Genomic DNA, 57,671 nt, shown 5'->3' with positions numbered 1-57,671 from the left:
GGTCGCGGCGGCGGAAGCGCCGAGCAGTAATGCGCAGACGGCGCCAACCGCACCGACAACGAGCGTGCGAGAACGAGCCCTCACCGGACCTCCCCAGATCAGCGCACGCGGTCTTGGATGATCAACCGCACGCGGAACGCGCCCCAGTTGCGCCACCACCGTTCGGGCGCTGCCCCAGATAATGGGCCAACGGCGACCGGAAGCCAATCTTCTATGTCGTGCGTCACATTGTGTAACGAACCCGAACGTTTGCCAACGAAGGGCGTTTGCTCTATAGATTCCAGAAGGGGGAAAATTGAAGACCTCGGCCAGGTCGGCAGTGGCCCCCTGCTCAACTCGCCAATGACTCCGGGGGTCCGATGAGACGAACAGAAATCGGCAGGCGGCTACGGCCATTCGGCACAGCCGTCATCGCGACCGCATTGGCTCTCGGCGTGGTGATCGCGCCGACCGCGTTCGCCCAGGACGAGGTCGTCGTTCCGCTCACCGATCGCATGAAGATCGTGCAGGCCATGCGCGCGGGTGGTCCCGTGGTCCAACGCACCGCAGAAGCCGCGCTGCTCGGGTCCGAGGCGGACGTTCGCGAGTACCTGGCCAACGGCAGGCAGACGGCGTCGGTGCACGACGACCGCCTGCGCGCGGCGCGGATCATCGCGATCAGCGGGCGCAAGGTCCGCGAAGCCGCCGCGCAGGCGCTGTCCGAAACGCCGGAGCAGCTCTCCGAGTTCCTGAAGAACGGCTGGCAGGCGCCGCTGGCGCAGGACCAGCGCGTCCAGATCACGCAGATCATGAACGCGGCCGGGCCCGTCGTCCGCCGCACCGCGAAACAGGCCCTGGACGGCACCGACTCCGACCGGCAACTGTTCCTGCGTGTCAGCCAGTTCCCGGCCCGGGAGCAGGACAACCGGCTCAAGGTCACCCAGATCATGAACGCGGGCGGCGCCGAGGTGAAGCGCACCGCGGAGATCGCGCTGTTGGGCACGGCCGACGACATCCGCGAGTACATCGAGGTCGGTCAGCACGTCGCACGTGAACGCGACCAGGAAGTGCTGACCGTCTCCCAACTCGTCGAACTCGCCCGGGAAGCAGGCGCCACCGCGGCGCTGGAGACCGAGAAGGCGAAGGAGGCTTCCGAGCAGGCGGTGCAGGCCGCCGCGCTCGCGAAGGAAGCCGCCGAGCGCGCCGCGCGGGAGACCGCGGCCGCACGGGACAACGCGAACGAGGCTTCCGCTGCCGCCGGACGCGCGGCTGACGCGGCCAGTGGCGCCGCAAAGGCCGCCAACGTCGCGATCGGTGCCGCCGAGTCGGCGAACAACGCCGCTCGGGTCGCCGCCAACGCCGCGGCGCGGGCCGCGAGCGCCGCGACACTCGCGAGTCACGCCGCGACGCGAGCCTCCCACGCCGCGGCTGCCGCGGCGACGAACGCCAACGACGCGTCGGCCGCACGTCAGGCCGCGCAGGCCGCGCGCGATGTCGCAGCGGGCGCGAAGCTCGCCGCCGTCGCCGCGAACGCGGCGGGCAACGCGGCCATCGCCTCGGGCAACGCCGCCAAGGCGGCAGCGGCGGCAGCGGGTAACGCCGACGCCGCGGCGGCCGCCGCGGCCGAGGCGGCGAACCAGTCGAACGTGGCGAGCGCGGAAGCGGCACGCGCCCGGAACGCCGCGGCTCAGGCGCGCCGGTACGCGCAGGCCGCCACGCGCGCGGCGAACGAAGCCGATGTGTTGGCCGCGCAGGCCGCGCAGGCCGCGTGGGAAGCACGTGACGCGGCAAACGCCGCCGCACAGCACGCCGAGAACGCGGCAGCCGCCGCCGACGAGGCAGCCGACCACGCCGGTGACGCGGCGGACGCCGCCCGCCGGTCGACCGATGCCGCCAATGCCGCGTCCGCCGCGGCGATCACGGCGACTTCGGCCGCCGAGCGGGCCTCGAAGGTCGAGGAGGCGGCGCGTGCGGCGGACCAGCAGCGACTGGTCACCACGACGGAGCTCAGGACCGCGGAGGCCGCCGCGGCCAAGGCGGAGTACGAGGCGCAGCCCGTCCCGCCGCGGCGGGACGACCTCGAAGACAGCCGAATCGACTCGGACACGCGCAGACTGCTGAACGAAGCGGTCGCACCGGACGCCGCGCGCGAGGTCACGGTGGCCAAGGGCCGCAAGGCGGCTTCCCGGATGATCCGCACCGGTGGCAGTTGGACCCGTGAGGTCGCGTTCGCCGCGCTCGCGGGCACCGAGGACGAGGTGATTGAGTTCGTCCGCAGGCAGCGCGCCGTCGCCGCCGAGCAGGACGACCGCTCACGCGTGTCGCACATCGCCGACAGCGGGGAGATTCCCCCGCTCAGGACCGCGGCGGTCGCCGCACTGGCCGGCGATGGCGACGCGGTGCGGTCGTTCCTCACCACCCAGCACTACGACGGCAAGTACACCGACGACCGGGTCAAGATCGCGCAAATCGTGAACGCGGGCGGCTCCGCGACCAGGGCCGCGGCGTCGCGCGCCCTCGAAGGCTCGGAACTGGACCAGCACGAGTTCATCCGCACGGGTCAGCACGTCGCCCGGATCCAGGACGAGAGGGCCGCGGCGGCGGCATTCCTCCCGGTGGCGGGGCAGCCGCTGACCGAGGTCGGCGCCGCGGCGCAGATCGCGCTCTCGGGACCGCCGTCGTACGTGACCGAGTTCCTCAACGTGGACCGCTTCAAGGCCCAGCGCAGGGACAACGACGCGGCCACGCACGCGGCCAGGATCAAGGGCTACGTGGCCGACGCGGCGCAGATCGCGGCGACCGCGCAGTCCGACGCGGCGGAGGCGCAGCGCGTCGCGGCCGTGGCGCGCAACGCCGCCGCCGACGCCGAGCGTCACGCGCAGGAGGCGACGAAGCACGCGGCCCAGGCCGAGGAGTACGCCAAGGAGGCCGAGCAGTCCGCGGTGGACGCGCAGAACTGGGCGGAGCAGGCGGCGGCTTCGGCACGCCAGGCCCGTGAAGCCGAGGCGTCGGCCCACCAGGCGGCGAGGGCGGCGGACAATTCGGCCGCGCAGGCCGAGAGCTCCGCGGCGAACGCCAAAGCCAGCGCGGCGCTCGCGAACACGTATGCGGCCCAGGCCCGTGCCTCGGCCGACGCGGCGGGCAGGGACGCGGCGGAGGCCGCAGCCCTCGCCTCGGAGGCGTTGCAGCTCTCGATCGACCTGAGGAACGCCGAGGAGCGGGAGCAACGCGCGCAGGACGCGGCGTTCGAGAACTACGAGGTACCCGACTTCATCAACGAGTTCGAGAACGGGACCGTCACGTTCTACCTCGACGGGCACTGCTACCTGAACGACGTGAAGCTGCCGACCAGGATCGGCACCGGCTCGTGCACCGGCCTCGTGCACGACTTCGACATCTGGCTCGGCTGGGACATCGGCAACGTCGACTTCGAGCGGTTGTCCGCTGACCCGCAGGCCGCCGCGATGCTGCTGAGGCTGTACTGCTCGGACCGCCCCGACGCGTGCGGGCCGGATTTGATCAACCAGTTGGTCACCGTGCCGCTGCCGATACGCATGATCGAGAACGGAGGCGGCAGCGGGTTCGGCAAGTCGATCGGCAGGCTGCTCGGCTGGGCCGCGCACATCCCGAAGTTCGGCAAGATCGCCGCCGGCCCCTTCCGGCAGAAGCTGAACAACATCGCCACGCACATCACCGAGCGCGACCTGCGTGCCGCGGCACGTGAGCTGAAGGGTGAGGTCGTCAAACGCAAGCCCGACGGCACGCCGTGGGACCACGTGCACGAGGTCCGCGACGCGCAGAACGGCCTGTTGAACGTGATCAGGGAGTCGAAGAAGGTGCTCGACAACCCCGCTCGGAGCGCGGCCGAGAAAGCCGCCGCGCAGGCGGACCTGAGCAGGGCGAGTAGGATGCTGGACCTGTCCGAGCAGTTCGTGCCGAGGAAGTGACCATGAGCATCGACCTCGATGAACTCGTCGAGCGAGCCAAGGAGGGCACGGTCGGCAAGCAGGAGATCGCCGAAGTGGTGCGTGAGCTGGCGTCCACTGAGGACGAGTCCCGGGCGTACCGCCTCCTGTACGTCGTCGGCCGTTCGTCGGCGACGGAGCACGAGGATCTCGTGGCGGGCTTCCTGCGGGGGGATGACGCGGAACTCGCCAAGCTCGCCTTGCAGACCCTGTGCACGTTCTGGGGTCTGACCGAGTCCTACTTGGACTTCGTGCGCGCGTTCCTCGACGGCGTCTCCTGGGACTACTCGGGCGATGTCCAGCTGATCGCGGCCTCCGCGGCGGGCGAGCACCTGCGCGACCACACCGACACCGGACTCCTCGCGCGGCTGGTCGAGCTCGCGTACCCGGAGAACGACAACCCGGTGCTGCGGAGGGTGGCGCTGGAAGCGCTCGCCCGCGGGCTCGGTGACCCCGACCGGGAGACGCTCCGCGCGGGCGGCGAAGACCGGGACGGGTGGGCGGCCCGCGTCCTCGCCCGCGCCGAGGACCGGCTCGCCGCCGAATAGCGCTCCGCGGGCCTTCGGTTCCACCTCGGTGAGGTGGAACCGAAGGCCCGCGCCGAACGCCCGTGAAGCGGGTCGCCGTGGGGATTGCCGAGGTGGACGGCACTCGCACCGGAGACGCCCCCCTGTGGGGTTGTGCCTGCCGATAACGTCATCCGTTTCCGGGCGCACCAGTAGTCGGAGTCGACGAAGCGTGGCGGCCGGGATTCGGTGCAGCAGGGCGGCGAGGAATGCCCGGTCGCCGGGGGGAGAACCGCGGACGGGTGTCTGCGAGTCGGCGCTCCAGGACCGTGATCTGGTGCCGCAGCGCCAGGATCTCTGTGTCTTTGTCCCGGTCGCTCATGGGCAGCAGGCGCAGCAGCGCGAAGGCGTTGGTCACGCCCAGGTAGGCCAGTCGGAGCAGCACGATCAGTCATCATGCCGCGTCAGCCGAGGGCGCTGCAGATCTGCGGCCGCACCCGGGAGTGCCTCGACCTCTCATGCTACGCACAGCTTCAACCTGCATGGATGAAGTTGTCGGCAGGCACAACGTCACCAACGTAGCTCCGGCCGCAGGCGGGTTCCTGGACTCGTCAGGCGAACCGCTTGACGACCCCAGGCGGTGTCGCACACCTCATGCCAGCCGAGTTGATCATCAACGCGTGGTTGCGCATACCGTCTCGATGATCTGGGAATCAGCCGTTTCCCGTCTACTTGGGCGTTCTGACCGGTAACGTCGCGAAGCGACATCTGATTCAGTCGAACTCGGCCGGGAGGGACGAGTGGCAGACGAAGCCGTACGGCTGGGCCGCGGCTTCCCGGGTGCTCTTCTTACTGATGCTGCAGAGCTTGTTCCGGGTCGCGTGCTCGGCGACGATTTGCTCGGCGAGGTTGGGGCACTTCCTGAGCGAGCTGGCCGCAGGCGGCGCGTCGGCCTCGTCCAGCCCGTACGGCTCCTCTTTGTCTTGTTCGGCACACCATCTCCGGTAGACCGTGGGAAAGGTACGCAAACAGGCTCCGACGAAGAAGGTCCGCAGCGAGGCGCCTCCCTCCGCAGACCAGCCCTCGCCGACCAGGGCGTATCGGTGGAACACCCGCAGTGCGGTAGCCACGCTCTCCGCCGCCAACTCGAACCGGAGCAACTTCGAGGTGGCCGGCCGGGCGCAGGCCGGAGCGTGGGTCAGTTGTAGATGAGGCGGTTGACCCGGACCAGGAAGTCCTTGCCGAGGTCGCTGGCGGGGTCGCCCATCAGTTCGGCGATGATGTGCATCGCCAGGTCCCGGCGTTTCGGGGAGCGTTCGGCGATGGCCTTGCCGAGCGCGGCGGGCATCTGTTCGGCGGTGAGGTCGGTGCAGTAGACGGGGCTGCCTGGCTGCTGGCGCCACGAGTCGGTGATGGTGCCGGCGTCGAAGCCCTCGAAGCCCGTCTGCTCGACCAGCGACATGCCCAGGGCCCGGTCGTCGTCATCGTCCGCGGCGACGGGGATCGCGATCCGGCCGGGGGTGCCGCTCGGGTTCGCGTAGGCAACGAAGGACTGTGCCGTGATGGCGTTCCACGCCTTGACGACGGGCCGGCCGAGGTGCTCCTCGACCCAGCGGCTTTCCACGCGCCCGCGATCGAGGGCCGCGATGTGCCCGTCGCGGGCCGGGTAGTAGTTCGAGGTGTCGATAACGACGGCGTCAGCGGGCAGGTCGGTCAGCAGCGGCTTGAGGTCGGGCACCCGGATGAGGGGGACCGAGGTGATGAGGACGTCCACGTCCGCGGCGACGTCGGCCGCCGGCACCGCCCGGGCGCCGGTGGCGAGGACGTCGGCGGGGATCGTCTCGGGCCCGCGCGAGTTCGCGATCTTGACGTGGTGGCCGTGGGCGCTCAGCCGCTGGGCCAGCACGCTGCCGATGCTGCCGGCTCCCATGATGCCGATCTTCATGAAGTTCTCCTCCTGAGTGATGTGCTGCGTGTCGTTCGTGTGCGCGGTGCTCTGCGGTTCTTCGTCTTCACGCCCCCACGACCAGGGCGATCAGCGAGAGCCGCGGGGAATCTGGTTGGCTCGGGCGCAGCACGCAAACGGTCGTCTCATTACTTGCGGCAACCACCTGAGTCCGGTCACTGCTCGGCGCCGGTGATGCGTGGGTCGAGTCCGTACTGGTGGGGCACGCCGAGGTTCGCGCGCAGGGTCGTGCCCAGGTACTCGGTGGGGTAGATGCCGCGTTGCTGCAGGATCGGCACGACCTCGTCGACGAAGGCGTCGACGCCGTCCTCGTAGATGTCGGGCGTCACCCAGAAGCCGTCGGCGGCTCCCGCCTCGAACCACTCCTGCAGGTGGTCGGCGTGCAGCTTCCCTGGGCCCACGACCGTGGGGTGGAAGTCGATCACGCCATGGGCAAGGACATCGCGCGGGGACCACCCCTGGCGTGCCACCGCGAGAGCGTTCGACGAGCGGGGGTCCCTCGGTGAGGCGTGCGCGGTGGCCAGTTGCTCCGGTGTGAGGGGCTCGTCGATCTGGTCCGGGTGGATCCGGATGCCGAGCACCGCGCCGAGGTGGGGCAGGCGGGCCTCGATGACGTCGCCGGCATACCTCAGGCGCCGGTCGAGGCCTGCGCGCACGGTCGGTGCGACGGTGGTCATGATGCCGGGGATGTACTTGATCTCGTCGGGGTCGCGGCCGGCTTCGCGTGCCGCGTTGCGCACGAGTTCGCGCTGGGCGCGCGCCTGCTCGATCGTCCATACCTCGGCGATGAAGCCGCTGGCGTAGCGGCCCGCGATCGACAGCAGGTGCGGGCTGGGGCCGCCGGCGGTGAAGACGACGGGCTGGCCCTGCTCCGACGGGGGATCCCGAGGGGGCCTCGCGAAGCGAGGTACTCGCCTTGCAGGTTGACCGGTCGCAGCTTCGACGGGTCGATGAAACGGTCCGCTGCCTGGTCCTTGACCCACGCGTCCTTCTGCCGGCTGCCCCACAGCGCCTGGACGATCTGGATGGCCTCGTGGGCGCGCTGGTAACGCTCGTCGCGGTCGGCGACGGGCCTGCCGTAGTTGGCCGCGACGGCGGGATCGCTCGTCGTGACGGCATTCCAGCCGGCGCGACCGTGGCTCAGGACGTCGAGGGCCTTGAACTGGCGTGCCGTATTGAACGGCTCCTGGAAGGTCGTCGACCCGGTGGCGACGAAGCCGATGTTCGTCGTCTCCCGCGCGACGGCGGTCAGCTGGATCAGTGGGTCCATGAGGTTGCTGATCGTGGAGTGCTCGACGTCGCCGCGCACGGCGGGGAAGTCGGGCGTGAAGAGGAATGCGAACTTGCCGCGCTCGGCGGCTCTCGCGTGGCGCACCGTGGCGTCGACGTCGGCGTAGGTGCCGGGGTCCACGTGCGGGGCACGCCAGGCGCCGTGCAGGCCACCGTATCCGTCGATCAGCCCCATACCGAGGACGAGCTGCTTGTCCGTCATGGTCACCGGGCCGCCGTCTCGCCGACCGCTGCGTCGGTGGCCGGTGCCTCAGCCACCGCCTCGCCGCTGACCGGCACGGCTGCGTCCGTCACGTCGGCGGCGGGACTCGGTGTCCGACGGACGAAGAAGGCGCCTACCAGCACGACCAGGCCGATGGCAAAGGCGGTCAGGAAGGCGGCGTTCGCGGCGGACGTGGCTTGGGCCGTGTCGAGCACGCCGGCGTCGCGGGCACCGGAACCGATGGTGTAGGCCGAGATGAACACCGCGCCGAAGGCGGCACCGGCGAGCTGCTGGGCGGTGGCGAAGGCCGAGGCGCCGTGCGGGTAGAGCTCGGGGCGCAGGCCGCCCATCGCACTCGTCGTCAGCGTCGCCCACATCGCGGACTGCGCACTGGTGAACACCAGCCACGCGACGATCAGCGTGACCACGCTCGTACTCTCGTCGACCTGGCTGAGGAACCACAGGACGGCCAGCCAGACGATCGCGGCGGGGATCATCAACGGGCGTGGGCCGAAGCGGTCGTACGCCCGGCCGCTCGCAGCCGCAACGATCGAGATCGCGGCCCCGCCGGGGATCAGGAAGAGGCCGAGCTGCAGGGCGCTCAGGCCGGTGACGTGGGTCAGCACCAGCGGGAGCACGACCAGCAGTCCGATCCCGTTGCCCGCGACGAAGAGCATCACCAGCAGAGGTGCGGTGAACGACCTCCGGAGGAAGATCCGCATGTCCAGGAACGCGCTGTCGCGACGCTGCAGGGGAATCTGTCGGAGGACGAACGCCACCAGGCCCACCAGGCCCACGGTGATCGGCAGGTACGGCGAGATGGAGGTGTGCCCGGAGGACGCCTCGCCGATCAGGGAGAGTCCGTAGACCAGGCCGCCGAACCCGAGCGCGGACAGCAGCAGCGACAGCAGGTCCAGGGTCACCGGCTCCGGGGTGGTGGTGTTGCGCAACTTCCACGCGCCCAACGCCAGCACAGCAACCGCGAACGGCAGCATCAGGATGAACAGCCAGCGCCAGCTCAGTGTGGACAGCACGAGACCTGACAGTGCCGGCCCGACCGCCGGCGCCACGGCCGGGACGGCCGTGGTGATCGCCATCATCTGGCCTCGGCGAGCGACGGGGACCAGGCGCATGGTCGTGGTCATCAACAGGGGCAGGAAGACGGCGGTGCCGGAGGCCTGGATGATCCGGCCGGTCACCAGGACGCCGAACGTCGGCGCGATTGCGGCGAGTGTCGTCCCGACGATGAACAGCGACAGCGCGACCAGGAAGACCGTTCGCATGGGGAACCGTCGCATCACGAAACTGCTGGCCGGGATCAGCACGGCCATGGTCAGCAGGAAGCCGGTCGTGACCCACTGCCCGGTGCTCGGGGTGACCCCGAAGTCGGCGATCAGCGTCGGGAGCGCGACTCCCAGGAGCAACTCGTTGAGGAAGACGATGAACGTCGAGACGATCAGGATCCCGATGACCAGGGCGACACCCGGCGGAAGCCGGTCGTCGGAGGGGACCGTCGGTGCCGGAGCGGCGACGTCGAATTCTGGTGGGGTGCTCATGTGCGTGCTCGCTGTCTCAGGAAGCCGGAAGAGGAGGATCAAGCGGTGCGACGTGCGCGCGTCATCGGCGCTCAGGGGTCAGGTCCGGGCCGGACAAGTCGGCGCCCGAAGGACAACCGGGTGGGTGGCGGTCGGGCCCAGGTGATCACCGACCCGCAATCGCCTACGAGGATGGCGCTGCTTCCCGAATAGCCGACAATCTTCGCGGCGGTGACGGCAGCGCCCCGTCGCGAAGCCCACAGGGGTACGCCGCATCGTCCGCGGTGTCACGTTTTGCGGGCGGCATTGTGGGAGGTTGCTGGTCCGGGACATGCAACCATCGTGCAACCTTCACATCATGTGAATGTCAATTCTGAGCGACGAGAGGTCACTCACACCCCGTCAACCTTGACATCACCGTAACGTTGGGCAGGTGCTGAGGAGGCGGTCATGAAGATCGGTGAACTGGCGAAACGCACCGAGGTCCCGACGCGCATGCTGCGCTACTACGAAGAGCAAGGGCTGATCACGCCGCGGCGGCAGCAGAACGGCTACCGAGAGTACGACGAATACCTGGTGGATCGGGTGAAGAAGATCCGCGGCCTGCTCGACTCCGGCATCCCCACGCGCATCATCGGCGACATGCTGCCGTGCCTCAACCAGCCCCAGGAGATCGTTGTCGCCGATCCCGACCCTGAGCTGCGCGAGATGCTCGCGCGTGAGCGCGACCGGATGACCGAGCGCATCGCCCTGCTGGAGCACCACTGCCACGCCCTCACCCAGTACATCGCGGCCATGGACCGCTCCCTCGCCGCCACGACCGAGACCCGCCTACCGCAATGAACCTCGACCCCAGGGTGGCCGAATGACCTTGCTCGATCTCGACCCGGACCAGCTGCTCTCCACCACGCGGGCGGTCCGCAAGCGCCTCGACTTCACCCGTCCGGTGCCCGACGACGCGATCCGCGAGTGCGTGGCGATGGCCCTGCAGGCGCCGTCGGGCTCGAACATCGTGACCATGCGGTTCGTCGTGATTCGCGACGAGGCGAAACGCCGGGCGGTCGGAGACGTCTACCGCGAGGTGTACGCCGGATACAAAGCCTCCCCGGGATATCCCGGCAAGCCCACCGGTGACGACGCCCGCGACGCCGTACAGCAGCGGGTGGCAAGCTCCGCCGACTACCTGGGCGAGCACATGGGCGACGCACCGGTACTGGTGCTGGCCTGCAACGAAGGCCCCAACCGGCAGTGGGCGGTCGCCGGCATGAGCAACGTCATCCCGGCCACGTGGAGCTTCATGCTGGCCGCCCGCGCCCGCGCGCTGGGCACCGCGTGGACATCGATGCACCTCGCCCGCGAACGCGACGTGGCCGACATCCTGGGACTCGACTACGAAACGGTCGCGCAGGCCGTGCTCACGCCGGTCGCGTACACGAAGGGCACGGATTTCCGCCCGGCCGGGCGCCCCGACCCGGACGAGGTCATCCGATGGATCTGAGGCATGTCTCGTAGGCCATCACCTGGCCGGCCTCGCGGCACGCACACGCCGGCGGCTTGCACGCTAGGAGCTGAGCAAACCGGACGGGGCAGGTGCTATCCGGCATCGCGCCGGAGATGCTCGCCGGGCCGCTGACCGGGATCTACGACCCGTCCGGCACCGGACGGGTGCTGTTCGCGTTCTTCGCCGCGATGGCCGAAACCGAACGCGAGAACATCCGGAAGGCCACCCTCGAATGCCTCAATGCCGCGGCCCGCAAGGGAAACCACGGCGGCCGGCCACCGGTCATCACCGACGACATGCTGCACACCGTGCAGCATGTCGTCGCCGCGCGAACGGCGAGTCCGTCGAGGAGATCCGTCCCGACCTGATCATCCCCACCGGCAAACGCAAGGGGAAGAACCCCGGCCCGGCCAGTATCTACCGCGCGCTAGCCGAACACGAGAAGCGGCAGGCCCTGTGCTGCCGACAACTCCATCCATGCAGGTTGAAGCCGCGCGTAGCGTAAGGGGTCGAGGAGCTCCTGGGTACGGCCGCAGGTCCGCAGCGCCCTCGGGTGACGCGGCATGATGACCGGCCATGCTGCTCCGACTGGTTTACCTGGGCATGACCAACGCGTTCGCGCTACTGCGACTGCTGCCCATGAGCGTGCGCCGCTCGAAAAGCCATCGTCCCAGGTCACTCGGCCATACCGGCGCTCTGGCTGACCATGAGAACTGGTGCGGTTGCTGCGTGAGCGCGAGGGCCTATGCGTGGTGGGCGCCTCGGAGCCGATGGTGCTGCGCTCGCCGGGCGTGGACTGTCAGATCAGCTCCGACGGCCAGCAGGAGACCGCCACCGCGGCCGTCCGGCCACGCCAGGGCGCGGCGATCCCGCCGGGGACTGCACTGCGGCACCGACAACCTGTCCGAGACCATCCCCGGCGGGCCCGAACGGCGCACCCGCGCCAGCACACACTGCTCGAACTGGACCGCCACTCTCAAGCTGCCCGCAGTCGAGCCGGACCTGGTGCTGCGCTCCGCGTTCCCCATCAAGGGCCTGGCACACCACGACACCGGCGCGATCATGGCCGCCACCACCCCGCTGCCCGAGGGGCTCGGCGGCATCCGCAACCAGGACTACCGGTACCACCAGCCGCGCAACGCCGCGCCGTGAAGCCTCAGCCGCCTCCGACAAACACCTCGAACAGCATCATCGGAGCAGAGCGGTAGAGTTACACAGCACACCGAGAGTCGCCTTCAGCCGAGCCCGAAGATGCGACCACTTGACCAACCGATATGTCGCATCCTCCTCCCCCGGAATTGCCTAAATCATGCCCTGACCTGCGGAAACACTAAATCAGCAGGCGGCGACAGTGAACCTTTTTCATCCTGCGGCGACCTTGTGGTTCTGTAGGACGTGAATGGCTTTGGCCAGGCGGCTGGCGCGGTAGGGGCAGCAGCGGAGCTTGCGCAGGACGCGCCAGGTCTTGAGTTGGGCGTTGGCGCGTTCGCCCGGTCCGCGCAGGCGGGCGTGGGCGCGGTTGGCCTCCTTCTGCGACTCGGGCTTGTTCCTGCCCTTGTACGGGGTGATGACGTGATCACCGGTGTCGTCGTAGCCGTGGTAGCCCTTGTCGCCCAAGGCGATCAACCCGACCTCGCGCAGCGCGGCGAGGATGGTCCAGATCCGGGCGGCGGCGGTGTCGTGGATGCTGCCGGGCAGTTGGCCGGACACCCACAGGATCGTGCCGTCCGGCGAGGCGATGACCTGCAGGTTGACCCGTGCATGCGGTGCTTGCCCGAGTAGAAGGGCCGGTCGGCGGCGACGCGGTCGGTCGGGATGAGCGTGCCGTCGACGACCACGTAGGCCAGGCCCTGCCGCTTCGCCGACCGCAACGCCTCGCGCAGTTTCGGGGCCCGCCGCGCGAGCAGTTCGACGGTTCGTTGACATAGCGCCAGGCCGTCGTGGTCGAGACGCCGAACCCGGTACCGATCTCGGCGAAGGTCTCGCCCTTGCGCAGGTACACCAACACCAGCAGGGCCTGCTGCCCCGGGTCGAGCCTGCGCCACACCGAGCCGGACTGGCGGCGGTGGGCGCGGACCAGGCCGGAGACGAAGGTCAGGGTCCGATGTGACAACGGCAGCGCGGCACGGTAGAACAGCACGTGAAGCCTTCGGTGCAACAAGACTGATCTTGGTCGACAGCCCTCCTACCGAGGGCTTCATCCCGTTGCGGCACCGACACGCCGACGATCACCGGTTTGTGGCCCACATCCCGTGCCTGCCAACGCACCCCGACCAGGATGAAAAACGTTCAGTGTGTTGACGTGGACGGACAGAGCGGTGGCGGCGTCGGGGATCGACCGCCGCCGGGTCAGATATGTTTCGACGCTCGTGAGCAAGGCCTCGCCGATGGCACTCCCGGCCTCGACCGGTTCGACGTACCGGGCGTGAAGGTATCTTCCCAGCTCCGGCGCATTCGCGACCGCCAGCCGCAGTGCCATCCGACTGTGATCCACGATTCCGCGGTGGCCGAACCTGGTCGCGACCTCGAGCAGTTGCGTGGCTTCCGCGAATCCAGCGTGCAACCGTGACAGTCCGGTCGGGCAGGCCAGTCCGACCGTGACGTCGCCGGTCAGTTCGCCGGTGATGGGCCGGGTAAGCACAGCCGCCACATCACCGCCGTAGGTGCCGACCAGGGCCGTGTCCTGTGCACCGGCCGCGCGTTTCAGCCGGCGGCTGAGCACGAACGGATCGGTGCCGTCGGATCGTGCCCGCAGGACCCAGTAATGCTTGTTCGCAGCGAGTCCGAACCCGACCCCCGCCGCGACCATCTGATCCGTCGTCATCGTGCCCTCCAGCAAGCGGGCGAGCAGCATCGTGCTGCTGCTCCGCACGACGGGTGAGGTCAAGCTCGGCTTCCCGGTAACCGTCGAGGAACTCGTTGCTGTAGTGGTCGCCGAGCTGCCAAATCCGCTGTGTGCCGATCAGCACGGCGTCGGCAGGAGTCGCCTCAGCCTGAGCGACCCGGAGAAACTCGTCGCGCAGCAACGCGATACAACTCCGGTAGACGGTCAGGACATCCGCGCTGGGTATGCCCTGCAACGCCCGGCGCCGTCCGGTTTCTCGCTCGTCCGCCGCCACGCCGGCCGGCAGGTGGTCGTCACCGCACAAAGCGGCGATCACGCGCAAGACGTTGCGGTGTGCGGATGGCCGGATCTCCGACAGGGGAGCCACGCGGTACGAGCCGACCGCACCGGCAACCCGCAACTGCGCGGCTACCAGCTCGTCGGCCTGCTGCAACAGTTGTGTGGCCATCAGGGTGAGGTGGGTCTCGAGCGGATCGGGCACTGATTGGCCTTTCCCTTGGTGCACAGCATTCTCAGTGCGCCTGAGATCGGCATGCGATCCTTCCCGAAGCGGCACGCCCCCTGTCCAGGTGGGACTGACGCGCGCAGGCCTCCGAGTCGAACGCCGGTCCACGGCCGACACTGAGCGGAACCCGAGCCGGGCGCATCGTCCTGTTGAGAATGAGCCTTATCAGAACGGTTGGACGGTTCGCACTGACACCCATAGTGTTGCCGCAGCCCCGGCTTCCAACGATCCCATGCGCTGCACAACTCTGGTACAGCCAGCACTACCTCCATCGACGCCCGGCCGGTCGGATCCCGCGGAGACGCACGTGCGGCAAGGGCTCGGGCAGATGCGTTGAGCACCCGCCCGAGCCCTTGCCGTTATGTGGCTTCCCCAGCGCGGAAGCTGCCTGTGCTCTGCCGGGGGTCAATTCGCGCAGAGTGCGGCGTCGAAGAGCGCGGCCCGGTCCGCAGCGACGGATTTGTCCTTCACCGATCCTTGCGTCGCAGTGACCACGATGGTTGCCGCGCGACCGTCATCGGTGACCGCGTTGTCGTTCGCATAGCCCGGGATGACGCCGCCGTGGCCCCACGCGACCTTTCCACAGCTCAACGGGATGCTGAAGATGCCGAGTCCGTAGCCCTGGCCCGACTCCGGGTCCGTCGGGATGGTGGTGCGCAGCTGGGCCAGCTGGGCCGGTTCGAGAAGCTTCCCACCCAGCAGCGCACCCAGGAAGGTGTTGACATCACCGGGCGTGGAGATCAGCTGGCCGGCACCCCAGCCCCAGCTCGGGTCCATCTGCGTAAAGTCGAGCAGCTCGTCGGTCACCGGATTGCGCTGGTAGCCCTTGGGGTGCCGGCCGCGGATGTCCTGCTCGCCGACCTCGGGCGCGTAGGTGTCGCGCAGGCCGATCCGCTCGATCACCCTAGTGGTCACCAGTTCGTTGAACGGGCGACCGGTGACCCGCTGGGCGATCAGGCCGGCCAGGACGTAGTTCGTGTTGCTGTAGGACCAGCCGCTGCCGGCGGGCCTGCCATCCACCCGGGCGTTCGCCAGGTCGAGCAGTTCCCGCGGTTCGAGGTAGACGTGCTGGTACGGAAGCAAGTCGCCCATGTCCGCGAACAACGAATCGGTGTACTCGGGCAGGCCGCTGTCGTGCTGGAGCAGCTGGCGGACCGTGACCTTGTTCGCGTCCACACCCTTGGCCCGCACCAGGCCCGGCAGGTACTTCTCGATCGATGAGTCGAGCTCCACCTCGCCCTCCCCCACCAACTGCAGTACGACCACAGAGGCGAACATCTTGCTGGCGCTGCCGATTCGCACCCTGCCGTTCGCCGGTACCTTGCTACCGGTCCGCAGATCACCGACCCCGGCCGTGTAGTGGCGGGTCCGGCCGTGCTGGTCCCGGACAGCTGCCAGCGCTCCTGGGTGCCGGTCGGTACCGACGATCTTGTCCAAGCCCTGCTGAATCGCATCGCGACTAGGTTCGGCCTGGGTGATCGGGGCCGGGCCGGCGAACGCGAGACTGCCCGCCGCGACCGCAACCGCCGCCACGGTGGTCACACGGCGATACCGCGGCGAAAAAGGCCGATCTCGCTGGGAAGAGGATTTGAACAAGGCAGCCACTCCTAGATTCCGCGCGGATGTCGATCCTGCGCACATCGAACGACCTCAGTCTGTTCACCTTCATCCAGGTCGACAATCCAGCCTGCTGGACAACAGAAGTAGCGGTGCCACCCCGGTGACCGAGCTGCTCACGCCCCGGCGGAGGGGCCTTGAATGGCAGGTCGACCTGCATCCGACTCCGGCTGTGTTGATCGGATAAGATCCGGCGGGGAGGTGGCATGGCACGGGTGCGGGAACGACTGCGGTCGACGCTCGATGCCATCGCGCGCCTCCTCGGCGGCTTCGGCACGGCGTTGCTCGCACTGGCCGTCCTCGTCTGGATCGGCGTGGTCGGGCTGCTCAGCTGCGTCGGTGCCGGTGTTCTCCTGGTGCCTTCCGCCCTGCGCACGCTGCGGTCGGTCGCGAACCGGGAACGGGTCCGGCTCGACGTTCTCACCCCCGACGCGGTGCCGCAGCAGGCGCGCGCCGCGCTGCGCGACGTGGCCGTGCGACGTGAGCTGGCCTGGCTGCCGCTCCACGCCACAGCCGGTTTGGCCATCGGGTTCGTCGCGATCGCGATGCCGGCCACGATGCTGCAGAACACGACCTACCCGTTCTGGTACTACGTGCTGCCACCCTCGGACAACACTCCCACCTTCCTCTTCTGGAACATCTTCTCGAAGGTCACGGACCTCACCGGCGCGTTGGTCGTGGCGCTGTCCGGCGTGCTCTGCGCCGCCTTCCTCGTCGCGCTCGGGCCGGCGCTCGTCCGGGTACAGGAGTGGCCAGGCCGCCACCTGCTGGCGCCTCCCCCAGGCACCGACCTCTCGCTGCGGATCACCGAGCTGACCGTCACCCGTGCCGCCGCTCTCGACGCGCACGCCGCAGAGCTGCGCCGCATCGAGCGGTCACTGCACGACGGCACGCAGAACCGGCTCGTCGCGGTGAACGTGCTGCTCGGCGCCGTGCGACGAGCCGTGGACCGGGACCCCGCCGCGGCCCACGCCGCGCTGGACCGGGCACAGGACGCCGCCGAACAGGCACTCTCCGAGCTGCGTGCGGTGGCCCGCAGCATCCTGCCCCCGGTACTGGCCGACCGCGGGCTCACCGGTGCCCTGGACGGCCTCGCGAGCAGCTGCGCCGTGCCGTGCGAGATGACGGTCGACGTGCCGGGCCGGTGCGCCGCCTCCGTCGAGGCCACCGCCTACTTCGTGGTGGCCGAGGCTCTCTCCAACGTGACCAAGCACAGCGACGCCGCGAAAGCCGTGGTGCAGGTGGCCAGGCAGGGCGACCGTCTGGTGCTGCGGATCGACGACGACGGCCGGGGTGGCGCGGACGAGAGCAACGGGTCAGGCCTGTCCGGCATCCGCCGGCGAATCGAGGCCTACGACGGGCGCTTCACCCTGGACAGCCCGGCCGGCGGGCCGACGACGATGCGAGTGGAGCTGCCGTGCGGATCGTGATCGCCGAGGACGACCCGTTGCTGCGCGAGGGCTTGGCCCTGCTGCTGCGCGCCGAGTCACTCGACGTGGTAGCCACCGCGGACACGCCGGGATCGTTCCTGGCCGCGGTGGCCGAACACGAGCCGGACGTCGCCATCGTCGACGTGCGGATGCCGCCCACTCACACCGACGAAGGGATCCTGGCGGCCGTCGAAGCCCGCCGCCGCCAGCCCGGCCTCGCGGTCCTCGTGCTCTCGGCGTATGTGGAGCAGACGTTCGCCACCGAGCTGCTGGCCGGCGGCACCAGCCGGCTCGGCTACATGTTGAAGGAACGGGTGGGGCGGGTCGACGAGTTCCTGAGCGCACTGCACCGGGTGGCCGACGGCGGCACCGCAGTGGACCCCGAAGTCGTCGGCCAGCTGCTGGCCCGCAACCCGCACACCAGCGCGCTGGGCCGGCTGAGCCCCAGGGAACGCGACGTGCTCGCGCTCATGGCCCAAGGACTCGGCAACACCGCCATCGCCGAGAAACTCGTCATCACCGAAGGCGGAGTGCACAAGCACATCCGCAGCATCTTCGCGAAACTCGACCTCGCACCCGACGACCGGGCCGACCGGCGCGTCACCGCGGTCTTGCGCTACCTCGAGGGCAGCGGACCGCGGTAGCGCCGTTGTACCACCGATCGGTCGGCGCCGGTTTGTGGGCCACCGGCGTGGATCTGTGGCACAGAGGCTCCGAACACCGCCGTCAATGTCCTTTCCGGACGGACGCTTGACGACGACGACCGAAGGGCGTCCGCGCGGTGCGGACACGCCCTTCGGTCGTCGCTCAACCGGATCGGGGACGTCTGCCGTCCCCGGTGACCGTCACTCCTTGATACCGATGCCGGCGATCGGTGGGACGCGGAGCAGTCGTGCGATGGGCAGGATGGTGGTGAGCAGGGCGAGCAGCGCCGTGCCGCCGGTGATGGACACCCACCCCAGCGGGGGAACGTAAGGAACGCTCTGCCCGGTGAGAGTGCGCACCACCGATATCAGGGTGAGCGCGGCGATGGATCCGCCGATGAGCAGAGAAACACCGAGCAGGCCGGACTGTTCCGCGTGGACCATTCTTTTCACCTGCTTCCTGGTGACGCCGACCATGCGCAGTGAAGCCAGTTCACGGCCCCGGGTGAGAGCGGCCATGACCATGGTGTTGGCGGCGGCCATGGCGGCGTAACCGATCATGATGCCCATCAGCAGCTTGTTCATCCAGGCGCTGAGCGCCAGGTCGTCGGCAAGCTGGCCGGTGTGCCCGGCCGTGTTCGTCACGGTGCTGCCGGGATACCGGCCGGTGACGTCAGCCAGGGCGGTGGTGATGTCGGTGCCCGGTTCGACGCGGACGAGGATCCGCTCGTAGCCGGTGGAGGCGGTGTGGCCCGCGATGACGTCGTTGGTGACGGTGAAGTCGCCGAAGCCTATGCCCCGGCCGTAGATCGCGACGATGCGCAGGGTGACCGGTGTGCCGTCGCCGAGCCATACCTTGGCGTGGTCGCCGACTTTCCAGCCGTTCGAATCGGCTTGCAGGGCCGACACCGCCATGGTGGGCCCGCTCAGATCGGCCAGGTTTCCGCTGCGAACCTGAAGGTCCATGGTGTGCTCGACGCCGTCCGGATCGATCGCCTGCACACCGCCGCCTTGCCCGGCCCCGAGGATGATCGAGGTGTTCCGCACCCCGGTGGCGGCGACCACGCCGGGAATCTCGCGGATTTCTGCGAGGGCGGTCTCAGGCAGGCCGGCGGCGGAGCTCACGGAGTGCTGGGCAAGCATCCCGGCGCCGATCTGGGTGACGGTCTGTCGCAGCAGGTTGTCCTGCAGGAACCAGATCGAGCCACCGAGGCCGACAGTCAGCACCAGTGCGGTCAGCACGGTGGCCATGCCCTGGGCGTTGGCGCGCAGGTTCGCCGCGGCCAGGTAGCCGCTGTCACCCCACACCGCACGCAGCACCGGGCCGAGAAGCCGGGCGGCCACCCGGTTGACCCAGGGGGCGAGCAGGGCGACCGCGAGGACGAGCGCGAACAGCATGCCGAGCGCGGTGCCCAGGGCAGCGTTCCCCTTCTGCGTCGTGCTGAGCGTGGTCAGGTAAATGGCACCGGCCAGGGTGACGAACCCGGTGAACAGGCGGATCTTGCTGTTCCGAGTGGGTTCCACGGCGATCTCGCCGAGCGCCTCTGTCGGGCGGATCAGCATTGTCCGGCGCGCGGCGATCAGCGCGGCCCCCACCGCCACCGCCGTTGTCGCCCCCACCACGGCGGCCGCGGTCAGGGCCCCGCCGCTGAACGGGAACGTGTTCGGGATGAACCCGCGGTCGACCAGTTCCCCGCGCACCCATCGAGTGGCGAACCAGCCCGAGGGCACACCGATCACGACCGACAACAGACTGAGCAGCCCCACCTCGGTGAGGATCAACCGGGAGATCTGGCCTGGAGTCGCGGCGACGGCCCGGAGCAGAGCGAGGTCGCGTCGCCGGTGCCGGACCGCGAGGCCGATGGTTCCGGCCACGACGAACATCACCAGCAGCCCCACGAATCCGCCGAAGACGATGCCGAGGTTGATCAGCGTGTCGCTGGCCGCCAGGTCCGCGGACTGTTCCAGCACCCCTCGCTCGGCGCCGGCGTGGGCCTTGACACCGGCCTCGGTGGCCAGCTTGCGCACGTCGGCGACCAGTGCGGTGCTGGAGGCACCTGGCTCGGCGATGACGCCGACGGCGTCGACCTGGCCCTGTCGTGGGTACACGGCCGCCGCGTGCTCGTCGGTGAAGAACACCGCGGGCGACGCGTCGGAGCCCGGCCGGGGACCGGCGTTGCGCACGAGGCCACTGACCCGGTACACGCGTGCCGTCCCCTCCATCAGGACAGGGACCTCGTCGCCGGGTGCGACCGAGCCGGCCACGCGTTCGTCCAGCGCGACCTCGTTGTCTTTCTTCGGCTGGGCGCCCTTGGTCAGCTGGTAGGGGGTGAGAACCGTGCTGCTCCACCCGTGCCCGGTGGCCCCGCCGTTCTCCAGGATCGCCGTCACCGACGTGTCCGCCACGACGGTGGCCACGCCCGGTACCTGCCGGAGCCGCTCGACCATCGAGGCCGGGACGGTGCCTCCCTCAGGCAGCGGTGCGGTGGCCTCCTGGCCGTTCGTCGTGAGCGTGATGTCGCGATTGGCGACGACGACGTCCGTTGCGGCGTAACGCTGCGACGCGGCCTCGAACCGCAGGCCGGACTCCACGAGCAGTCCCATCGACATCAAGATCACCACTCCGGCCGTCAAGGCCAGCAGGGTGGCGACCGCGCTGCCCTTGCGGTGGCGCAGCATCTTCGCGGCTAGCTTCAGCATCGGTCAGCGCTCCTGCGTAAGGCGCTGACGGCGGCCCAGCAGGGCCAGTTGCTCCGCGATGCGTTCCGCACCCGGCTGCGGCATGTCGTGCACGATCCGGCCGTCGGCCAGGACCATCACACGATCCGCGTACGACGCGGCCACCGGGTCGTGCGTCACCATGATCACCGTCTGCCCCGCCTCGTCCACCACCGAACGCAACAGGCTCAGCACCTCGGCCGCGGTCTGGGTGTCCAACGCACCGGTCGGTTCGTCACAGAAGATGACCTCCGGGCGCGTTGCCAACGCCCGCGCGATCGCCACCCGCTGCTGCTGACCGCCGGACAGCTCCGACGGCCGGTGCGCCAGCCGGTCGGTCAACCCGACCCGATCGACGACCTGCCGCACCCAGGTGGCGTCGGCGCGTTTTCCCGACAGTTGCAGCGGCAACACGATGTTCTCCTGCACCGTCAACGCTCCGATGAGGTTGAACGCCTGGAAGACAAACCCGATCTTCGACCGCCGCAGCTTCGTCAGGTCCGTTTCGGACAGTTGCGACAGCTCCGTGTCGCCGACCCACACCTGGCCGCCGGTCGGCTGGTCCAGCCCTGCCGCGGTCTGCAGCAACGTGCTCTTGCCCGAACCGGACGGCCCCATCACCGCGGTGAACGTTCCCCGCTCGAACATCGCGTCGACGCCCGCAAGAGCAGTCACCGCCTGGAGTTCCGTGCCGTAGACCTTTCTCAGGCCCTGCACCCGCACCGCCGACGCGGGTCTGCCAACGCCCGCACCAGACGCCCCATCAACTTGTACATTTTGGATTGACATCACAAAAACCCGAGGTCCTATTCGTCGATTTCCCAGGCAGGACGGTAATGTCGCCCGCCCGCCGGAACGACCCAGGCAGCAGGCGGTTTCTGGTAGCGCAGGCTGTACCTTTTGCTCCGCGGCAGTCCCAGCCTGGATCCGACGACACGGACGTCATCGGCGCGACATCACAGCCGGTCCCCTCCGCGCACAACGCACCAGAGCGACGGAGTCCGCTGCTCGAGCCGGTGAGTAGCAGGTAGGTAACCCTGGGTCACCGTGGGGCTGACAACGGCACACGAGTTCGCAGAACCGAGCAAAGTCCTGCTGCGCTTCGAACTCATCGCACCAGCGCACAGAATCGAGGTGCAGCCTGCACTACCTGACGCCTGGGCGCCTGCGGTATCGGCGACGCTGACGAACACAACTAACTTCTTCGTCATGAACTTCTCGCCCACCCGCAGCCAAGCCCTGCTCGCGACGGTCCTGGTAGTCAGCGTCGCGGCCAACGTTGCCACTCAAGCCTTCGGTCTGAGCCTCTACATCAGCGCCGTTTTCGGACTGATCGCCGTCGCCAGCGGCATCACGCTGTTCTCCAACTATCGCAAGAACCGTGAGAATCCGCGGAACTGATGCGGGACAAGACACAAGGCACGTCATCCGCGCGACCGTGACGGCGGGCGGTGTCCTAAGCGTGCTGGCCGATGTCGAGGATCAGCTTGCCGCGGTCACGGCCTTCTACGAGCGCCTGAACGGCCGTGCCCGCGTTCTTCCAGTCCTCGCGCCGGGAGATGCCCGGGCTCAGGGTGCCGTCCGCGACCCGCGCGGTCAACCAGGACAGGTCCGCGGACAGTCCGGCGTGGGCGCCCAGGAAGAAGGAGGTGATGCTGCGGTTGTTCCGGCCGTCGTGACCGGAGAAGGCCAGGGCTGGGAAGTGCTCCCCTGCGCCACTCATGTGCCCGACCGACACCAGAACGCCGTTTTCGGCGAGCTTCTCGTACGCCTGCACCATGCGTTCACCACCGACCACGTCGATGACTCCGGACACTGGTTCGTCGAGGTCTCCTGGCTCGCGGACCACCTCATCTGCGCCCAGTGCCCGCAGTTGGTCACCGTTGGCCTCCGGGTCACCGGTGGAGGCCACGACGTGCGCGCCGCCGAGCCGGGACAGTTGCATGGCGTATCGGCCCACCGCACCGGTGGCGCCGGTCACGAGAACCCGGCGGCCGAGAATCGGGCCCAGCCTGTGCAGCGCGCGCAGTGCACTGGTGCCCGCCACCGGAACCGTGCTGACGGCGGCGAGATCGGCGCCGGCCGGCGCGACGCCGATCCAACCGGTCCGGACCGCGCGAAGCTCGGCCCACCCGCCAGCGAAACCGAGCGTCACCACCGGTGTGCCGACAGCCGGGCCCGAGCCGTCCGCAGCCGCCCGCACGACGACCCCGGCGGCGTCGTAGCCGGGCACGCTGCCCTCAGGAGCGGCATCCAGGTACAGGTCACCGGGGTTGACGGAGCTGGCGATCACACGGACGACAGCCTCGTCGACGGCCGGCTCCGGGTCGGGAACCGAGCCGAGCCGGAGGTTGCCGGGTGCGGAGTGGTCGAGGAGCAGGGCCTGCATGAGTGCCTCCCAGGTTGGTGATCGTTCCCTGGTAGTTTGCCACTGAGTGGCGTTTGCTTTCAAGTGGCGTATGACACCGAGGTAAGCTCGCCGAATGGCCACCGACTCCGCGCCGTCTCCCGGCCCACGGCCGACATTGCGGGAGCGCAAGAAGCAGCGCACACGCGAGGCGCTCATCGACACCGCGCTGCGCTTGTTCACACAACGTGATTTCGACAGCGTGACGCTGGACGAGCTGTGCGACCGGGTGGAGGTGTCCAAGCGAACGTTCTTCCGCACCTTCGCCAGCAAGGAAGAAGTGGCGATGGCGCCGTACGAGGACATGTGGAGAGCTTTCATCGACGAGCTGAAAACCCTGCCGGTGGCCGCGGAATGCTCGATCCTGCAGGTGCTGCAAGACGCCGTGCTCGCCGCGATGCGCACCATGAACACCGGCGACTGGGCACACCGGCTGCTGTCCTGCACACGGCTGGCCGGCAGGACTCCGGCGATCGAGGCGCACTGCCGGTACTTCTGCGGCGTCACCGTCCGCGCCGCCCTCGACGTCCTGCACCGCAGGTTCGGGCTCGACCCACACGACCTGCGTCCCCGCCTCGCGCTGGACATCCTCGTCGCCGCGTTCCACCGCGCGCTGGAGAACTGGGCAGACCGGCCACAGGACCCCACCGCTGAGCACCTCGCCACCGACACGCTCGCGGCCTTCGCCGCCGTTCCCGGCAGCCTCACCCTCACCGGCGTCCCACCGGTCAACCGGGCAGGATGACTCGCCCACCCGTCCGGCACGGGAGCCGTCCGGTCAACATCGCGGGCTCGAACGGCTGGTGTGATCGCCGTGGTTGCCCTCTCGCCGTGGCGAAGGCATTGACCAACGCCGTCAAACACAGCAGAGCCAGCCACATCACCGTGAACCCGCGTGACGAGGACGGCGCACTCCACCAGGCGAGCCACCGTGATCAGAATGGACATCCCGCTGGACCGTGAGACGTCCTCGCCGGCAGAAGTGGTGGTGCTGCCGCAGGTGGAACTTACCCGACGGCTGCGGTAGCCCCGGCCTTCCGATGGTTCTCATCACCACGGGACGGGTAGCTCAGCGCGTCGGAACCGCCCAGGGGGCACGCCGAACGCTCTGCGAAAGGCGTTGGCGAAGGCGAACTCGGACCGGTAACCGACCTGACGCGCGATGAGGGCGAGGGGATCATCGGTTTCCCGCAACAGCTGGGCGGCCCTGCCCAGCCTCCAGTTCGTCAGGTAGACCAGCGGGGGCTGCCCGACCATGGAGGTGAACCTCCGGGTGAACGCGGTTCGGGAAAGGCCGACCGCCTTACCGAGCTCCTGCACTGTCCACTTGCGACTGGGTTCCCGGTGCATGTGCTGAAGTGCCTCGGCGATCGCGGGATCAGCCAGTGCGGCCCACCAGCCGGTGCTGGTTGTGCGCTCGGACTCCTCCTGCAACCACGCGCGGAGCGTGTAGATCATCACCAGGTCGATGAGCGCGGGCACCGCCGCGTCCGCACCGGGGAGTGCGTCCACCACATCGGCGGCCAGGAGGTCGACCGCCGCGCGTAGCGCCGGGTGTCGGCCGGCCCGCGCAGGCACGTGGACGACGTCCGGCAGCGCCCGCAAGAACGGGTGCAGCGGCCGGAGCTGCAACTCGTAAGCGCCGCACACCATGTCCGCGTGCGCCACCGCCGGGTCGATCGGCACTTCCGGTCGCACATTGGCTCCCGAGGGGAGACTTGCCTCCCTCGGCAGATCGGCCAGTGGCCGATCCGGTCGCTCACTCAGCCCGTGCCGAGTGAGGTGCCCCGAGTTCTCCGGACACGTCCCCAAGTAGGCTGAGGGAAGTTCGGAAGGGATCGGTTGCGTGGCAGGGAAGTCGGGGAAGTATTCGCCGGAGTTGCGGGCCGAAGTGGTCGCGGCCGTGATCGAAGGCGGGCGTACCTATGCCGAGGTGGCCCGTGATTTCGGCCTGGTCGCCGAGACCGTCCGCAACTGGGTGGTCACGGAGAGGAAAAAGAATGCCGGCTGCAGCGACGAGGCAGCCGGGGCGATCGACCGGGCTCGTACCGCGGAGCTGGAGCGGCGTGTCCGGGAGTTGGAGCAGGAGAACGCCTTCCTGAAAAAAGCCGCGGCCTTCTTTGCGCGCGAGCAACGGTGAGCGAACGGTACGCGTTCATCGCCGCGGAGAAGGCCCACTTCACCGTGTCCATGATGTGCCGGTTGTTGCGGGTGTTCCGATCGGGCTTCTACGACTGGGCGACACGCCCGCTGTCGGCACGGGCGCTGCGCCGGGAGGAGTTGACCGAACGGATCCTGTGGGGTGTCAGAACTCTGCACTGGGATGCTGAGCTGCGACGATCGCGCACGCTGGACCTCGAGGGCATGATCGTGAAGTTGTGGCGTTACGACTGCTCTACCTCATCTTCGTCCGACTCGGTAACTGGCTGGTCCTGCTCGGCCGGCCCTCAGCGGCCAAGGACGTCGAACTGCTGGTACTGCGGCACGAGGTCGCCGTGCTGCGCCGGACCAACCCCCGCCCGCGGTGGGACTGGGCCGACCGCGCGATGCTCGCCGCGCTGGTTCGCCGACTCCCCTGGCTGTTGAGTGAGCACCGGTTGGTGACACCGGGAACCATCCTGCGCTGGCACCGGCGCCTGGTCGCGAAGAAGTGGACCTATCCCAGTCGCACCGGCCGACCACCGGTCGACGACACCATCGTGGCGCTGATCGAGCGCATGGCGCGGGAGAACACCGGCTGGGGCTACCGCCGGATCCAGGGCGAACTGCTCAAGCTCGGACACCGAGTAGCCGCGTCAACGGTTCGCCGCGTGCTCAAGCGCCTGCGGATTCCACCCGCTCCCCGGCGCGACACCGACACCTCCTGGCGACGGTTCCTGCGCGCCCAGGCATCCGGCATGTTGGCCTGCGACTTCTTCCACGTCGACTGCGCCCTCACCCTCAAACGCGTCTACATGTTCTTCGTGATGGAAGTCGCCAACCGCTACGTCCACATCCTCGGCACCACCACCAACCCCGACGGGGCATGGACCGCCCAACAAGCCCGCAACCTGGTGATGGACCTCGGCGACCGGACTGACGGCTTCCGGTTCCTCGTCCGTGACCGGGCCGGCCAGTTCACCGCCTCGTTCGACGCGGTCCTCTCCGGCACAGGCATCCAGGTTACGAAGATCCCACCACGGTGCCCGCGAGCCAACGCCCACTCCGAACGGTTCGTCGGCACCGTCCGACGCGAGCCACCGACCACCTGCTCACCCTCAACGAACACCACCTACGGACGGTGCTGGACCGCTACGCGGCCCACTACAACCACCGCCGACCACACCAAGCACTCCAACTCGCCCCACCACGACCCGACAGGCCGCCAGTAGCGCCGAACTGCACGTCGATACGTCGCCGACCAGTCCTCGGCGGCCTGATCAACGAGTACGAACCCATAGCAGCATAAACGCAGATCAGACCACGTGGCCGGCTATTGGCACCCCACACGATCAGGTGACTCCAGTGGGACGGCAAGCCGCCGAGACACGCGGTGTACACCGGCAGGCGGGGTGCGGCCCGCCGGATCGGGTCTTCCATGACGGTGCTGTGCTGTAGAACTGTCCGATGGCGCGAGCGGATAAGCCGCTGAACCCGCATCAGGTCGAGGTCCTGGGTTGGGTCGCGGACGGGTGTCCCGACGGCGTGTGGCCGGGGCAGCAGCACAAGGTCTCGGCAAGGGCGCTGCAGGCGCGCCGTCTGCTGTCGGTCAACCGGCTGGACGGTAGGTGGCACGCGACCCTGACCCCCGCCGGCCGCTACTACCTCGACCACGGCTCGTACCCGTCACCAGGCGCTCCTCTTCCCGCCCCAGTGGTGAAACCGCGAACCCGTCTCACCGCCAGCGCAACGTCCACACCGGCGTCGACGAAGAAGACCGCGGCGACCGGCAAGGCCGCGGTCACGACACCGACGCCCAGTCAGTCGGCGGCGGACGAACTCGTCGCCGCCGTCCTCGCCGCGGGCGGCACGCTCGCCGTCGACATCCGCAATGAGGGCGACGACCGCAGTTTCACCGCGAAGGCCAACGCCATCCGGCGCGGCTACCGACTCCCCGCAGGCAAGCAACTCCTCGTCCGCCACAATGGATGGAAGCACAGGATTCTGTCGATCGTCGATCTGCCGGACTGGATGGCACCGCCCGTCGCGCCGGTCCAGGTCCCCGAGCGGCTAAGGAACCCGCACCCTGCCATCGTGGCCCTCCGCGACTCCGAGCGGGCGTTACCCGTGGTCGGGCTGGCCCGTGCCCGCGCGTTGCGACTACTGCACGCGCTGGCCGCCACGGCGCAGGAACGCGGTCACAAGGTCAAGGCGGTCACCGACGACGGCTACCGGCGCCGCGACGACGTCCACCAGCTCGTCTTCCACATCCACGGCCACCAGGTGCGGTTGCGGATCACCCAACTCAACGACCGCGCCGACCACGTCCCAACCGCCAAGGAACTCGCCGACAAGCGACGTTGGCCCAACACCAGCTACATCCCCAAATACGACTACACGCCCAGCCACCGACTACGCATCGAGATCCCCGGTCGGCACGAATACTACCGCTCCGCCTGGTCCGACGGCACCGGTATCCATCTCGACGACCACCTGCCCGAAATACTCCGCGAACTCGAACACCGCGCCGACGGCGCCCACCGCGCCGAACAGGAAGAACAGGAACGCCGCCACCTGCAGGAGATTCAACGACAACAACGCCTCGCACGCGCCAAGGTCATGCTCGTCGAGAGCCATCGCGCCGACACGCTGCACAAACAGCTCGATGCCTGGACCCGCGCCCGCCAGCTCGATGTCTACCTCGACGCCATGCAGGCCCGCATCGACACCCTCGACGACCTCGACCAAGCCACGGCCGCACGCGAATGGCTGAACTGGGCCCGTGACTACGCCCACCGCACCAACCCGCTCAACCATCCCATCGCCATGCCAGCAGACCCAGAACCCACCCTCGAGGCCCTCGCTCCCTTCCTGCCCCGCGCAGACCACTACCTGCGTTGAAGCGCCTCCCACACCAGTAACGGCAGCAGGCAGGCCAGTGCGTATCACGGCCGGCTGTAATACGAATCCACGCTCGGCGATCTCCAAGACAAGTCCCGACTGGATCGAGGTCACGAACACATGGCGGATTTCGGCATCAACACCGGCATCTTCAAGGTCGACTTCACCTCGTCCGAGGTCGCCGCGATCCGTCAGAGGCTGCGCCGCGGCCCGCTGCACTCGGGACCCTGCCTGATCATCGAACGCCAGTCAGGCCTGGCACTGGACTCCACCCAGGAACCACATGAAGGCAGCAGCCCCGTCTTCTACGGCACGCACGGCCTGCCCTGGCAGCACTGGCGGATCAAACCCGCCGGACGCGGCACCTTCACCATCACCAGCGCGACAGGCGATCTGGCGCTGAGCGCACCACGCAGACCCGAGGACTGGAGTCCGGTACACCTACGGCGTCCCAACTCAAGTAACGAACAGCGCTGGCGCCTCCACCCCACTGACGACGGCTCAGCCTTCCTGATCGAAAGCGCTGTCTCACCACACGCCCTCGACGCAACCCAACAACCCGAACGACTTGCCTCACCACACCTATGGAGCACCCATTGGAAAGCCTGGCAACAGTGGATCATCTGCCGACTACCGATGAGCTGACCCCAAGCGATATAGTCACAAAGCACACCGCCAGTCGCCTTCAGTCGAGCCTGAAGAGACGACCACTTGACCAACCGATATGTTGCGGACTCCTCCCCCAGAATTGCCCAGATCTTTTTCTGACCTGCAAGAATATTGAATCCGCAGGTCCCGGCAGTGCAGTTGAGCGCACCTCAACACAGTTCACCCCCGTTCATTCATCTTGAATTCTCCCAATTTCCTCCCACCTTCCTCCCACGGCGAGCTCATGTCGACCGCGGCGAACATCGAACACTTGTGCACCCATCGAGCGACCGACCTCCACCGCCGCCGCCACGCCGTAGTGCCAGCGGCTACCGCACCAGCGAACCCGATCAACGAGGGCCGCGCTGCCGCAGGTCAGAGCCGTGACGGTCGCTTCGGCAGTCACGGACGGAACAACCTGGCACCTCGACGAGTTTTAAGATACCTTGCAACTATGTCCACGGCTGCGTCAGAGATCAACTTCAGCGATCTGTCGAACAAGCCGGCCGACTCCGTCCGCAAGCTCCAGGAGTCGCCGAGCCGGACGCTGCTCGTGCACCGCCGCGGCGACGAGGAGGACCTGGTCCTCACCACGGCCAGCCGGGCACAGGAGGTCCGCGAGGTCGTCTCGACCACCACCGCCCTCTTCGTGGCACTGATGCAGCACAGCGACAGCGTCCGAGACCTGGTAACCGACGTGATGCCCACGGCGTTCCCCTGGGTGCGGTTCCTGCCCCGCGAGGACATGCAGGCCTTCGTCGTCGAACTAGTCGACACCCTGCAAGCCGCCGACTCGCTGGGCACCCCCGCCCCGGTCACGCAACTCATCACCCAGTGGCAGCACACCGCCGAAGTCCACGCCGACCCACGCCTCCTCGCGATCCTCCGCCAGGACGGCGAAGACCTCGGTGACGTCCCCGCACCGGGAGCAGCCACCGCGTGAGTCCGAAGAAAGGCGACCCGGTCGCCCCGCCGGCCGTCGACGGCGAGTGGCGCATCCGCTACTGCACCAACGAGGCGGTCAAGGGGTGGCAGGACCTCGAAACCCGAGCATCGGGCAACCTGCGTCAAGCCTGGGAGACCATGCGCAACGACCCGGGCCAGGGGCCCGGCAAGCCGACCAACCGCCACCACCAACTCAAAGGCAGCCTCGCCCACGGCACGCACAACGGGAAACCCCTGCCCCGCTGGCAGATCGAGGTCACCGGCGGCGACCGCATCTGGTACCTGCTAGACACCGACAAGCACACCGTATGGGTCCAGTACGCAGGTGCCCATCCCAAAGCCACCGAGTAGAACTCAAACGTCGCACACGGACATCGCGCAGTTGAGCGTGAATCAAGTGACCAGCGCGTCCATAGACAGCGGCACTGCTGTAGCCGCGACAGTTGTGCCACCGACGCAACTTGACCGTCAGGGCGTAGCCATGACTCTTGAAGCCGCAGGTCAGAGCCGCCACGTCACCTTCGCACTCTGGTAGACCCGCTGGTGCGATGGCTTAACAGCCGGAGATCCCACGGACGGCGAACTGACAGCTTGTTGCGGATCTCGATCGGCCCGCCCGAAACCACGTTCGGTAGGCGGGGCCGGCCCAGCGACCCACCCCGCCCCTCATCGTTCACTCCTCCGAGACCGCCTCGGCCTCCCGCCTGAACCGCGCCAGCCGGGCTGCGACGATCCTGCCCACGGCGTTGATCACCGCAGCAACAACGCCCGCACCGGCGGAGATGATCACGACTAACAGTTCCAAAGGCATACCGGACTCCCGTCCCTGCTCAGATGGCCCCTCAAAACTTCAAGCGAAGTCGGGAACCACGCGGAGACAGTGGCGATTCGCCAGTGGAGACAGCACTCGGCAGGGAGACACCTCAACCCGCGCCAATCAGAGACCGCTGCTCCCCACCGCGACCACCGGGGGAAGCCCGCTACCCCACCAACGGGCCACCGACGGACAAGGTTCCCGGCCAGCCATCCGAGACGTCGGGAACACGACCACGACCCTGTCCCCACCCGCATCCTCGACGGTCTGATCAACGAGTACGGACACGTCACTTGACCAGCAGCGATGACTTGTCGAGCGGCACACGGTTCGTCGGCGCCGTAAGACGCGAAGCCACCGACCGACTGCTCATCATCAACGAACACCACCTGAGATCAGTGCTCGACCGGTACGCGACCCACTACAACCACCGCCGACCACACCAAGCACTGCAACTCGCGCCACCACGGTCAGACCAGCCGACCGCAGAGCCGCGCTGCACCTCGATACGCCGCCGACCAGTCCTCGGCGGCCTGATCAACGGGTACGCACCCATAGCAGCCTAACCGCAGGTCAGGCCATGTGGCCGACTTTTGGCACCCCACAGGGCGCCACCGCACACCCCACCGCATCCTGGGTCACCCAAACCGCCAGAAACCTCGCCATGGACCTCGAGGACGCGGGCAGCACCGCACGATTCCTGATCCGCGACCGGGACGGAAAGTTCCCCACCCTGTTCGACTCCGTCCTCACCGACGCGGGCCTCCAGGTCGTCTTCAGCGGAGTCCGTCTCCCGCGCATGAACACGATCATGGAGCGCTGCATCCGCAGCTGCCGACGCGAGCTCCTCGACCGCACGCTCATCTGGAACCAACAGCACCTACTCCATGCCCTGCGCGAATACGAGCACTTCTACAACACCCACCGACCCCACCAGGGCATGGCCAACGCTCGACCGCTATGACCACTGCCACAACCGACCGCCGGTCAAGCGACCGTCACCAGACTCGACATTCGCCGACGGCAACGACCGGGCGGCATCCTCAATGAGCACCACCACGCCGCCTGACCTGCACGGACGACGTTTTCGGCAAGCACAGGGTCATCGTCGGGGTTCCAGAAGTCCCCGTCGCTGGCACTGGTGCGAGCGACACGGTTGACACGAAGCTCGGACTTGTCCTTGGCATAGACCAACAAGTAGTCGTGGTCCGCACTGAAGTGCTGTGCGCTGTTATTGCGTGCATGGATCTTTTTCCAGACGACCGTGGCGATAAAGTTCCCTCGGCCGAATATCTCGTCCATGAGGACTCGGCAGTAGGGCATCTCGGCGTCGTCGAGGTGCACCCACACCGCCCCATCCGGCGCGAGTAGATCGCGGATGAGCAGGAGTCGGTCGCGCATCATCGTCAGCCACACGGAGTGTTCCAGCGCGTCGTCGTACTGGGCGAAGGCTTGCCCGGTGTTGAACGGCGGATCAATGTAGACGAGCTTGACCTTGCCCAGGTAGTGCTCGGCGTACTCGGGGACACGAGTCAGCACGTGAACTGCGTCGTAGGAGTCACCAACGATGAGAAGGTTGTCCTCGTTCGCGCGGCTGGGCTTATTGACCTCTCCCACGGTCGCGAGGTGACGGAGCAGACGCACCTCGGTAACACGGGGATCGTCGCGGTCGACCCACTCGTATCCCCCTTCAGGCGTACCCAACAGGGCTTCGTCCTTGCCTACCCACGACAGCGTCAGCCTGCCCGATCGCGCCACGGGCGCCCCTCTCGTGATCTTCTCTGTCCTGCTATCAAAGAGTAGCGACCCCCTCCGACAGTCTCGGCGACCGCCCATGGCGGCACCACCTCGTTGCCGAGCGGCGAGGTGACACACGTGCCGAATCTCGTCCCATGACGCTGAGACGGTCGGTGTGGCCGCTGACCAGCCGATCGGGCCGAGCGATGGGCTGACTGCCTATCCCGTTCGCGGTGGCCGGCAGGCTCCACATCGCGGGCGCCATGGCCTTCCCACACTTCCCGGGTCGGCACCGTGCTGCAGGTCGCCGAGAAGCTGGCCAGGCTGCGCGAGACCCTCGGGATCTCGCACTCAAGTCCCTGACCGACACCTAGTGGCGTGTGACGCGGCCTTGGTCGGGTAACGGGTCCAGGTGCGGATGGGAAGTCGGTGGCGAAGCCAGTCTTGGGTTGGGCTTGGGCGTTCCGCCAGCGGATGAATGAGGCGATGGCGGCTTAGAACCGAAGGTTGGTGGCCGCGCACGTCGTACGACGGCCACCAACCGTGAGGACAGACCGATTGAGTACCGAAAGCACACCCCAGCGGATCAGCCCCTGTCGCGGCTCACATTCCGCAATGCGACGGTCAATGCCACAAGTTGTTCAAGCGTTCCGTCAGCGGCAACTCGGTTAACTGCGTATCCGACCGCACGGTCGCTGAAGTTGTTGCGACGTACCCAATCCAGGATCACGTCGATGTCGATAATCGATGACCCGGCTGGCCGTGAGATCTCGCGCACTAGCTCATCTGCGGTCATACCAGGCCCATTGTCGTGGATAGTAATAGTCGAATCGCTCACTGACGCAGTGTTGCACGAGCTTCTCTGCTGGATGAGCATTTGCTCGACCTGCGCATGTTGCCGTTCTGCTATCGCAAGAGCTGCGCTTCGCGCACGCGCTGGTGCGTTGCCAGGCGGAAGCTCGCGTAGGACCTCACGCCGCTTTAGGAGAAGGGTCTGACCGAAGTCGGCTCTCATCCAGGCCCACTGGGCGTCCCTCGATTGGTACACCTCGGCATAAGAAACCGGAGTTAGGGTTCCGAGTCCAGCGATGGCTGGTTCGCCAGCTAGACCAACCACGTCGAGCTGGCTTCGCGGCGGGCTCCACGCGAGCAGATCCGGGTAAGCAAACCGGTCAGGTTCACCGCCTGCGGCCACATCAGCCAAGCGCAGGGCTTCTGCTGTGAGGTAATCCATATCTTGCAATGGTTTTGGGAGTTCGACCGGGTTGGCTGCGGCTGCGATCGCCGCGGCCATGGTCGCGATAGTGTCGGTGTCGGTCCCCACAGCGCGTGCTGCTGTCATCGCGCTGTGGGCCGGGTGTTTCGGACACCCTGCTGCCAGCGCGAGAGCCGCGATCACTGTTCCGGTGCCGCTTCCACGTGTCACCTCGTTGCGTAGCCCGAGTGCGTCCAGATACTTCTCATAGACGTTGTCTCGGTCGACTTGTGAGCGCGTTGCGCGTAGATCCGTCACCAACAGCTTTGCAGCCGTCAGCAGGTCGCGGCACTCGTTGGTGCTCTCTTCCCACACACTGCGGAATCGTTGGCCTGTCTCACGTTCCCAGGCGGGAAGCCACACTCCAGCCACAGCATCTTCTGCCTCGAAGCCGATGATCGCGTCATGCGCGATTTCGAGCATCTCCGACCAGGATCCTGGCACTGGAGCATGATCGTCGCGCAACGCCTCACCGAGGACTACGGCATGCAAAACAGCGCCAAGGAGGGCACGAGGGTGGCCGTGGGTTGTGATGGCATTAGCCAAGACTGCGCGGACAAAACTACTGGGCTCATCGGAGTTCCTGGCCGCCCAGACGTGTGGTTGGACACGCATGGCGGCTCCGTTGCCGCCCGCTTCGGTCCAGCCCTTGAAGAAGTTGCCGAACCAAGGATTACCGGCCTTCGTCATGTTGGCGGCGGCGGCCTTGCTAGCTCGGCCGCCACCCAAGGCGTAGGCGGGCCAGTTCGTCAACTCGACCGCGGCGAAAGCCTCCACGTCGAAGCCTTGTGCGGATATGGCTCTGCCGGTAGCGAGCCGGAGTTGTGTATCGTCAGAGTAGGTACCAGCAGGCAAGTCCGCGATGACGCCGAACCTTCCGCCCACCCGGCGTTTCCATGCCAGGGGTTCGGTGAGGTCTCGGTTGCCGATTCGGCGTCGGAGTCCCGCCTCGTCGGTGAGTTCACTGATGAATCCGAGCGCGTCGGCCCAGGCCGCCCACAACTGCGAGGAGACGACTCGATCATGGTGCTGTGACGTAGCCGAGGTCACCTGAACACCTCCGGCTTGTGCAGCACCGGGACGTCGGGCATGCCGGTGAAGATTCCCGACAGGCTAGCCACGTAGTCGGTGTGTTCTTCCTCGCGGAGATAGATGGCGCGTAGCCAGTCGAGCGAGATACGACCTGGATACAGGACCTCGGCTTGCGGGTCAGTGGGGACGTTGTTCGGTGTTGACCCCAGGCGAACCTTACGACTTCCGTACTTGCCCCATTCGACCGAAGGCTTGAACACCGCCTCGAAGCCCTCCACGCCAGGTGCACGCTCAGCGCACGGGTAGACGTTGTTCGTCGTGACAAACTGTACGTCGGGGTGCCCGAGGATCTCCACGTCAAACGCCAAGATCGTCCACCACAGGCCATCCTCCGGATGCCATCGCTCCGAGCTACCGAACATATGGCCGTTGATCTCAGTGATGGACAAGTTGATGTAGCCGGTCCACTGCGCGTCCCTTGACCGCGTGGCGCAGTTGGGTGTGTAGATGTGTTCGAGGTATTTGTCCTCATCGAGCTCATCTCGGCACAAGACAGCTGCACTTGCCGCGATGCCCAATAGCCCGTGGTTAGTGGTGAAGTGAAGGACGTCGGTGACGCCTCGAGCGCGGGCCGCGGCGACAACGTCCCCATTCTGCGATGCATGGAGAAATCCGGTCACGGGGTCACCAACGTGTAGGTATCAGGCTTGAGCAAGCTCAAGACGCGGGAGGGGTCGTTCGGCTTGAATCCGATGTGGACCGACTTGCGTGCTCGCCCGACACCCATCGCGATCAGGCGTCGAAGTCGGTCGAGGTATACATCGCCCGGCTCGTCGCCGTGCGGGGTCACCTGTTGGTTGAGCCCAGGCAGCACAACGTGATCGAATTCCAGGCCCTTCGCGGAGTGCAAGGTGCACAACGCGATCGCCTCGGAGCCCGTGGGCCAACTGCTCTTCCGAGTGAGCTGCACGTATGGAATCTTTACTCGCTCAAGCCGCTCGCGAAGGTAGTCGAACCAGCGTCCACCGAAGGGCTGCAGGAACACCACCGACTCGTTGGCGAAGTCAACGGTCTGACTCAACGAGCCCAGGATGTAGTCCATCTGCGCGCTGTAGGTACCCGCGACCACCGTCGGCAGCGGGCCATCGGTGGTGCATGACGTGAAGTCCGGAATCTGCCCATCCCCGTCGAGCGGCAGGCCTTCCACCAACGGCTGCGCGAAGGCTGCGATCTGGCGCGTGTTGCGGTAGTTGACCTTCAGCGTGGTGTTACTTGCGGACGGGATGGTGATCCCGACCTCGTTCCAGGTAAAGAACCTGGGGTAGATCCGCTGTGCAGCGTCCATGACGAACGTCATCGAGTGAGGCTCAGCCAGGTGCGTGAGAACGGAGCGGATCTGGTTGGCGGAGAAGTCTTGGGCCTCGTCGATGATCACCACGTCCCACGGAGGCATGCCGGTCACCGCACCAGCCGCAAGTGCAACATCGTTCCAGTCCATGGTGCTGGAGGACCGTTTCGCCTCCTGGTATGGGAGAACGACCTCCTCCAGCAGCCGCTGGCGCAGTGCGTGATCGACCCGAGGACTCGTGCCCCGACCCTCGCGCCGGACGGTGAGGTAGCTGTCCAGGTGGTCGCTCGGGAAACGGCCGAGCAGATAGTCGACCTCCTCAGCCCAGAAGTCCGGGTTGCCGGGAAGCTCCCTCGCGAGACGCCTGAGCATGGTTCCGACGTCTTCGAAGTCAAGGGTCTGCGGCTGAACAGGCAGCAAGCCCAAGGCCCACTTGCTGAAGGTCGTCACGGTCAACTCAAGGTGCTCGTCGCCCTGAACCTGTTGGCGGGCCAGCTCCGCGATGTAACCTTCGAGTGTGCGGTTGTAGGTCATGACCAGCACCCGGACCGGGGCTTCCAACCCGAGTCGCCGCCTGCGCGCAAGCCACTGACCACAGAGAAGCTTCAGCCGGTATAGAGCGGTGGTGGTTTTGCCGCTACCGGCGGCACCCTTGATCAAAGCAACACCAGGCTTGGTGTGGCGCAAGACAGTCAACTGCTCAGCCGTCGGTTCAACGGGTTGCAGGATGCGCATGGGGCACTCCGCAGAGATCGGGGTCCGGTGCACCGGACTCACATGCTGCCTACTCTACCCCTTGGCTTCCAGTTCTCGGAGTACGCCACGCTGGATTGGACCGAGCGCGTAGACCGGGTTGCGACGAACCTGTGCGAAGACCTGGCTGGCGCCAGCCACCTGGCCGGTGTCGTCCTCTCGTCCGGCCCTGCTGTAGCACTCGGCGCGACAAACTCAACGGCCGAAAACCAGACGACTCGCTCGACAACCGGATGCGACCTACGACGCCTCATCGGCGCACACCGTCCGAGAGACGGCGGTTGTCGCTCTGCGCGATGATGTGGCCGACCAGCGGGAGCGGTGGAGGGCCGCGTACCCCACAGAGCCTAGATGGCTCCGGCAAGACCTCTCCGCAGGGCACTCCCGCAGCTCCCTGCCTTCCTGGCTGGTTGAGGCAGTCCTGCGGTCACTCGGATGGAGAGGGAACGCTCGAGGTGGGAACGAGTCCGAGCGACCCATCCCCAGACCGCTACTCGGACGCGGATAGGTCGAACGATGACTTCATCACCAGGCTGCCAGTATAAAACCGCTGGTCAGTCCTGTTCCCTTCCCTTGGCGCTCCCGTCGGGATTCGAGCCTGCGCAGCTACTGCCAACCCCTTCGCATCCACCGGTCGACACGACCATGACCTCGGAGCGCTACGGCTCACCGGCGGAGCCTGCCCAGCCCAACCCAGTCCCGTAACCGGACCACCATCCCAAACGACCTCCGCGAGGACCGCCTGCGTTGTCACCACCAGTACGGCTCAGCGCACCAGGTGCCAGCGCTACACGATCCATGAGATCACCAGCTAAGACCGTCTGGACAGCACCGTTGCACGCGCCGACACGACCAGGAAGAACACCCGAACGGAGGACAGATTCGCTTTAGCCAACGCGACCCCATTTCGCCCCGCGCAGCCCGATCCTCCCAAAATCCTCCCAAACAGCGGGTTACCAACCAGTACAGACCACTATGGACAGTCACTTCAAGATCGAATCGAGCACACGAAAAAGCCCGCTGACCTGGACTTTCATCCAGATCGAGCGGGCTTCTTCAGACCGTCGGGACGACAGGATTTGAACCTGCGACCCCTTGACCCCCAGGGTGGATCGGATCATGATCTGACCTGCGAAAACGCCGAATCGGCAGGTCGCGACGGTGCCGTTGGATGCACTTGAGCGCAGCTCGATCCTGTTGTCCCACCTTGACTTCTCCCAATTTCCTCCCATCGTCCTCCCATAACGAGTCTGTGTCGACCACAGCGGGCGTCGAACGCCTGTGCGCGAATCAAGTGAGCGGACTCCTTGCCAGCAACAGCATGGCCGTACCCACGACTGCCATGTCAGTATCACTTGATCGCCAGCCGAAGCTGTGACGCTTCAACTCGCAAGTCAGAGCTGCAGTGCCGATTTTGATACCCCGCAAGCGCCTGACCTGAGTGGACGGCATTCTCGGCAAGCACAGCGTCCGCGATGCAGTCGAACGCGCACCCTTCGGGTCCTGCTACCGGCGCCTGCCACGACGCAGCACCGTCGACAGTGCCAGGAGTACCTCCGCCAGCGCCTTCAACACCGCCGGACGCTGATGTGGTCGGCTGCCACGTAGGGCAAGCCATGCAATGACACAGGCGGCGACCGTGGCGAGCGCCGCACCTCCTAGGGCTGCCAGGGTCACCATAAGGGCAAGGTCGTGGCTGGTGGCTGGCACGTCATGGGTGAACTGCCGGCTGAGTCGAGTCACGGTGAACACAAGGTCAAGTCAGCCAGACGGACTGTTCTCGGCGGGACAGGAACTTCGCGGGGTTGTAAGTTGCCGGTATGGCACGGCGCGCACCGAGTGCAGCGGATCGGGAACTGCTCGTTGCTGCCGCCGCCGCAGGGTGGCCGGTGTCGTACTTCCAGTTGGAGCGGTGGCGTGCGGCTGGGCTGGTGCCGCGCAATGTGCGGAGAGGGCTGGGGCGCGGCCGGGGCACGGTGTCCGTCGTCCTGCCGGAGGCACTTCCCCTGCTGTTGGCGGTGGCGAAGAACACCCGGCAGGGCAGGAAACTGCCTGGCGGCGGCCCTCTGGAGCGGGTGATCAAAGGGCTCGCGGTGCCGGACGCTGTAGTGCGTGCGGCAGCGGCCCGCCAGATGCGGCGGCTGGCCAGGAGTTTCGCACCGGAGGGCATCGGGGAGGCCCAGTGGCAGCGGCGTGACGCCCGTGCCCGCGCGAACGCAGGTACAGGGCTTGGTCAGGGTCTGAATGGTCTGCTCGACGACAGCGACGACGAGGACGTGCCGACGCGGCCGGAGTGGAAGGACGCGGCGGCGGCGTTCGCGCACATTTGGGCCGGCGACGTTGACGGTGCGACGGGGGAAGACCTTGTCCGCGGGATGATGGTCGCGACCGGCAGGCCGGAGGTTGAGGTCGAACAGGCGTTGGCGGAGGTCCGTGCGCAGGAGATGGCCGGTGTGGACCTAGTGGAGTTGTTGGTGCCGCGGATGTCGCTGCGCCGCACGCTCGACGACTTGGCCGAGGTCGATCTGGCGTTGTTCAAGCGTGCGTTGACGGCGATGGGGATGATCCAGGCGGGCCACGGTGCCTTGACGCTCCAGGCCCTGCATACCGTTGTGCGCCGCGAGATCGGACCGACGGAGTTGGACAGTCTCATGCCCGAGTCGCTGCAACGGGTTCCTGAGGGCGTCGACGAGCTGCGCGCACATCCGGCCTGGGCGTGGCTGTCCCGTATGATGCCCACGTCGCGATACTGGCTTGCTGAAACCGTGCTCGTGACCATGGTCGCGCTACGCGATCCGGCGATCCTGGCGGAACTGGAGGACTACCGCGACAGGTTGGTGGCGACCGTGTTGTCTCCGCCTGCACCGGCCTGATGGTCAGCGGACCTGACCGCGCCGGAAGCGTGTTCCGGTGTGGTCGGCGGTGGCGGGTCTGTTTGGATGTGGTGATGGGTCTGGTCAAGAGCTATATGGCGGAACTGGAGGAGCGGGGCTTCGGCGCCGTCGACGGCCAGGCGGTGTGCTTGGCCTGCGTGCTGGACCCGACGTTGCAGGAGACGCTGCGGCCTCGGCTCGCCGAGCACGAGTGTGCGTTCTGCGGTGCCCGCTCCGGTGATGCCGGTGAGCCGATCGCGGTTGATTTCGAGGACCTCATGCATGCGGTCATGCTGGCGGTGCGGTTTCTATACCTGACCGTCGAGGACGCCTGCATGCTCTACGACAGCGAGGACGGCGTGTACGTCGGGGGCTCGGTGTACGACGCGACCGAGGTGGCCTACGCGGTCTGCGAGGGCGACGTCACCGACGAGGTGGTGCAGGCCATCGGTGCGGCGATTATCGAGGACGCTTGGACCGAGGCGCATGGGGACTCCGGACCGACCCGGACCGACGAACGCTTGAGGTACGGCTGGGAAAGCCTGTGCGACCAGGTCAAGCACCGTTCACGGTTCGTCTTTCTCAGCACTGCTGACCCGGACCCGCATCCCGACGACATCACCGCTCCGATGCTGCTGCGGCACCTGGAGCGGATCATCGATCGTCACCGCTTGCGGCGCATCGTGCGGGCCGGGCGGAGGTTTTGGCGCGGGCGTCTGACTAGGGATCCCGACGATCTGCTGCGGCTGGCCAATGCCGAGCAGTTGGGCAGCGCTCCCCGCCATCGCGCGTCGAACAACCGCTTCAGCCCTGTCGGCATCTCGATGTTCTACGGCAGTGACAGCGCCGACACCGTCGTGGCCGAGATCGGTGCCCACGGCACCGGCGACTACGCGGTGATCGGGGCGTTCGAGACCGTCCGGGACCTGCTGCTGCTCGACCTGGTCGACTTGCCGCCGGTGCCCAGCCCTTACACCGAGGCGGGCCGCGGCAGCCACTTCTATGACCTGATCTTCCTACACCGCTTCGTCAGCGACCTAACCAAGCCCGTCGTCCCCGACGACCACCTCCACATCGAGTACGTGCCCACTCAGGTCGTCACGGAGTATCTGCGCTACGCCGCAGCCTCTCCGGTTGACGGCATCCTGTTCCGCGGAGCCCAGGACGGCAGGGTCAACACGGTGCTGTTCTGCGATCCAGACGGCTGCGTCGACGACATCACCGCACCTCGTGAGGTGTGGGAAGCCAAGCCGTATCTGCGTTTCGCCGCGGACTCCGCGCAGTTGCGCCTACTGTCCTCCTGACTTCTTCGAGAACTCCACCTTGAGCGGTACCTGCCTGTACGTGCCAGCGGTGATCAAGCACGCCAGCCGCCGGATCCGCACGAAACGCACTCGCTGGTCGCGCCATCCAGCGGTACCCTTCATCTTCTCGAATCAGCAGGAGCCAGAGATGGATCGGTGTATCTTCTGCAAGAACTCTTCGACAGGGTCACGCAGTGTCGAGCACGTGGTACCCCAGGCATTGGGCAACACGACACAGACCCTTCCACGCGGCGTGGTGTGCGACAAGTGCAACAACTACTTCGCCGTGAAGATTGAAAAACCGTTCTTGGAGTCCGAGACAGTGCTCCCACTGAGACACCATCAAAAAGTACCGAACAAAAAGGGGAGAGTGCCTTCCCTTGACGTTTCTTTCGGGCCGGACATGCCGGCCCGGCTTCACACTTTCCCGAGATTACCGTTCGCCGGGATCGTGGAGATATCACCCAGCGGTCTGATAGCAGTGAAGAAGTCGGGGTCGAAAGTCCTGAACGCGCCTGCAGCTCGCGACGAGTGGCCAGAGTACGTAGTCTCGCGATTCATGGCGAAAGCGGCAGTGGAATCACTTGCCGCCCGAGCAGAGACTCAACCGCAGCTCCTCGACTCCCTGGTGGACGACGTGCCGTTGGAACCACTCAGGAAGTACGCCCGCTACGGCGAAGGGCCTTTGTGGCCGCACCGCTCCCGCCGCATCCATAGCTGCTGCCTCTCGTGGAAACTTCCCGATCAATCGATAGTGCAACGGATATGGGAGTCGGACCTCTTTTACACCGACGACGACCACCTGCACTACACGTTGTCAATCTTCGGACTCGAACTCACGATCGACATGAACGCCAGGTCCACAGCCTCGTACAGTGACTGGCTGCGCGACAACAACGACACGAGCCCCCTGTTCGATGAACAGTATAGAAATTCGCCTACCAACGGGATTCCAGTATGCGACTACTGCGACGCGGAACTCGCGTCACCGGCCACTGGCTGCCCATGCGGCGCCACTGCGACGCATGACGCGAGTTCCCGCTCGGCCGCACAGAACGGCGCTCATCACTGCACCCCTGGTCGCGGCTCGCAACTGTTGCTAGTGGTTCGCGAGTCCATCTGACGGTCAGGTGGGAGGGATTGAGATGGCACTAATCCACCATTTGATGTTGTCGTCGATATGTCGGGGGATGTAGTTCGCGTGGTCCCGGACGGACCGGAGGATCATGGTTAGTTCAGTCGGCGTAAGTTTGGCGGCGTCGGCGTAGTCGCGCAGGATTGTCGTGGTTCCGGTTGGCGCAGCGAGCCCGAGTTGGGTGGCGATCCTGCGCGCTTTGCGGTCGTCGGTGGCCATGTGCAACGCACGTGACCGTGCGACGGCGATTGTTGCGGCTTCGCCGTCATCGATGTCGCGCGCCAGCTCGACGTATACGTCGAGCTCGGAGTCGTCAAGCGTCAGCACCTCGGCGAACGGCAGGTCGTCGGGTGAAGCGCTGCGGCGGCGAACGAGGTGGGTCTGTTGGGCCTGGTACACCTCGCCGCATTCCTTTGCGGCCTGTGTGACCATCAGGAATCGGATGCCGAGGACCCTGGAGATGTCCTCGACCCGGTCGGTGGCGAGCAGGTTGATCGCGATGCACGCGTCCAATAGGAGCGGATTTCCCACTGCCTGTCACTCCACGCTGTCCAGTAGATCGACGATCTGAGGCTGGCCGTCCTCGCCGACGTCCGACGTGGAGGTGAGCTTGTGGAACTCTTTACGCGCTTCGACGACGCTCATGTCCAGGTACTGGGCGAACTGCGTTTCGGTGATGTCGCCGTCGACGTAGAGCTGAGTCGCGAGGGTGCGGTAGTGGTACGGGAGTGGCTCTCCGCTGTCCGGCACGGGCACCAGATTGAGCATGTCGGCAGCGGCGCGCGGCTGGAAGTTGTGGTTCTTGAGGCGGTCCCAGGTGCCGTGCTTGATGAGGTCGAGGGTCTCCAACCGGAGACACAGGGCTTGCACCGATACTCGGTAGGTGTGGGCGAGTTGGATGAGAGTGGTCGGTGTCGCTTTGCCGCCGCTGTCCTGTTTGAGCTCGTGGAAGCGGCGGACCACTCCGTTGCGGGGCATGAGGAAATTCGCGGCGAAGGCTTCGGCGAAGCGTTCGGAGTCGTTGAGGCGGCCGGAGCCGAGGCGGGTGACTTCTGGCCTGTCGCGTGACGCGAGGTAGTGGGCATACTCGTGCGCCATCGTCCAGCGTCGCCGTTGGGGTGGGTGGTTCCGGTTGACGCCGATGCAGCCGCCCAGCGGTTCGACGTTGATGAAGACGCCGGCGACTTTGGATGGCAGGTCGAGCAGGAAGATCCGTAGACCGACCTCGACCTCCAACACTTCCCGCAGCCATTGGAGTGGTCCGTCGCCCAGGCCGAGCCGGTTGCGTTCCTCGGTGGCGAGAGCTTCACCCGCTCCTTGGGGGCCGAGGTAGTCGGTGGGTCGCACGGCGGGGGGCCTGCCGGGCAGACGGCTCTGCGATCGACGCAGCAGGTCGACGTAGTTGTCCGCGAAGTGCTCCAACTCATCGACGGCCTCGTCCAGCTCGGTGTCGTTCGGGCTGGTCATCAAGCCGGTGCGAAACTTGGCCCGGATTGACGCCGGCGGTTGCGAGGGGCGTAGCAGGTTGGCGACGTCCCGCCCGTACAGTCGCGCGAGTTTGACCAGCTCCAAGGGGGTGATCGCGCGAGTGCCCTTCTCCATCGCGATGAGGGTCGGGCGACTGACGCCCAGTTCCGCGGCCACTTGCGCTTGGGTGAGCTTCGCGCTCTCGCGTGCGTCGCGGATCCGCGTGGCCAGTGCCTCGGTCGTCCCGTGCTCATCCACTGTGGTATCCATCGCTCGCATCCTGAAGGCGGTCACCGAACCAGTCGTCGACGCGCAAACCTAGCGAGTCGAGAAAGGACGGCCACTCGCGGGTGTAGGTCGCGAACATGCTGGTCAAAACCTCGGGAGCGACGAATCGCGCCGCCTGCGACAGCGTCGGGAACTCCTCCAGCAGAGCTGGCCACGGCGAGTTTCCCCGTAGACGGTCTGCCAGCCGCGAGGCCTGCCACAGCATCGCGACCAGATTCGCGGTCTTGACCCCTGCCGCCCTCCGGTACACCACTCCCTCGTCGATCCAGGGGTGCGTCGACGCCGCCACCGCTTGCCGGCGCAGCAGACACGACGTGCAAACACCACACGGCGGGTGCCCTTTCACCCGCGCTGCGAAGCTTGTGTCGCACGAGACGCTCGCCGACATGGCCGCCGCTGAGGACTGGGGCACGGCGGACAGGACTTCGGCTTTAGTCATTCCGAGGAATGGGTTGTGGATCACGAAGCGCTCGCCCGTAAGCTCGCGCACCAGGTTCTGCATCAGGGCAACGGTCTTGGGGTGAGCTGACCTCGTGGCCTGGGCGCCGAGCTGAGATCTGATGTAGGGCAGGTTGACAGCCCCGATGCCATTCTCGCAGAACCACAGTCGGCGCACTCCCAGGGTCAGAGCGGTCGCGGCGCCGGACGCGAGGAACAGTAGCCCGCGGGAACGTTGCGAGGATTCCTTTGCCCCTGCGTTGCCGGTCAGGTGCCGCTTGAGGTTCGCGTTGTACTGCAGGTGTCTCGCGTCGTCGATTCCCAGTCGACGCAGCACCTCGCGTTGCACTCCGGCCATGTGGCCGTTGGTCACGACGCTGACTGGAAGCAGGGGGTTCGCTGGCGCGTGGACGGCCAGGCCCGCAGAGGAGTCCAAGCCACCGGAGAACAACACGGGTTCGACGCCTTCGGGTAGGAAGTCGACGAGGTAGCCCTGCCCGGAAGCCAGTCCACGACCGCTGGAGCGCGCGAACGAGCACTCCCACCGGTCGTCGGTCAGCCACTCCAGCAGCATGTGAACCTCCTCCTGTGCCGCTGCCCAGCGGTCTGGTTCACGAACCTGGATCACCGCGCGAATCCTGCGGCCCCAGTCATCCCCGTTGTCAAAGCCCCGGTAGCGCGGTCGCTCGACCATCCTGTCGAGCGCGTACACGGACGCGGCGAAGTCCAACAGATCTGCCGCCACCACGGGAAGGTGGCGGGACAGCCGGTCGACCACTCCGGTGCCATCGAGCCGGGCATCAACACCGAACCGGACGCGCTGCTCGTGTGGCGACGAGCCCGACCAATAACGGACCACCGCGTCCGAGGGTGTGATGTCCATGGCCTTCACAGGTCGTCCAATCCCGTATCCATCAGTTCACCCATCGGCTTCACTGATGTGCGCCGATCCGGAGCACGAAGCCCTTCCCCTGACGGGCGTCGGACCAGCCGGTCACGGAGGAGTGCCATCGGACGCGACTGGCACAGCTCGTTGATCAGGTTGCGTAGCTCGACCATGGTGAATTGCCCCTCGGCGATCAACAAGGGCACGATGTGATCGAGCCCTGCCTCGGCGACACGGCGGAGCAACTTTTCGGCAAGCGCCTCCGCCGCCGCTGTCGGCGACACCAAGTTCATGCCCGCCTGCATCGTGGCAACCACTTCATCGAGCAACCGCCCCAGCACTCCACCGGAAGCCGACGGACGGTCGACGACCACCTCGCCGCCGCCATACCCCGCTGCGCCAGCTTCGGTGATCCCTCCTGCGACAGCATGCAGGTCCGGGACACCGCCTGCGGCACGGATGAACTTGGCGACCGCGGATACCACCGCGTCCTCCACCTCAACTGTGGAGGCACCGGACTTGAGCAGATTCGCGACCTTGCGCCACTTCGCCCCCGCACGCCACGCCAAGTAGTCACCGTCAGGCATGACACCTCCCAACCTCTTGACATCGAGAGTACGCCTCTAGGGAAGTAAGCTGTCAAGAAGTAAAACACTTGGGCGGTCCGGTCACACTCCCGGCGACCCACCGACACGTACCCGCTGATGGTCGACACGAGGAACTGGAGCCCTCGACATGGGTGCCACTACTCACCGCGACGTGCAGAAACAACCGATGATCTACACAACGACACCATTCAAGATCCATACGCTCGGCACGCGTATGGTAGTTTGAGGCATGTCCGACAGCTTCGGCGACATGGTCAAGCAGGCACGGAAGAGGTTGGGCTGGAATCAGCGCGACCTTGCTGGCCGCCTGGAAGTCGGCCAGCAGGCGGTCAGCAACTGGGAGCGCGGCTCGACGTACCCGTCAGCGACCATGGTGCGCCGAGCCGCAGAACTGCTCAGCCTTGACGTCAATGCACTGAGCAAGCCCGAACCGGCTAGAGCTTCGCCCGGCGAGGTCGCCAGGGTGCAGCGTCCGGTACGCCCCCTGGTCACCAGACTTCCACTGCACGAACTTCAACCCGACGTGTTCGAGCAGTTCAGCGCGGAACTGGCCGCTGCGCTGCATCCAGCGGCACGAGTCAGCCGGTTCGGCGCTCAAGGACATACCCAGTACGGGATCGACGTCATCGTTCACCACCCTGACGGCCTGCCGACCGGAATCCAGTGCAAGCGGGAGCAGAAGTTCGGTCCGGCCAAGGTGAAGGCGGCGATCGACGAACTGAAGATCGACGTCGGCCACTGCTACCTCTTCCTCACCCGCGTGGCGACGCCCCAAGCACGACAGGCGATCGCCGATCACCCGTCATGGACGTTGTGGGACATCGACGACCTGTCCCGCGAGGTGCGTTCACTGCCGGACCGGGACGCCGCACTGCGGCTCGTGGACACCTACTTCCCCGGTTGGCGGGAGTCGTTCCTGGGCGTGCCCTCTCCCGGACCGTGGCTGCCGCCGGACGACTTCTTCCGCCCGTTCCTGAAGGGGGGCATCTACTCCCACGACTGGGAACTCGCCGGGCGCGTCGTCGAGTTGGCCGACCTGCGGGCCTATGCCGCCGATCCCGATCGCAAAGAACGGGTTGCCGTCGTCACCGGACGCGGGGGGATCGGCAAGACACGACTGTTGCGCGCGGTCGCAAAGGAACTGGACGCCGAGGAGCACGTCACTGTTCGATTCCTCGCGACCGACGTTGACGTCGAGACACGGGACTTCGAGGTGCTCCCGCCCGATGACGGGCTGCTCGTCATTGTCGACGACGCGCACGACAGGACCGACACCGCCGCGATCATCGCCGGCATCCGGCGGTTCCGCCCGAACGCCAAGGTGCTGGTATCGCTGCGCCCGTACGGTCTGGCGCAGCTCTTCACCGACCTGCGTTCCGTCGGGGTGCACCCCTCGGAGGTCCCGAAATCGGAACTGGACGACCTGACGTTCGAGGACGCCGAGCGCCTGGCGCAGGCCATCCTCGGTGCCGACGTCGAGCCGCAGGTGGCGACACAGCTGGCCGTACTGGCACCGGACTGTCCCCTGCTGATCGTTGTCGGCGCCGCGCTTGTGGCGAGAGGAACGTTGCACCCCGCTCGGCTGGAGGGCAGCGAGGACATCAGGTCTGAGATCCTGCGGATGTTCGGAGCGGCCGTGGTCGATGCGCCGGGCACCGGTGAGACCGAACTACGGCGCGAGGTCCTCAAGGCGGTGGCCGCGCTCCAGCCGTTTCGCCTGAACCAGCCGACCTTCCAGGAGGCCGCGTCAACGCTGACGGGCAAGCCTTTCGACCAAGTGATGCCTCACTTGCGTGCCCTGCGGGACGCGGGTGTGCTGCTTCAACGGGGCCAGTCCGTCAGGATCGTCCCTGATCTGCTCGGCGACGTGCTCCTCGCTGAAGCCGCCGTCGACGGTCCTTCCGGCGCGTCCACCGGCTACCTGGAACGGGTGTGCGGCGCCACCTCCGGGGAAACGCTCGCACACGCCGTGGTCAATGCCGGACGCGTGGACTGGCAGACCCGACAGCTCGACAACAAATCGGACTCCGCCGTCGAGGTACTGTGGAATGCGCTCACCGCCGAGTACGAGGCCGGTGAGGCGTCCTCGCGGCGTCGGATCCTGCAGGCGGTCCGCCACGTGGCGGCCTTCCAACCCGTCCACGCCATCGCCCTCGTCCGTAAGGCACTCGACGACACGCCGGTGACCACGGAGCCTGTTGACCCGGCGATCCTCACGGCGAACGACGACGTGACCGTCGACCTTCCGGGCATCCTCCACCGTGCCGCATTCGGCCTCGATCACCTTCCCGAAGCAGCCGACCTCTTGTGGGAGATGGCCCGCCACGACACGCGGCAACCGCATCAGTACCCCGAACACCCGGTGCGGCTGCTCGCCGAACTTACCGAGTACGCCGTGGGCAAACCCGTCGAGTTCCAGTACGGCATGATCGCGAGCGCACGGCGCTGGTTGCATGACGACGACGTGGCCGCACACACGCATTCCCCGTTCGCCGTGCTGGAGCCCATTCTGGCCACCGAGGCTGAGCAACGGCGATTCGACGGACTCACCATGACTCTGCGGGCCTACCCGGTCAACGTCGAGGCGGTGCATCCTCTCCGCGACCTCGTCGTCGACATGGCCTTCGCCGAGGCGCGTAAGGACGACGTCCGTCGCGCTGTGCGAGGAGTCCAGGCACTGGAGGCAGCGCTGCGATATCCAATGGGGATGTTCGGCCGTGCGATCAGCGCCGAGGAACACGACCACTGGGCTCCGATGTTCCTCGACATCCTTAACCGCCTCGCCGAGTTGGCCGCACACGCCGGGCTCGACCCGGCCGTGGCGGTCGCCATCCGTCAGGCCGTGCACTGGCACGCTTTGTACGCAACCGGGGAAACTGCTCACCCCTCCCAGGCGGTGCTGTCAGCCCTGCCGACCGACCCCGAGCACCGACTGGCGCACGTCCTGCACGACATGTGGGGACCCTCTACGCGCGAACTGGACGACTACAACGAATACAGCCGTAAGCAGGAGGCGCACCTCGCCGACGTTGCTGCGGATGTGTGCCGCCGCTGGTCACCCGATGAGGTGATCGACCGCATCGTCCGAAGGCTGATCCTGGACGGCTACGCCTACGGTGCCGCCGCAGCCGCCCCTGGCCCGTTCATGTGGACCCTCGTACGCGATCACGCCGAAGTCGGTGCCGCCCTCGTGCGTCGAGTGGTCTCCGACCGCTCGAACTCCGAAGCCGCCGAACTGCCCGCATTGGGAGTGCTGCGCGAACTCGTCCCTGTGGTCCTGAGCGTGCTGACCGGATCATTGCCGACCCAGGCCATGAGCCTGGCACGAGCGCTCGTCGACGACCCGAGCATCGTTGACGCCAGGGCTGTGGCATACGCCTTCGGTTCGGGCCGCGGTAACCGCACGACCCTGCTCGATGGTGAAGCCGACTTGCTCCGAGAGCTGATCGTCCACGGCGATCCGCACGTGCGTCGGTTCGCTGTGTCCGCGTCGAGGTTCCTCGGCGACGACAATCAGGAGCTGGCGATGCACCTGGTCACCAACGTTAGGTTCGGCGACTCCTCCCAGCTCGCCGCCGAATTGGCATCGCTCCTCAAGACATCGGGCACCGTGTCATGGAAGCATTTGACCGATACCCAGAAGATCGATCTCCTAGGACAGTTGCACGAATGTCCTTCAATCGACGACTACCACGTCACCCACCTAATCGCCGAGATGTCGACCGACCGGCCCGAACAGATCCTCGAACTGCTCATGCGCCGCGTCGAGACCTACGAACACAGACCGTCTCCGGCCGGGTACAAGCCTCTTCCTCATGAGTGGCACAGGCCGCTGCACTTCCGGGACAACAGGGACTTCGAGCGATTTCTGCGACGGACACTCGACTGGATCGCCGGAAACCTTGAATCCTGGATTCGAAAAACCATGGGGGCGCGGATTTTCGCGGCTGTCGCCCAACAGTACGACGAGGCGGTCCTGCGAGTGTTGCTCGACGCCATCACGTCCGCCGACAGAGGAAACGTACTTGCCGTTGGCGCGGTTCTCGATACCGCACCGCGCAACTTCGCCTGGAGCCACAGCGGATTCGTCGTCGAGGCAGTGCGCGCCGCCGAGAAGTTGGGCGACGATTGCGTACGCGCCATCGGCGGCAGCTTGCACTCGGCCGCGATCCGTGGCGTGCGCATGGGCACCCCAGGACAGCCCTACCAAGAAGACATCGAACAACGGGACAAAGCCGCCGAAGTGGCCAGAACACTGCCCGCCGGCTCTATCGAACACCGGTTCTACTTGTCGCTCGCCTCAAGTGCCGAGTTTCGAATCGAGCAGGATTCCAACAGGGATGACGTCCTTGACGACCCGCGCACTTGGTAGGGACCTAGAGAAAGGTTCGAACAAGGTCAAACCCTAAAGAAACCCGAACGACCGGCGCGCGCCGCGAGGCTGCGTCTCCGACACCCGGACATTCTGGTGCCCGAGACACAGCCCTGGATCGCTCGGTCAGTACCCGACTCCGGCGGGCCATTCACCTCACCCTGATTTCGTGATCATTCCTCGACAGGCGTAGTACTACAGCCGCAATCTGGAATACTTGAGGCGTTGTCGCTGGTAGTGGCTGTGCCGGGCGCGGGTCTGGTGGAGTCGTCGCCAGTCCGACCAGTGGTCGATGTGTGTTCGGGGATGCGCGGGCCGGGTCAGGCTGGCCCATAGGCGTCTGATCTCGTTACGCGACAACGGAATCAGTCGCTTGCCGCCTCCTGCGGAGCCCTGTGCATGCCGATAACCTCATCCACGCAGGTAAAATGCCTACGCAGCCCAAGCGTCCGAAGCGATCACGGGCAACGGTTGCCATCCGCGTGATGTCGTCCAGCACGGCATGATGGCCGGCTGTGCTGCTCCGACTGGCCTACCTCAGTGTGACCAACGCCTTCGTTTTGCTGCGTCTGCTACCCATGAGCGACCGGGACAAGGACACGGAAATCCTGGCGTTACGGCACCAGATCACCGTCTTGGAACGCCAACTGGGCAACGCCCGTCCACGGTTCTCCCGCGCCGACCGAGCGTTCCTCGCGGCACTGCTGCACCGACTCCCGGTCGATGCGCTTCGTCGGCTCCGACTACTGGTACGCCCGGAGACGATTCTGCGGTGGCACCGAGACCTCCTCGCCCGCCGCCACGCAGCCAGATCCCGACCCAAGCGGCCCGGACGCCCAAGGACCATCCGCTCTATCCGACTCCTGGCGCTGCGCCTGGCACGAGAGAACCCGACCTGGGGCTACCGCCGCATCCACGGCGAACTCCTCGTCCTCGGCATCAAGGTCGCCGCCTCCACCGTGTGGCAGATCCTCCGGGACGCCGGGGTCGACCCCCCGGTACCCGAGCGCACCACGACGACCTGGTCGGCCTTCCTCCGCTCACAGGCCGAGGCGCTCCTGGCCTGCGACTTCTTCGAGACCCGCACGTTGAGCGGAGCCCACCTGTACGTGCTCGCGGTCATCGAGCACGCCAACCGCCGGATCCGCGTCCTCGGCGCCACCGCGCACCCGACCACATCCTGGGCCGCCCAAGCCGCCAGGAACCTCGTGATGGACCTCGAAGACGAGGGCCGACACGCGCGGTTCCTGATCCGCGACCACGACGGCAAGTTCCCCGCCCTGTTCGACACCGTCCTCGCCGAAGCGGGTACCAGGGTCGTCCTCAGCGGAGTCCGCATCCCGCGCATGAACGCGATCATGGAACGCTGGATCCGCAGCTGCCGCCACGAACTCCTCGACCGCACCCTCATCTGGAACCAGCGGCACCTACTCCACGCGCTACGCCAGTACGAGCAGTTCTACAACACTCACCGACCCCACCAAGGCATCGCCAACGCCCGACCGCTACAACCGCTGCCACAACCGACCACCGATCAAGCAGCGGTCACCCGACTCGACATCCGCCGACGACAACGACTGGGCGGCATCCTCAACGAATACCACCACGCCGCCTGACCTGCACGGATGATATTTTCGGCAGGCACAGCCCTGACCTCGGCCTGCCCGGAGATGACCGCGCTGGCAAGCGTTGTGCGTTCCTTCGCCACCCTGCTCGTACCCCACAAGGACAATCCCGCCCGGTTGACGGCGTGGACCACCGCCGCACGCGAGGCGGACCTACCGCACATGCACTCCTTCGCCCGGGGCATCGACCAGGACACCGACGCCGTCACCGCCGCGATCACCCTCGACCACCACAACGGACGCACCGAAGGTGTGAACACCAAGACGAAGCTGCTCAAACGCCAGATGTACGGACGAGCCAGCTTTGCCCTTCTCCGCCACCGCATCCTCCTCGGATGACACCACCGGAAGTGCGCCAGAGCCGCTCGTTTTACAGTCCCGCGCGGCGCAACGAGTTCAGGGCAGTGCGGCGAGAGGTGGTCGAGTTGCGCGAGAACCTCGTCGCCGCCGCGAGGACCAAGCCCGTCTGGCACCTACCGTGGACTGCGGTGTGCCGGAGTACCTCCAGCAGCTGGCAAAGCCGTGGATGGAGATGCCGGCCAGCGGCAAGCGGCTGGAGGTGGATATTGAGGGGTGAATCAACAAGACGTCCGGACGCGGCTCCATCTTGCTGGGCATGGACAACGAGGACGGCGAGAAGCCCGAGAAGCTGGCCAGTTGGGCGTGTTCTCGACTCGGCGAGCTACGCCGAGGTGGTGCCCCGCCTGTTCGCGTGGGCGGACGTGCAGGTGCACGAGGGAACCTACGAGGACGCGGCGCAGTACGCCCAGTACGAGACCGCGTGCGTCATCTACGACAACGAGGGTGACCGCTTCGTCACCGAGGACTTCCGACGAGTGGCGCAGCGGCAGGTTGGCACAGTGCCTGCGGCCCTACGCCAACGGCGCTGGCGGAGTCGACTTCTGGCGCCTGGAGCTGACGCTCAACGAGCTGGGCAAGGCGTTCCTGGTGGTGGACAGGTTCGAGATGGACGGCCGGAGATTGTTGACGTAGAGCGGGTTGCCGACGACAGAGTCGTTCGCGCCATCACGTTGACCATCGCCGCGGTCGTTGCGCACACCTCAAACTTCAGGTTCGGCAACGTCCTAGATCTTATCCTGCGACTCGGCGTCCCCGGACGTCTACCGGGGCAGCGTTGGGACTCATGTCCCAACGCCCCGTTGGGGACGGGTCGGAGCCCGCCCCTAACGGGTGCTGCTCGGGCGTGGACAGCCCGAAACTTGACTCCACCACCAGGCTGCCGGGGTGTGTGAAACCGCTGCCCAGCCCTGTTCCCATCCTTTGGTACTCCCGCCGGGGATTCGAACCTGCGCAGCTACCGCCGAGCCTTTCGTAGCCACCGGCCAACACTACGACCTCGGAGCGCTACGACCGCTGCGGTGCGCCTGCGCGGCCTGCCCGTCCAAGCCCACACGACCCGGTCCCCGTAACCCGAACATGCTCCTTGAACACCATCCAGACGACCGCCGCCCGAGGACCACCGCCTCAACACCACACCAGCACCGTCCATCGGATCAGGTGCCAGCGCGCGATCCATGAGATCGACAGCGTGGACCGCCTGGACATCGCCACCGCACGCGCCGCCCGCGACCAGGAAGAACACCCGAACGGAGGACACGATTCGCTTTAGCCAACGCGACCCCATTTCGCCCTGCGCAAACCGATCCTCCCAAAATCCTCCCAAATACCGAGTTACCGATCAGTACAGACCACTGTGGACAATCGCCCCAAGATCGAAACGGGCGCACGAAAAAGCCCGCTGACCTGGTGTTATATCCAGATCGAGCGGGCTTCTTCAGACCGTCGGGACGACAGGATTTGAACCTGCGACCCCTTGACCCCCAGTCAAGTGCGCTACCAAACTGCGCCACGTCCCGGCCACACCCCCGCTGTGGGGTGCGCGCATAGCTTAGCGCACCCCCAACGGGCACCCGACACGACCCCCCGACCACGGTCGCGTAAGGCGTCTAGCTGCGGTTATGACGGAGACCCACAACCAAGTAGGCCCCGTGTCCCCTCGATCCAGCCGCTCTCCCGGGAGTCGACGTCCCTCACTATGCGGTCGCCCGCTTGTGCGCACTACCGCCAAAAGTCGAGTCGTTCGTGCCGGCGGGTGGACCCACGGGCAGGGTCGCCTCCACCGTGAAGCCGCCGCCCGCGCGTCTCGTGGTCAGGGTGCCCCCGGCCAGGGCCACGCGTTCCTCCAGACCGTGGAGGCCGTGGCCGCCGGGGGACGGGGACGAGGACTGGGACGGGGCGCTCGTCGGCGGCCCGTTGGTCACGGTGACGGTCAGGTGGTTGCCGCGCGGGGTGAGGTTTACCTCGGTGGGGGCTCCCGGGGCGTGCTTGGTGACGTTGGTCAGGGCCTCCTGGACGACCCGGTAGGCCGCTCGGCCGGTGGCGGGTGGTGGGGCGCCGGTGGTCCGGTCCTCGTAGGCAACGGTCAGGCCCGCCGCCCGTGCTCTGTCGACCAGGTGGGGTATGCCGTCGTAGCCGGGGATCGGTTCGGTGTTCAACAGGCCGAGTGCCGCCCGCATCTCGGCCAGCGACTCCTTGGCCAGGGCCCTCAGGCGCAGGGCCGTGTCCCGGATCCCCTGGTCGTCCGTCGTGGCGGCCAGGGCCGCGGACTCGACGGCGATCAGGGTGGCGTGGTGGCCCACCGCGTCGTGGATCTCCCTCGCTATCCGCGCTCGTTCGGACGCCTTGGCGCCCTCCTCGCGCGCCTCCAGCTCCGCCGTCCTCGCCCGGGAGGCTTCGGCGAGGCTGGCGGTCAGGCTTCTCCTGGTGGTGATCAGGGCGCCGAGCGCGGTGGGGGCCCCGGCCATGAACAGGGCGAAGGCGAAGGTCAGGAACGCCTGGTTGGGGGCCAGGGACTCGTGCGCCACGACGAACGTGGCGGGGACGGCGGTGGCCGCGACCACCCAGGCGATCATGACCGGCGGGCTGGACCTGCTGCCCACCCGGTAGAGCGCGACCACGGTGGGCGGCCAGCCCAGGCCCCCGACCAGCGCGGGCAGGCAGGGCAGGGCGGCCAGGGACGGGTTGAGCCGGCGCAGGGGCAGGGCCAGGCAGGCGAGCAGGGCGGCGGGGACGGACCAGGTGAAGGGCACCTCGCCGGCCATCAGGACCATGGCGGCGGGCACGACCACCACCAGCAGCTCCAGCAGGATCACCACGCGTTCACCTGGTGGGCCACCAGCGCCGCCTGCACGCGGTTCTCCACGCCGAGCTTGGTCAGGATCGTGGAGACGTAGCTCTTGACGGTGGCCTCGCTGAGGCCCAGGCCGGCCGCGATGGCGCTGTTGGGCCGGCCGCCGGCCACCAGCGCCAGGACCTGGCGCTCACGGGCGCTCAGGCCGTCGAGCTGGGGGTTCTCGCGCGGTCTTCCCCTGAGCCTGGGCAGCAGGCGGACGGTGATCCGGGGGTCCAGCACGGCTCCCCCGGCCGCCAGGTCGAGCACCGCGCGCACCAGGGCGTCGGGTTCCGCGTCCTTGAGCAGGAAGCCCTGCGCGCCGAGCTCCAGCGCCCCGGCCACGTAGTCGTCCAGGTCGAACGTGGTGAGCACGGCCAGCGCGGGCGGGTCGGGCCAGGTCAGCAGTTCGCGCAGCGCGGCCAGGCCGTCGACGCCCGGCATCTGGACGTCGACCAGGGCCACGTCCGGTCGGTGCCGCCGGACGACGTCCAGCAGCTCCGCGCCGTCCGCGGCCTCCGCCACCACCTCGACGCGGCCGTCCGCTTCGAGCAGCACCCCGAGGCCCCGGCGCAGCAGCGCTTCGTCATCGGCGAGGACCAGTCGCACCGGCACGTCGCCAGGCAACCTCATCCGGCCCGCCGGGGCAACAGGTCACTTCCTGGCGCGCTTCTCCCGCACCCGCACCGACACGCGGACCGGGCTGCCCCGGAACCCGAACTCCTCGCGCAGCTTGCGCTCGATGAACCGCCGGTACCCGGCCTCCAGGAAACCGCTCGTGAACAGCACGAACGTGGGCGGGCGGGTGGCCGCCTGGGTGGCGAACAGGACCTTGGGCTGCTTGCCGCTGCGCACGGGCGGCGGGGTGGCGGCGATGAGGTCGTTCAGCCAGGCGTTCAGCCGCCCGGTGGACACCCGGGTGTCCCACGAGTCCAGCGCCGTGCGCAGGGCCGGCGCGAGCTTCTGCACGGAGCGGCCGGTCAGGGCCGAGATGTTCACGCGCTCCGCCCACGGCACCCGGACCAGGCCCCGCTCCAGCTCGCGCACCATGGCGTTGCGCCGGTCCTCGTCGACGAGGTCCCACTTGTTGAACGCCAGCACGCACGCGCGCCCCGAGTCGACCACCATGCTCAGCACCCGCAGGTCCTGCTCGCTCAGCGGCTCGGCCGCGTCGAGCAGCACGACCGCCACCTCGGCGGACTCGATCGCGGCCTTGGTGCGCAGGGACGCGTAGTACTCGGCGCCGGAGGCGAAGTTCACCCTCTTGCGCAGCCCGGCGGTGTCGACGAACCGCCACAGGTCGCCGTCGAGCTCGACCAGGGAGTCGACCGGGTCGACGGTGGTACCGGCGGTGGCGTCGACGACCGACCTGTTCTCGCCGGTGAGGCGGTTGAGCAGGGACGACTTGCCGACGTTGGGCCGGCCGACCAGCGCCACCCGGCGGGGGCCGCCGCGCTGGGCCTCGAACGTGTCGCGCGGCGTCTCGGGCAGGGCGCCGAGGATCCGGTCGAGCATGTCGCCGGAGCCGCGGCCGTGCAGGCCGGAGACCGGGATCGGCTCGCCGAGCCCCAGCGACCACAGCGCGGCCACGTCGCCCATGACGCGCTCGTCGTCGACCTTGTTCGCGACCAGCAGCACGGGCCGCTTGGAGCGGCGCAGCAGCTTGACCGCGGCCTCGTCGTTGGTGGTCGCGCCCACCGTCGCGTCGACCACGAACAGGATCGCGTCGGCGGTGGACATGGCCAGCTCGGCCTGGGCCGCGACCGAGGCCATCATGCCGGTGGCGTCGGGCTCCCAGCCGCCGGTGTCGACCACGGTGAACTTGCGGCCGTTCCACAGCGCGTCGTAGGCGACCCGGTCGCGGGTCACGCCCGGCACGTCCTGCACGACCGCCTCGCGGCGGCCGATGATGCGGTTGACCAGGGTGGACTTGCCGACGTTCGGCCGGCCGACCACGGCCAGCACGGGCTGCGGCGGCGCCGCGGAGCCCTCCTCGCCGGTCTCGTCGTCGAACGCGGTCCAGTCGGACTCGTCCGCCCAGGTGCCGTCCAAGTCCGTCATCGTGCTTCTCCTCGTTGGCTGTCGAGCTCGGCCACCAGGGTGGCCAAGCGGTCGCGGACCTGCTCGGTGGCCTTCACGAGCGCCTGCCGACCGCGGTCGTCGGGCAACTCGAACGGCTCGCCCACGAGCACGTCCACCGGGGGCCGGAACCTCCTGCGGGTCCCGGGCGGGCGCAGGGTGCCGCGGACCGCGACGGGCACGACGACCGCGCCGGTCGAGCGGGCGAGCCAGGCCGCGCCCCGCTGGGCCTCGGCCACGTCGCCCGCGCCGCGGGTGCCCTCGGGGAACACGGCCACCAGGCCGCCGTCCCGCAGCACCCCCTGCGCCGCCAGCAGCGGCGCCCGGTCGGGTTCGCCGCGGCGCACCGGCAGCTGGCCGATCCACCGCAGCAGCGTGCCCGCCACGCCCTTGAACATCTCCTGCTTGATCAGGAACACCATGCGGCGGGGCACCACGCCGAACAGGATCGGCCCGTCGACCATGGAGCTGTGGTTGGCCACCACGACCACCGGCCCGCTGGTCGGCACCCGCCCGCCGCCGTGCACGCGCACCCGGAACGGCGTGCGGAACGGCCCGCGCGCGATCCACCGGCCGAGGTCGTGCAGCCGGGGCAGCGCCCCGTCGGGGAGCTGGTCGGTCACCCGCGCACCCGTCCGCTCGGCTGGGCGAGCAGGCCGCGGTCGGACACCAGCTCCAGCAGCGCCGCGAGCACGCCCGGCAGGTCGAGGTCGGTGGTGTCGAG

General features: G+C 67.3%; 48 protein-coding genes, 1 tRNA gene and 6 pseudogenes (2 of these 55 cut by a window edge). 28 read left to right on the top strand and 27 right to left on the bottom strand.

Going from position 1 to position 57,671, the window contains the following annotated elements; translation table 11 throughout:
- On the bottom strand, positions 1 to 84 hold the start of the coding sequence (locus tag Q5530_RS31705) for a hypothetical protein (RefSeq protein WP_415366492.1). It extends 414 nt beyond the left edge of the window; the window shows 84 of its 498 coding nt (coding positions 1-84); it begins with the start codon at positions 82 to 84; the stop codon falls past the left edge of the window.
- Positions 85 to 434: 350 nt separating this feature from the next.
- Here Q5530_RS31705 and Q5530_RS31700 point away from each other — a divergent pair, with 350 nt between their 5' ends.
- Both Q5530_RS31700 and Q5530_RS31695 read left to right on the top strand, forming a co-directional pair.
- A complete protein-coding gene (locus Q5530_RS31700; RefSeq protein WP_415366491.1) occupies positions 435 to 3,926 on the top strand; it encodes a polymorphic toxin type 28 domain-containing protein in 3,492 nt (1,163 codons plus the stop codon).
- A gap of 2 nt (positions 3,927 to 3,928) precedes the next feature.
- Positions 3,929 to 4,492, top strand: coding sequence for a hypothetical protein (locus Q5530_RS31695; protein WP_415366490.1), 564 nt, complete (start codon positions 3,929 to 3,931; stop codon positions 4,490 to 4,492).
- 731 nt (positions 4,493 to 5,223) lie between these two features.
- Here Q5530_RS31695 and Q5530_RS31690 read toward each other — a convergent pair.
- The 4 genes and pseudogenes from Q5530_RS31690 to Q5530_RS31675 form a co-directional block, all read right to left on the bottom strand.
- Positions 5,224 to 5,580: a hypothetical protein gene (locus Q5530_RS31690; RefSeq protein ID WP_415366489.1), complete on the bottom strand. Its 357-nt coding sequence runs from the start codon at positions 5,578 to 5,580 to the stop codon at positions 5,224 to 5,226.
- Between the two features lie 68 nt (positions 5,581 to 5,648).
- Positions 5,649 to 6,419: pseudogene (locus Q5530_RS31685) on the bottom strand (NADPH-dependent F420 reductase); the annotation flags it as partial.
- A 152-nt stretch (positions 6,420 to 6,571) separates the two neighbouring features.
- Positions 6,572 to 7,881, bottom strand: a pseudogene (locus Q5530_RS31680) (NtaA/DmoA family FMN-dependent monooxygenase).
- Positions 7,882 to 7,910: 29 nt separating this feature from the next.
- Entirely contained in the window at positions 7,911 to 9,464 is a 1,554-nt protein-coding gene (locus Q5530_RS31675) for an MFS transporter (RefSeq protein WP_415366488.1), read from the bottom strand.
- Between the two features lie 429 nt (positions 9,465 to 9,893).
- Here Q5530_RS31675 and Q5530_RS31670 point away from each other — a divergent pair, with 429 nt between their 5' ends.
- The 5 genes and pseudogenes from Q5530_RS31670 to Q5530_RS31650 all read left to right on the top strand — a co-directional run bounded on the left by Q5530_RS31670 (position 9,894) and on the right by Q5530_RS31650 (position 12,096).
- Positions 9,894 to 10,286 (top strand): MerR family transcriptional regulator, encoded by a 393-nt coding sequence (locus tag Q5530_RS31670; protein WP_415366487.1) that lies wholly within the window; start codon positions 9,894 to 9,896, stop codon positions 10,284 to 10,286.
- A 22-nt stretch (positions 10,287 to 10,308) separates the two neighbouring features.
- Positions 10,309 to 10,941, top strand: a complete 633-nt coding sequence (locus Q5530_RS31665; RefSeq protein WP_306749561.1) for a nitroreductase family protein — start codon at positions 10,309 to 10,311, stop codon at positions 10,939 to 10,941.
- A 92-nt stretch (positions 10,942 to 11,033) separates the two neighbouring features.
- The gene (locus Q5530_RS31660) at positions 11,034 to 11,312 is read left to right on the top strand and encodes a recombinase family protein (RefSeq protein WP_415366485.1); all 279 of its coding nucleotides are present in this window, start codon (positions 11,034 to 11,036) and stop codon (positions 11,310 to 11,312) included.
- A gap of 402 nt (positions 11,313 to 11,714) precedes the next feature.
- Positions 11,715 to 11,813, top strand: a pseudogene (locus Q5530_RS31655) (trehalase-like domain-containing protein); the annotation flags it as partial.
- Positions 11,814 to 11,949: 136 nt separating this feature from the next.
- Positions 11,950 to 12,096 (top strand): hypothetical protein, encoded by a 147-nt coding sequence (locus Q5530_RS31650; RefSeq protein WP_415366508.1) that lies wholly within the window; start codon positions 11,950 to 11,952, stop codon positions 12,094 to 12,096.
- Between the two features lie 210 nt (positions 12,097 to 12,306).
- On the opposite strand, the pseudogene Q5530_RS31645 reads toward Q5530_RS31650, so the two are convergent.
- Positions 12,307 to 13,084, bottom strand: a pseudogene (locus Q5530_RS31645) (transposase family protein).
- A gap of 57 nt (positions 13,085 to 13,141) precedes the next feature.
- Positions 13,142 to 13,798, bottom strand: coding sequence for a hypothetical protein (locus Q5530_RS31640; protein WP_415366484.1), 657 nt, complete (start codon positions 13,796 to 13,798; stop codon positions 13,142 to 13,144).
- Between the two features lies 1 nt (position 13,799).
- Between Q5530_RS31640 and Q5530_RS31635 the strand changes: the two genes are divergently transcribed.
- The gene (locus Q5530_RS31635) at positions 13,800 to 14,273 is read left to right on the top strand and encodes a hypothetical protein (protein ID WP_415366483.1); all 474 of its coding nucleotides are present in this window, start codon (positions 13,800 to 13,802) and stop codon (positions 14,271 to 14,273) included.
- 426 nt (positions 14,274 to 14,699) lie between these two features.
- On the opposite strand, the gene Q5530_RS31630 is transcribed toward Q5530_RS31635, so the two are convergent.
- Positions 14,700 to 15,836: a serine hydrolase domain-containing protein gene (locus Q5530_RS31630; protein WP_415366482.1), complete on the bottom strand. Its 1,137-nt coding sequence runs from the start codon at positions 15,834 to 15,836 to the stop codon at positions 14,700 to 14,702.
- 281 nt (positions 15,837 to 16,117) lie between these two features.
- Here Q5530_RS31630 and Q5530_RS31625 point away from each other — a divergent pair, with 281 nt between their 5' ends.
- Positions 16,118 to 17,341 carry a sensor histidine kinase gene (locus Q5530_RS31625; protein ID WP_415366481.1) on the top strand — a complete coding sequence of 408 codons (1,224 nt, stop codon included), beginning with the start codon at positions 16,118 to 16,120 and terminating at the stop codon, positions 17,339 to 17,341.
- Positions 17,329 to 17,985 carry a response regulator gene (locus Q5530_RS31620; RefSeq protein WP_415366480.1) on the top strand — a complete coding sequence of 219 codons (657 nt, stop codon included), beginning with the start codon at positions 17,329 to 17,331 and terminating at the stop codon, positions 17,983 to 17,985. Before Q5530_RS31625 ends, Q5530_RS31620 begins: the two co-directional genes overlap by 13 nt.
- Before the next feature lie 201 nt (positions 17,986 to 18,186).
- Here the strand turns inward: Q5530_RS31620 and Q5530_RS31615 are convergent, their stop codons facing one another.
- Both Q5530_RS31615 and Q5530_RS31610 read right to left on the bottom strand, forming a co-directional pair.
- Positions 18,187 to 20,685: an ABC transporter permease gene (locus Q5530_RS31615; RefSeq protein ID WP_415366479.1), complete on the bottom strand. Its 2,499-nt coding sequence runs from the start codon at positions 20,683 to 20,685 to the stop codon at positions 18,187 to 18,189.
- A 3-nt stretch (positions 20,686 to 20,688) separates the two neighbouring features.
- Positions 20,689 to 21,492: an ABC transporter ATP-binding protein gene (locus tag Q5530_RS31610; protein WP_415366478.1), complete on the bottom strand. Its 804-nt coding sequence runs from the start codon at positions 21,490 to 21,492 to the stop codon at positions 20,689 to 20,691.
- A gap of 258 nt (positions 21,493 to 21,750) precedes the next feature.
- On the opposite strand from Q5530_RS31610, the gene Q5530_RS31605 reads away from it, so the two are divergent.
- Positions 21,751 to 22,104 (top strand): hypothetical protein, encoded by a 354-nt coding sequence (locus Q5530_RS31605; RefSeq protein ID WP_415366477.1) that lies wholly within the window; start codon positions 21,751 to 21,753, stop codon positions 22,102 to 22,104.
- A gap of 55 nt (positions 22,105 to 22,159) precedes the next feature.
- Here the strand turns inward: Q5530_RS31605 and Q5530_RS31600 are convergent, their stop codons facing one another.
- A complete protein-coding gene (locus tag Q5530_RS31600) occupies positions 22,160 to 23,092 on the bottom strand; it encodes a zinc-binding dehydrogenase (RefSeq protein ID WP_415366476.1) in 933 nt (310 codons plus the stop codon).
- A 94-nt stretch (positions 23,093 to 23,186) separates the two neighbouring features.
- Here Q5530_RS31600 and Q5530_RS31595 point away from each other — a divergent pair, with 94 nt between their 5' ends.
- Positions 23,187 to 23,855, top strand: a complete 669-nt coding sequence (locus tag Q5530_RS31595) for a TetR/AcrR family transcriptional regulator (protein ID WP_415366475.1) — start codon at positions 23,187 to 23,189, stop codon at positions 23,853 to 23,855.
- Between the two features lie 305 nt (positions 23,856 to 24,160).
- On the opposite strand, the gene Q5530_RS31590 is transcribed toward Q5530_RS31595, so the two are convergent.
- Positions 24,161 to 24,922: an AraC family transcriptional regulator gene (locus Q5530_RS31590; RefSeq protein WP_415366474.1), complete on the bottom strand. Its 762-nt coding sequence runs from the start codon at positions 24,920 to 24,922 to the stop codon at positions 24,161 to 24,163.
- A gap of 34 nt (positions 24,923 to 24,956) precedes the next feature.
- Between Q5530_RS31590 and Q5530_RS31585 the strand changes: the two genes are divergently transcribed.
- The 7 genes and pseudogenes from Q5530_RS31585 to Q5530_RS31555 all read left to right on the top strand — a co-directional run bounded on the left by Q5530_RS31585 (position 24,957) and on the right by Q5530_RS31555 (position 30,094).
- Complete coding sequence (locus tag Q5530_RS31585) at positions 24,957 to 25,250, top strand: transposase (protein WP_415366473.1); 294 nt, start codon at positions 24,957 to 24,959, stop codon at positions 25,248 to 25,250.
- A 406-nt stretch (positions 25,251 to 25,656) separates the two neighbouring features.
- A pseudogene (locus Q5530_RS31580) lies at positions 25,657 to 25,866 on the top strand (transposase); the annotation flags it as partial.
- Positions 25,867 to 26,291: 425 nt separating this feature from the next.
- Entirely contained in the window at positions 26,292 to 26,558 is a 267-nt protein-coding gene (locus Q5530_RS31575; RefSeq protein WP_415366472.1) for an integrase core domain-containing protein, read from the top strand.
- Positions 26,559 to 26,716: 158 nt separating this feature from the next.
- Positions 26,717 to 28,150, top strand: coding sequence for a hypothetical protein (locus Q5530_RS31570; protein ID WP_415366471.1), 1,434 nt, complete (start codon positions 26,717 to 26,719; stop codon positions 28,148 to 28,150).
- 120 nt (positions 28,151 to 28,270) lie between these two features.
- Positions 28,271 to 28,795, top strand: a complete 525-nt coding sequence (locus tag Q5530_RS31565) for an RICIN domain-containing protein (protein WP_415366470.1) — start codon at positions 28,271 to 28,273, stop codon at positions 28,793 to 28,795.
- A gap of 457 nt (positions 28,796 to 29,252) precedes the next feature.
- Positions 29,253 to 29,741, top strand: a complete 489-nt coding sequence (locus tag Q5530_RS31560) for a hypothetical protein (RefSeq protein ID WP_415366469.1) — start codon at positions 29,253 to 29,255, stop codon at positions 29,739 to 29,741.
- Entirely contained in the window at positions 29,738 to 30,094 is a 357-nt protein-coding gene (locus tag Q5530_RS31555; protein WP_415366468.1) for a hypothetical protein, read from the top strand. Before Q5530_RS31560 ends, Q5530_RS31555 begins: the two co-directional genes overlap by 4 nt.
- 322 nt (positions 30,095 to 30,416) lie before the next feature.
- Here Q5530_RS31555 and Q5530_RS31550 read toward each other — a convergent pair whose 3' ends face one another.
- Positions 30,417 to 30,554 (bottom strand): hypothetical protein, encoded by a 138-nt coding sequence (locus Q5530_RS31550; RefSeq protein ID WP_415366467.1) that lies wholly within the window; start codon positions 30,552 to 30,554, stop codon positions 30,417 to 30,419.
- A gap of 23 nt (positions 30,555 to 30,577) precedes the next feature.
- Between Q5530_RS31550 and Q5530_RS31545 the strand changes: the two genes are divergently transcribed.
- Together Q5530_RS31545 and Q5530_RS31540 are read left to right on the top strand one after the other, a co-directional pair.
- Positions 30,578 to 31,123 carry an integrase core domain-containing protein gene (locus Q5530_RS31545; RefSeq protein ID WP_415366466.1) on the top strand — a complete coding sequence of 182 codons (546 nt, stop codon included), beginning with the start codon at positions 30,578 to 30,580 and terminating at the stop codon, positions 31,121 to 31,123.
- Between the two features lie 98 nt (positions 31,124 to 31,221).
- Positions 31,222 to 31,521 (top strand): integrase core domain-containing protein, encoded by a 300-nt coding sequence (locus Q5530_RS31540; RefSeq protein ID WP_415366465.1) that lies wholly within the window; start codon positions 31,222 to 31,224, stop codon positions 31,519 to 31,521.
- Positions 31,522 to 31,544: 23 nt separating this feature from the next.
- Here the strand turns inward: Q5530_RS31540 and Q5530_RS31535 are convergent, their stop codons facing one another.
- The 4 genes from Q5530_RS31535 to Q5530_RS31520 form a co-directional block, all read right to left on the bottom strand.
- Positions 31,545 to 32,315: a DNA methyltransferase gene (locus tag Q5530_RS31535; RefSeq protein ID WP_415366464.1), complete on the bottom strand. Its 771-nt coding sequence runs from the start codon at positions 32,313 to 32,315 to the stop codon at positions 31,545 to 31,547.
- Positions 32,316 to 32,880: 565 nt separating this feature from the next.
- A complete protein-coding gene (locus Q5530_RS31530) occupies positions 32,881 to 34,599 on the bottom strand; it encodes an ADP-ribosylglycohydrolase family protein (protein WP_415366463.1) in 1,719 nt (572 codons plus the stop codon).
- Positions 34,596 to 35,261 (bottom strand): DarT ssDNA thymidine ADP-ribosyltransferase family protein, encoded by a 666-nt coding sequence (locus tag Q5530_RS31525; protein WP_415366462.1) that lies wholly within the window; start codon positions 35,259 to 35,261, stop codon positions 34,596 to 34,598. Before Q5530_RS31525 ends, Q5530_RS31530 begins: the two co-directional genes overlap by 4 nt.
- Positions 35,258 to 36,664 carry a 3'-5' exonuclease gene (locus Q5530_RS31520; protein WP_415366461.1) on the bottom strand — a complete coding sequence of 469 codons (1,407 nt, stop codon included), beginning with the start codon at positions 36,662 to 36,664 and terminating at the stop codon, positions 35,258 to 35,260. The genes Q5530_RS31525 and Q5530_RS31520 overlap by 4 nt, the downstream gene beginning before the upstream one ends.
- A 1,907-nt stretch (positions 36,665 to 38,571) precedes the next feature.
- Between Q5530_RS31520 and Q5530_RS31515 the strand changes: the two genes are divergently transcribed.
- The 3 genes from Q5530_RS31515 to Q5530_RS31505 all read left to right on the top strand — a co-directional run bounded on the left by Q5530_RS31515 (position 38,572) and on the right by Q5530_RS31505 (position 41,982).
- Complete coding sequence (locus tag Q5530_RS31515) at positions 38,572 to 39,555, top strand: hypothetical protein (protein ID WP_415366460.1); 984 nt, start codon at positions 38,572 to 38,574, stop codon at positions 39,553 to 39,555.
- Positions 39,556 to 39,629: 74 nt separating this feature from the next.
- Positions 39,630 to 40,859, top strand: a complete 1,230-nt coding sequence (locus Q5530_RS31510) for a HEPN-associated N-terminal domain-containing protein (protein ID WP_415366459.1) — start codon at positions 39,630 to 39,632, stop codon at positions 40,857 to 40,859.
- Positions 40,860 to 40,908: 49 nt separating this feature from the next.
- On the top strand, positions 40,909 to 41,982 hold the full coding sequence (locus Q5530_RS31505; protein ID WP_415366458.1) for an HNH endonuclease: 1,074 nt from the start codon (positions 40,909 to 40,911) through the stop codon (positions 41,980 to 41,982).
- Positions 41,983 to 41,985: 3 nt separating this feature from the next.
- On the opposite strand, the gene Q5530_RS31500 is transcribed toward Q5530_RS31505, so the two are convergent.
- The 4 genes from Q5530_RS31500 to Q5530_RS31485 are packed head-to-tail and all read right to left on the bottom strand — an operon-like array spanning position 41,986 to position 45,660.
- Positions 41,986 to 42,507, bottom strand: a complete 522-nt coding sequence (locus Q5530_RS31500; protein ID WP_415366457.1) for a hypothetical protein — start codon at positions 42,505 to 42,507, stop codon at positions 41,986 to 41,988.
- Positions 42,508 to 42,531: 24 nt separating this feature from the next.
- Positions 42,532 to 43,731, bottom strand: coding sequence for an ImmA/IrrE family metallo-endopeptidase (locus tag Q5530_RS31495; RefSeq protein ID WP_415366456.1), 1,200 nt, complete (start codon positions 43,729 to 43,731; stop codon positions 42,532 to 42,534).
- Positions 43,712 to 45,070, bottom strand: a complete 1,359-nt coding sequence (locus Q5530_RS31490) for a 7-cyano-7-deazaguanine synthase (RefSeq protein ID WP_415366506.1) — start codon at positions 45,068 to 45,070, stop codon at positions 43,712 to 43,714. The genes Q5530_RS31495 and Q5530_RS31490 overlap by 20 nt, the downstream gene beginning before the upstream one ends.
- 5 nt (positions 45,071 to 45,075) lie before the next feature.
- On the bottom strand, positions 45,076 to 45,660 hold the full coding sequence (locus Q5530_RS31485; RefSeq protein WP_415366455.1) for a hypothetical protein: 585 nt from the start codon (positions 45,658 to 45,660) through the stop codon (positions 45,076 to 45,078).
- A 250-nt stretch (positions 45,661 to 45,910) separates the two neighbouring features.
- Between Q5530_RS31485 and Q5530_RS31480 the strand changes: the two genes are divergently transcribed.
- From Q5530_RS31480 to Q5530_RS31465, 4 genes and pseudogenes are all read left to right on the top strand, one after another.
- Positions 45,911 to 50,053: a helix-turn-helix domain-containing protein gene (locus tag Q5530_RS31480; protein ID WP_415366454.1), complete on the top strand. Its 4,143-nt coding sequence runs from the start codon at positions 45,911 to 45,913 to the stop codon at positions 50,051 to 50,053.
- A 515-nt stretch (positions 50,054 to 50,568) separates the two neighbouring features.
- The gene (locus Q5530_RS31475) at positions 50,569 to 51,669 is read left to right on the top strand and encodes an integrase core domain-containing protein (protein WP_415366453.1); all 1,101 of its coding nucleotides are present in this window, start codon (positions 50,569 to 50,571) and stop codon (positions 51,667 to 51,669) included.
- Positions 51,670 to 51,702: 33 nt separating this feature from the next.
- Positions 51,703 to 52,017, top strand: a pseudogene (locus Q5530_RS31470) (transposase); the annotation flags it as partial.
- Between the two features lie 465 nt (positions 52,018 to 52,482).
- Positions 52,483 to 52,671 (top strand): hypothetical protein, encoded by a 189-nt coding sequence (locus Q5530_RS31465; protein WP_415366452.1) that lies wholly within the window; start codon positions 52,483 to 52,485, stop codon positions 52,669 to 52,671.
- Positions 52,672 to 53,481: 810 nt separating this feature from the next.
- Here the strand turns inward: Q5530_RS31465 and Q5530_RS31460 are convergent.
- From Q5530_RS31460 to cmk, 6 genes are all read right to left on the bottom strand, one after another.
- A tRNA-Pro gene (locus Q5530_RS31460) sits at positions 53,482 to 53,555 on the bottom strand.
- A gap of 177 nt (positions 53,556 to 53,732) precedes the next feature.
- Positions 53,733 to 54,854, bottom strand: a complete 1,122-nt coding sequence (locus Q5530_RS31455) for a sensor histidine kinase (RefSeq protein ID WP_415366451.1) — start codon at positions 54,852 to 54,854, stop codon at positions 53,733 to 53,735.
- Positions 54,848 to 55,501, bottom strand: a complete 654-nt coding sequence (locus Q5530_RS31450) for a response regulator (protein ID WP_415366449.1) — start codon at positions 55,499 to 55,501, stop codon at positions 54,848 to 54,850. Before Q5530_RS31450 ends, Q5530_RS31455 begins: the two co-directional genes overlap by 7 nt.
- Positions 55,502 to 55,522: 21 nt before the next feature.
- Positions 55,523 to 56,929, bottom strand: coding sequence for a ribosome biogenesis GTPase Der (gene der, locus Q5530_RS31445; RefSeq protein ID WP_415366448.1), 1,407 nt, complete (start codon positions 56,927 to 56,929; stop codon positions 55,523 to 55,525).
- Entirely contained in the window at positions 56,926 to 57,570 is a 645-nt protein-coding gene (locus tag Q5530_RS31440; RefSeq protein WP_415366447.1) for a lysophospholipid acyltransferase family protein, read from the bottom strand. The genes der and Q5530_RS31440 overlap by 4 nt, the downstream gene beginning before the upstream one ends.
- Positions 57,567 to 57,671: the end of a (d)CMP kinase gene (gene cmk / locus Q5530_RS31435; protein WP_415366446.1), read on the bottom strand. 624 nt of this gene lie beyond the right edge of the window; only the last 105 of its 729 coding nucleotides appear in the window; its start codon lies off the right edge, out of view — the gene reads right to left on this strand; the stop codon is at positions 57,567 to 57,569. Before cmk ends, Q5530_RS31440 begins: the two co-directional genes overlap by 4 nt.

The sequence above is a fragment of the Saccharothrix sp. BKS2 genome (assembly GCF_047689505.1).
GTDB classification, from domain to species: Bacteria; Actinomycetota; Actinomycetes; order Mycobacteriales; family Pseudonocardiaceae; genus Actinosynnema; species Actinosynnema lopnurensis.
This window is presented reverse-complemented; position numbering and strand designations above follow the sequence as displayed.

Coding starts and splice junctions, on each gene's coding strand:
- Q5530_RS31480 (WP_415366454.1), top strand. CDS start 45,911: ATGTCCGACAGCTTCGGCGACATGGTCAAGCAGGCACGGAAGAGGTTG.
- Q5530_RS31495 (WP_415366456.1), bottom strand. CDS start 43,731: ATGGATACCACAGTGGATGAGCACGGGACGACCGAGGCACTGGCCACG.
- Q5530_RS31675 (WP_415366488.1), bottom strand. CDS start 9,464: ATGAGCACCCCACCAGAATTCGACGTCGCCGCTCCGGCACCGACGGTC.
- Q5530_RS31545 (WP_415366466.1), top strand. CDS start 30,578: ATGGCCCCTCAAAACTTCAAGCGAAGTCGGGAACCACGCGGAGACAGT.
- Q5530_RS31560 (WP_415366469.1), top strand. CDS start 29,253: ATGTCCACGGCTGCGTCAGAGATCAACTTCAGCGATCTGTCGAACAAG.
- Q5530_RS31595 (WP_415366475.1), top strand. CDS start 23,187: ATGGCCACCGACTCCGCGCCGTCTCCCGGCCCACGGCCGACATTGCGG.
- Q5530_RS31570 (WP_415366471.1), top strand. CDS start 26,717: ATGGCGCGAGCGGATAAGCCGCTGAACCCGCATCAGGTCGAGGTCCTG.
- Q5530_RS31670 (WP_415366487.1), top strand. CDS start 9,894: ATGAAGATCGGTGAACTGGCGAAACGCACCGAGGTCCCGACGCGCATG.
- Q5530_RS31665 (WP_306749561.1), top strand. CDS start 10,309: ATGACCTTGCTCGATCTCGACCCGGACCAGCTGCTCTCCACCACGCGG.
- Q5530_RS31510 (WP_415366459.1), top strand. CDS start 39,630: ATGGGTCTGGTCAAGAGCTATATGGCGGAACTGGAGGAGCGGGGCTTC.
- Q5530_RS31600 (WP_415366476.1), bottom strand. CDS start 23,092: ATGCAGGCCCTGCTCCTCGACCACTCCGCACCCGGCAACCTCCGGCTC.
- Q5530_RS31540 (WP_415366465.1), top strand. CDS start 31,222: ATGGACCTCGAGGACGCGGGCAGCACCGCACGATTCCTGATCCGCGAC.
- Q5530_RS31610 (WP_415366478.1), bottom strand. CDS start 21,492: ATGTCAATCCAAAATGTACAAGTTGATGGGGCGTCTGGTGCGGGCGTT.
- Q5530_RS31520 (WP_415366461.1), bottom strand. CDS start 36,664: ATGCGCATCCTGCAACCCGTTGAACCGACGGCTGAGCAGTTGACTGTC.
- Q5530_RS31615 (WP_415366479.1), bottom strand. CDS start 20,685: ATGCTGAAGCTAGCCGCGAAGATGCTGCGCCACCGCAAGGGCAGCGCG.
- der (WP_415366448.1), bottom strand. CDS start 56,929: ATGACGGACTTGGACGGCACCTGGGCGGACGAGTCCGACTGGACCGCG.
- Q5530_RS31490 (WP_415366506.1), bottom strand. CDS start 45,070: ATGGACATCACACCCTCGGACGCGGTGGTCCGTTATTGGTCGGGCTCG.
- Q5530_RS31485 (WP_415366455.1), bottom strand. CDS start 45,660: ATGCCTGACGGTGACTACTTGGCGTGGCGTGCGGGGGCGAAGTGGCGC.
- Q5530_RS31565 (WP_415366470.1), top strand. CDS start 28,271: ATGGCGGATTTCGGCATCAACACCGGCATCTTCAAGGTCGACTTCACC.
- Q5530_RS31625 (WP_415366481.1), top strand. CDS start 16,118: ATGGCACGGGTGCGGGAACGACTGCGGTCGACGCTCGATGCCATCGCG.
- Q5530_RS31695 (WP_415366490.1), top strand. CDS start 3,929: ATGAGCATCGACCTCGATGAACTCGTCGAGCGAGCCAAGGAGGGCACG.
- Q5530_RS31640 (WP_415366484.1), bottom strand. CDS start 13,798: ATGCTGCTCGCCCGCTTGCTGGAGGGCACGATGACGACGGATCAGATG.
- Q5530_RS31550 (WP_415366467.1), bottom strand. CDS start 30,554: ATGCCTTTGGAACTGTTAGTCGTGATCATCTCCGCCGGTGCGGGCGTT.
- Q5530_RS31450 (WP_415366449.1), bottom strand. CDS start 55,501: ATGAGGTTGCCTGGCGACGTGCCGGTGCGACTGGTCCTCGCCGATGAC.